Below are 57,671 nucleotides of genomic sequence, written 5' to 3' on the forward strand. Positions count from 1 at the left end.
AAGTGCCTGATACCCTTGACGTATGGTTTGACTCAGGATCAACCTATTCTTCTGTGGTGGCGAATCGTCCGGAATTTAACGGCCAAGATATCGATATGTATTTGGAAGGTTCCGACCAACACCGTGGTTGGTTTATGTCTTCTTTAATGCTTTCTACGGCAACAGCCAGCAAAGCACCATACAAACAAGTATTAACCCATGGTTTCACCGTGGATGGTCAAGGCCGTAAGATGTCAAAATCTATCGGTAACATCGTGACCCCACAAGAAGTCATGGATAAATTCGGTGGTGACATTTTACGTTTATGGGTCGCTTCTACCGACTATACCGGTGAAATGACCGTTTCTGATGAGATCTTAAAACGTGCGGCAGACAGCTATCGTCGTATTCGTAACACGGCACGTTTCTTGTTAGCGAACTTAAACGGTTTTGACCCACAACGTGATGCAGTGAAACCGGAAGACATGATGAGCTTGGATCGTTGGGCAGTCGCTTGTGCGTTAGATGCGCAAAACGAAATCAAAGACGCGTACGATAACTATCAATTCCACACTGTGGTACAACGTTTAATGCGTTTCTGTTCTGTGGAAATGGGCTCGTTCTATCTTGATATTATTAAAGACCGTCAATACACCACCAAAGCGGACAGCCTTGCGCGTCGTAGCTGCCAAACAGCGTTGTGGCATATTGCAGAAGCGTTGGTGCGTTGGATGGCACCAATCTTGTCATTCACGGCAGATGAAATTTGGGGTTACTTGCCACAAACGGCGACGGCACGTGCAGAATTCGTCTTCACGGAAGAATTCTACGAAGGCTTGTTCGGTTTAGGTGAGAACGAGAAATTAGACGATGCTTACTGGCAACAATTGATTAAAGTACGTTCCGAAGTGAACCGTGTGTTAGAAATTGCCCGTAACGACAAAGTAATCGGCGGTGGTTTAGAGGCTGAAGTCACCGTTTACGCTAACGATGAATATCGTACCTTGTTGGAACAATTAGGCGATGAATTACGTTTCGTGTTAATTACCTCAAAAGCGGAAGTCAAACCATTAGCTGATAAACCAGCAGATGTAGCTGCAGGTGAGTTAGAGGGAATTGCCGTAAGCGTTGCCCGTTCTCACGGTGAAAAATGTCCACGCTGCTGGCATTATTCCGATAAAATCGGCGTGAATCCGGAGCATTCGACCCTTTGCCCACGTTGCGTAGAAAACGTTGCTGGCAACGGCGAAGTGAGACGTTTCGCTTAATCATGCAGTAAAGCCTAAATAAAAGTGCGGTCAAAATTGACCGCACTTTTTGATCGTAAAGCATTTATTTATTTTTTCAGTTCCGTGGCGTAATGTTCTACTGCCGTTTTGGATTTCAACAACCCTTGTTGCAACATAAAGTCTGCCATTTTTTCATAGTTCGCTTTATTAAAGCTGCCCGGCTGTTTACTCAAATAAGGCAGCGTGTCTTTCCAAGCTCGGCGATTGAGTTCGTTATCCAATTCTGTCGGTTTATAGCTGACAAAAAGCTGCCAACTTTCTTCCGGATGCGCATTGAGGTAATCGGTGGCTTGTTGTAGTGCGCTGACAAAATCTTGGTATTTTGTTTCATGAATTTTGTCTTTATTGGCCACGATAATTAATTCGTCATAGGTCGGCACACCATATTGTTCAGGGAAAAATGCCTTGCCCTGATAACCTTCAATGGCTAATTGGTTTAATTCAAAATTGCGGAATGAGCCGATAACCGCATCCACTTGTTTGCTAATTAAAGAAGGGGAGAGAGACCAATTCACATTAATCAGTTGAACATCTTTATTACTTAAATTAGCAGAGTTCAACATGGCATCCAGCAGAGCTGTTTCAAAACCGCTAACGGAATAGCCGATTTTCTTTCCTTTCAAATCCGCTAAGGTTTTGATACCGCTGTTTTCCAAAGTGACCAAACTGTTTAGCGGAGAATTCGCCAAGGTCGCAATGCGCACTAAAGGCAACTTTTCATCCACTTGAATATGCAGTTGCGGTTGATAATCCACCGCGAGATCGGTTTTACCCGCCGCGACTAATTTAGGCGGCAGAGAGGGATCGGCAGGTTCAATAATATCCACCTCCAGATTATGCTCGGCAAAAAAGCCTTTTTGCTGTGCAACGATCAACGCTGCGTGATCCGGGTTGACAAACCAATCCAGCATTAAAGACAGTTTTTGTTTTTCTGCCGCCTGAACGCTAAGCGAAAGCACGCCGATAATCAATGTTGAAAGAATGTGTTTTTTCATTGTAGCTCCTTTTGTGGTTAAGTGAGATCCAGCCCCATTTGCCAAAAGGCAATTTCCATGCGGGTGGCCGTTGTAAAGATGTGTTGCATATGATTTTGTTGGGTTGGGGTAAAGTCGGCACAAAGTGCGGTCAAAAAAGCGGATGTTTCTTCCGCTTCTTGCTGAAAAGCCTCCGAAGCATAGGTATCGATCCAGGTTTGATACGGATTATTGGCTAAGTGCGGGTAGTTTTCTGTGATATCGCGTGCAATTTGTGCGTAGCCTACGGCACAAGGCGTGATGGCCGCATAAATTTCCGCTAAACCGCCGGTAGCACCGCAATCCAATAAATAGCGGGTATAGGCAACACAGGCGGCGCTTTCTTGGGTGGAAAATATTTCCGCTTCACTGATGCCCCATTGTTGGCAATAGGCCAAATGCAATTGAATTTCCTGACAAATACTTTCAAGGCTTTTTCGAGGTATTTCCATTTGGCTAAAGTTTTTGGCTTTAAAGATAGCTAACGCAAAAGCACGGCTGTAATGAAACAGGTAAAGGTAATCCTGCTTTAAATAATGACGAAAGCATTCGGGCGGCAAGGTGCCACAGGCCAATTGTTTGACAAAGTCATGTTCTACATACTGTTGCCAATAAGGCTGGGCGTTTTTAATCAGTTGGTTGAGCATTTTTCCTCCTAATGCACATAACTGACCCACGGCAGAGCTTTACGCAGTAATTTATCCACGACGAAATAAAGGCAAAGCGCCATGAGCAAAAGTAAAAAGAGTGCCGCAAACATCAAGTCGATTTGCATTCGGGCATTGGCTTGCAACATTAAATAGCCTAATCCTTCCGAAGAACCGACCCATTCCCCCACAATGGCGCCAATGGGCGCAATGGAGACGGCAATGCGTAATCCTGACGCTAATGCGGGCAACGCCGCAGGTAAACGGACTTTCAATAGCATCGCTGCCGGTGAAATACGTAAGGTTTGGGCAAGTTGAAGCCATGGTTTCGGCGTGTTGCGTAGGCCGTCATAGCAGGCCGCCGTGACGGGAAAATAGATAATCAAAATCGCCATGGTGATTTTGGATGCCATGCCATAACCGAGCCATAATACGAGCAGTGGCGCGATGGCAAACACCGGAATGGCTTGTGAAATCACTAATAATGGCATTAAGAAAGCCGAGATTTTGCGGGAAAGGGTGATCAGTAGCGCAGAAGATAGTCCGAATAGAAAACCGAAAACTAAGCCTAACAGAATTTCCAACAACGTAATTTGGGCATGCATAAACAGCAAGTCTGCTTGCGTTATTAATCGTTGCCATACGGAGAATGGGGCAGGCAATAAGTAGGGTGGCACATCAAACAGACTAATGATGCCTTGCCATAACGAAATTAACAGAGCGCTTAATAAAATGAGACGGGCGATTTTCTTCATGTTGGCTCCGCCATTAGTTGTTCGATAAGTCTATTTTGTAGCGCCCACAGTGCCTCTAGGTGAAGCTGATGGGGCTTTATGGGATCTAATTGAGCGACCTGTTTTATTTGCACCGGTTGTCCTTGTAATACATAAATTTTTTCCCCTAAACGAATAGCTTCTTGTGGATCATGGGTCACCAAAATCACGGTTTTTCCTTGTAGCAGTTCGCAGGCGAGATTTTGTAACTGTAAACGGGTGACTGCATCCAAGGCAGAAAAGGGTTCGTCCATTAAAATTAAATCGGCATCTTGCATTAAGGTACGCGCCAGTGCCACCCGTTGCCGTTGACCACCGGAAAGCTGATAGCAAGGTTTATGCCAATGATCTGCCATGCCGACGGCATGTAATAGTTCTTTGGCTTTCTCTTGGGTTTTAGTATTTTTCTGACCGTGGAGGTGCTGTGCCAACTGCACGTTATCCAACACGGAAAGCCAGGGAAACAAACTGTCTTGCTGTGCCAACCAAGCCGCTTTGATGTGAGGAGCAAATTGGATATGCCCTTGGGTAATTGCGGATTGTTCTAACCCCGCAATGGCGCGTAATAAAGTGGATTTCCCCACACCGGAGCGCCCGAGCAACACAACCCATTCTCCTTGTTCTACGCAAAAATGGAGATCGACAAACAACGGCTTGTGATCTAATTGCAAGCACAGATGTTGTATATCGAGACAATGCATCGCAGGCTAACTTAGCGCGAGAGGCAGAAAAGTGCGGTGGATTTTAAGAATGTTTTTAAAAAGAATAGCGATATGGACATGATTTAGTTTCCTACGTCAGTGTTAACTGTTTCAGGTTCACGGGTATTATCTCAGCCAATGGCACCCCGACTAATAATAGCGCAGAGTCTATCGAAAAAGAGCTGGAAAAACAAATTGTGCTGTTCAATTTTGTGATCTCCATCATAGAGAAATTCTGTTCTTTCATGATGTTCCAAATCAGTTTTTCTGTATAAAACCTTGCCTTGTGCTAGAATGGCGACCTAATTTTGATCATGATTTTATTTAGGAAATATTATGTCCCAACACAAATCCGGGCTCTCTTTTCTCTGGCTAAGTGCGGTCGCTTTTTTGCTTGATTTGCTGACAAAGTACATTGTGGTACAAAAATTTGATTTGTATGAAAGCGTGAATGTTCTGCCGGTGTTTAATCTCACTTATGTGCGCAATTATGGCGCGGCATTCAGCTTTTTGGCGGATCACGATGGTTGGCAAAAATATTTCTTTATTCTGTTGGCGATAGGTATTTCCCTTATGCTGGCATATTTCATGAAGAAAAATCGTGCCAATCAAACATTACAAAATGCCGCCTACGCGCTCATTATTGGTGGTGCACTTGCCAATATGGTCGATCGTGCCTACAACGGTTTTGTGGTGGATTTCTTTGATTTTTATTGGGATATTTATCATTATCCGGTGTTTAATGTGGCGGATATTGCCATTTGTATCGGCGCCGGTTTACTGGCATTAGATGCCTTTAAAGGTGATAAGAACAAACAAAAGAGCGGTCAAAAATGAAGATAATTTTAGCCAACCCACGCGGTTTTTGTGCCGGCGTCGATCGTGCCATCAGTATTGTTGAGCTGGCGTTGGAAATTCACGGTGCGCCGATTTATGTCCGTCATGAAGTGGTGCATAATCGCTTCGTGGTGAATGGATTACGTGAACGCGGTGCCATTTTTGTCGAAGAACTGAGTGAAGTGCCGGACGGCGCGATAGTCATTTTCTCCGCCCACGGAGTGTCTCAAGCAGTACGTCAAGAAGCCAAAGATCGCCGCTTGAAAGTCTTTGATGCCACTTGTCCGTTGGTGACCAAAGTACATATGCAGGTGGCGCGCGCCAGTAGAAAAGGCACGAAAGCGATTCTCATCGGGCATAAAGGTCACCCGGAAGTGGAAGGCACCATGGGGCAATATAGCAATCACGAAGGTGGCATTTATCTCATTGAAAGTATTGAGGATATCGCTAATCTCCCCGTAAGCCACAACGATGATTTAACCTTTATGACACAAACCACGCTGTCTTTAGATGACACGGCGGACACCATCAGTGCATTAAAAGAAAAATACCCTGCGATTCAAGGTCCACATAAAAACGACATTTGTTATGCTACAACCAATCGTCAACAAGCGGTGCGCGAACTGGCAAAACAATCGGATTTAGTGGTCGTGGTCGGCTCCAAAAATTCCTCTAACTCTAACCGTTTGGCAGAGTTGGCTTCTCGAATGGGGGTGGCGTCTAAGTTAATTGATGATCCCAATGATATTCAGCTGGATTGGTTTAACGGCGTACAAACCATTGGTGTCACTGCAGGGGCTTCCGCGCCGGAAGAATTAGTGCAATCGGTGATTGCGCGTATGAAAGCATTTGGCGTCACGGAAGTGGAAGAATTACAAGGCTTAGAAGAAAATATGTTCTTTGAAGTGCCAAAAGAATTGCGTGTAAAAGAGGTGAGTTAATTCTCTCCAACACTCGCCAAAAATGAAAAGAAAGTGCGGTCAATATTTGAAACATTTTGAATATTGACCGCACTTTTTCTTTATTAAAAAAGCAACAAAAGCAAAAGTGTAAAAAAAGCGGATAAATGTTATTGCCATTTATCCGCTTTAATAAGATTAACTTACGTTAATTCACACTTGGATTACCAAGAATATTTAATGCCAACAGAGCCTTTATAGCCTTGACGTTTTGCGCCACTTAAAGAGTGTTCGTAGCGAACGTCTGCATAAATATGTGAGTTAGCACTGGTTGCAAGTTGAGTACCTACACCAAATTCACCCCAAGTTTTCGCAAATTTTTCATTGATGTTATCTGCACCAATGTTGCTACCGGCAGTATTTCTGAAGTCATGCCATAAGTTTGCAGTGAAATACAGGGTTCTGACTTTCTCACGGGCAGTTAAATCGTTGTAAGCAAGACGTGCACCTACACGACCACGTAAACCGTGTTGTTTGTCTTGGTGTACAGAACGAAGTTCATCGTTGAAGCGACTTAATCCTAGGTATTGATAGATTAACTGTGCTTGCGGTTCAATGATCCAGCTGTCACCGTTATTCATTTTTTCTTTACCTAAAGCAAATGGATGACCTACTTCGCTTGATAATGCAACACCGAAACCGTGGTTTTTAGCGTGTGAATCTAGAGCGTAATATTTATTTTTCACCCAAGAAAGTTGACCCACTAAGTCTAAGTAGCTGCCATTTTCAGCATAACGTGTATGTGTTACGCCGGCATGGAAGTTTTCGGTTTTCGCTTTGCCGGTGTATTTGTCATTAAGGACAACACCATTTTCAGCACGATATTCATCATAGAATTTTGAATTTGCGTGCGTGTAACCCGCATAAATACCGGTTAAACGTTTTCCACCGTTTTCAGTAGAAGCAACATTAAAGTCGTGACCTAATTGGAAACCGGAAAGGTTAGCTGTTAGGTTCAAACGCTCTTTACCATCCAAAGCAAGGTGTTTACCGATAATGCGTCCCCAAGTTTGGTTGTTCGCTTGGGATTTTTCCCAAGAAAGCGCCTGATTTTCGCCACGACGTTGGTGTAATGTGCCGACGGTTTCATAACCCGCTTCTAAGTTCAATTTTGGCGCAAGTGTGTAGCCCGGTACGGACGGTACATAAATTGCATCGCCATTTGTTGAAGTCACTGTCCAGAAATATTCGGTGGCGTTACCGACTTGTTTAGAAGCTAATTGTAGTTCACCTGCACCGGTGGTTCTTGTCATACCGGTAAAGTTACGTAAATTGCTTGTGCCTTGTACACGAACGACGGCCGTACTGTTTTTGCCTAAATCTGAAGCGATAGAGCCAATAGAACCATCAACTAAGTTTTCTGAGCCGTCTGCTTTTAGGCTCACGACTTTTGTCGTGCCTTCTGCATTACCGGTGATTTCTAATAAGTCAGATTTACCGTTATTGGCATCATTACTATCCCAATGAGTATTCACTTTAAGAACACCGTTATTCGCTGTGTAGTTGCCTTCCACAGTGAGTTTGTCTTCGTAAGATCCGTTGGCAAGGGTGATTTCACCGTTGTTACTGGTTAATGTGCCTTCAGTACCATCTTGTTTAACCAGTTTAACTTTATAGTCTGTTTTAGTTGAACCGTTCGGAATATTTTTAGAAGCATCTAATACCCCCTTATCCAGGGTTAAGGCATTGATGGTAGAACGTTGCTCGGTGCCTTTTTGTTTTAATTCCCAAATAGCTTGGTTGTTCACATGCACGTCTAATTTAGAATACACATCGCCTTTAGATTGTTGCTGCATCAAACCAATGGCTTTTGCTTGATCAGACAAGGTAAATGTCAAATCAGCACCTTTTGTTGTTGCCACTTTGGTTTCGGCAAGCCAGCCATTTTCTGCGGCTTTGGCTTCACTGTCTTTGCCTTTTAAAGTGAATTTTGCATTTTCGGCAACGAATTCACCATTATTAAACCAACTTGCGACTTTATTTCCTGCGAAGGTTACCGCGAAACTATTCTCTGTTTTTGCATCCGCAACGATTAATGAAGCATCATCAGATGTTGTGGTGATTTTTGTATTGTTTAAACGAACTTCTTGATCTTTATTAGGCTCATTTCTGGATACATTGTCGCTAATAAAAAAGGCACTTACTTTAGTTGTGTAATCCTGAGTATCGAAAACAACAGCTGAATTACCGGATTTGATTTCACCGCTGCTGGTGTCCGAATCGGCAATTAAGCGGGATTTAGTGCCAAATAAGCGCACGGTTGCGGAGTCTTTTGATTCTGTTGTATCAAGCACCATTTTGCCGGTGGAATTGACAACAGCACCTTTATAGTCAGCCGGTTTTTCAGTGTTTGGTAGTTCCGGTTTACCAATTTTTAATGCGGCAGAAAATTTTCCGTTTGCTTTCACTGTGATGTCAGAATCTTTTAAGTTCGCTTCCGCACCGTCTCCACTAACGTAAAGCCCGACTAAATAATCCCCGATTTTAGCGGTGGTTTTATCTTCCACGGTAATAGTCAGTTTTTTCTCAGAATTGAAAACCGGTTTGGCGCCATTCTTACGATAAACCTTCACCCCGGATAATTGGTGACCAAATGGTGCAGTTGCGCCACTAAAGTTTTTTGTACTTTTCACTGTGTTTTCTGTGTTTTTAACAGTGATATTAGCATCATCATGCAAAGTTAAGCTTGCGGTATCAGAAGCATTACCACCAGCATAATCATATCCTACAGCAATACCGTAGGCGGCATTGGAGTCTACGGCTAATCCTGAATTAGCTTCGCTGGCTAACGTAACATTAATGTTAGTTTTGCCTTTAATTTCAACTTGATTATTCGCACGAACGATAAGTCCTTTTGGACGAGCAAATTGTTCTCCGCTATTAGGTGCTAGTGTAGCTTTGTAATCTCCATCAATGTTTTGATTTGGTTCTTTCCAAAATTCTCCTGAACCCTCTGTTCCCACAGTAGGTGATGTGTCATCAGCTGCAGCAACGGCCAATGCAGGAATAGAAAAAGAAGAGACAATCAGTGTGCTTAGAAATGTCTTTCTGAATTTTTCCTTGGTATTTAGTAACATAATATGTTTCCTCTTGTTATGTTGTATAAAATAGAAAAGGACATTTTTGTTAGTACAAAAATTGGGCGAATTATATCAGGAAAGCTGATTTTATGCATGTAAAATATGGTTATTATAACTTGTTGAAATTAAAGAAATAAGTTGGAAATTTATTTTTTTATTAAATTTAAAAATAATACATTCAACAGTATTTATTACCTGCGCTATGTTAAAGTGCGGTTAAAAAATACTACGATCTTTAATCGCATTTTATTTGTTATGAACACTGAAAATCATTTTCGCATTGTAAAAATGCAAATTCTCCGCCGTATTCAACAGGGTTTACAGTTGGCGGAAGAATATTTCAAACAAGCTTTTATGCCTCCGCAAATTCATTATGAATTAAAAGGTGTCAAGGCCGGTGTCGCCTATTTACAACGAAATACCATCAATTTTAACCGCACTTTATTGTTGGAAAACTCAGAACAATTTATTCATCAAGTTGCATTGCATGAGTTAGCCCATATTGTGGTTTATCAGCATTACGGGCATGTGCAACCTCATGGCAAAGAATGGCAATTTGTGATGCAAGAGATATTCCATTTGCCGGCGGAAACCTATCACCAATTTGATTTATCTTCCGTGCAGGGAAAAACCTTCACGTACCATTGTGCTTGTCAAACACATCAGCTTAGTATCCGTCGTCATCATAAAATTCAGCGTGAAAGTGCGGTGTATTTCTGTCGAAAATGTAAAACACAATTAAATTGGATTGGGCTGGAAAATGAAGAAAATTAACTGTTCCATTTATCGCTTCGTTTCGGCTTATTTCCCATAAAAAACACCTTCTTTTTTCTCGTTTTTCGATCGACTTCACAAAAAAGTGCGGTCATTTTTCTGAACGTTTGTATGGCGCATACAAAATCGCTAGATTAATCAAACCGAAATCAGTACAATCGCACCCTTATTTTTTCTATTGTTTAAAATATCACCAAAAATTTCGGTATCCGCCGTAATGTGTAATAACGAGGCCTCATGTCAGAACAAACAGTATCAGCGCAAGCTGTTGCCGAACCGGCAAAAAAAGTCAATTTAATGAATTTAACCCGTGTGCAAATGCGTGAGTTTTTTGCCGAATTAGGTGAAAAACCGTTCCGCGCCGATCAGTTGGTGAAATGGATTTACCATTTTGGTGAAGACAATTTCGACAATATGACCAATTTAAACAAAAAGTTACGGGAAAAATTAAAATCCGTGGCAGAAATTAAAGCGCCGGAAGTGGCGGTGGAACAGCGTTCAGCCGATGGCACGATTAAATGGGCGATGCAGGTCGGCGATCAGCAAGTGGAAACCGTGTACATTCCGGAAGCGGATCGCGCCACGTTATGTGTTTCTTCACAGGTTGGTTGCGCATTGGCTTGTACTTTTTGTTCGACCGCGCAACAAGGCTTCAACCGCAATTTAACGGTGTCAGAAATTATTGGGCAAGTCTGGCGTGCATCGAAAATCATTGGCAATTTTGGGGTGACAGGCGTGCGTCCGATTACCAATGTGGTAATGATGGGCATGGGCGAGCCGTTGTTGAATGTAGCGAATGTGGTGCCGGCGATGGAAATCATGTTGGACGATTTCGCTTATGGTTTATCTAAACGCCGTGTGACATTATCCACGTCCGGTGTGGTGCCGGCGCTTGATAATTTAAGCAAAATGATCGATGTGGCATTGGCGATTTCCTTGCACGCACCCAACGATGAATTGCGTGATGAAATCGTGCCACTAAACAAAAAATACAATATCAAAACCTTGATTGATTCGGTGAATCGCTATTTAAGCGTTTCCAACGCCAACCATGGCAAAGTGACCATCGAATATGTCATGTTGGATCATGTGAATGATCATGTGGAACACGCCCATCAATTAGCGGAAGTGTTAAAAAATACGCCATGTAAAATCAATTTGATTCCATGGAACCCGTTCCCGGAAGCGCCTTATGCGAAAAGCTCTAATACGCGTATTGACCGTTTCCAAAAAACCTTGATGGAATATGGTTTAACGGTGATTGTGCGTAAAACCCGTGGCGACGATATCGATGCCGCTTGCGGACAATTAGCCGGCGATGTCATTGACCGCACCAAACGTACTGCACAGAAAAAACGTTTTGGCGAGGCGATTGCCGTTCAAGTTCAGTAACCATTCAAACTCGGAGGAAAATAAATGGTTCATTTCCCGTTCTTCACTCGAATTATGCCGTTTATTTTCCCCTTTCTTTTTTCTGCCTGTGTTTCCCAACAAGTTTCATCTGATTTTGATAAACAACAAGCAGCAAAAGCCCGTGTTGAATTGGCATTAGGCTATTTGCAGCAAGGGGATCACAACCAAGCAAAGGCAAATTTAGACAGGGCGATTTCTTATGCGCCAGATTATTATTTAGTGCATGCGGCGCGCGCTTATTTTTATCAGCAACAGGGCGATGTGATTCAGGCAGAACAAGCCTATTTGACTGCGATTAAGTTAGATAAAAAACAAGGTGATGTTTTCAACAATTTCGGTACCTTTCTTTGTTTGCAAGGTAAATATTCTGCCGCCTATGAGCAATTCCATAAAGCATTAAAGGCGCCTAATTATTATCGGCAGACTGATACTTACGAAAATCTTGCACTCTGTGCTTTGTCAGCAAAGGATTTAACGGTTTATCAGGAAAATCTGTTAATACTTGAAAAAATGGAACCGGAGCGGGCAAAGAAATTAGCGTTACGCGCTAAATAGTCGATCAAAGTGCGGTCATTTTTGCCGGTGTTTTTAGCCAATTATTTTGAGATTGCTTTTGTTCTCCGAAAATAGGTGAAAATGCCATTTAAAATTGATTTTGCCTGGCGTGACAATTTCCATGTCAGATAACAATAACGCCATATAACTGTTGCAAAACCAGCCTTACCCCCTTAAACTTTAGCACTTAATTTTTAGCTAAAAATACCATTCCTATGAATACACCTAAAACAATTCAAGAAGCGCAAAATAATGCACAAGAAATCACCGTTGGTGATAAATTCCGTTTGGCAAGAGAAGCCCTGAATCTTTCATTGGAGGCGGTTTCTCAAGCCATTTCATTACGTCCTTCAATTCTGCAAGATATTGAAAATAACAGATTTATTCATCGCTCAACGCCTGCAACTTTTGTACGTGGTTATGTGCGTAGCTATGCAAAATATCTCAAGATTGCAGACAGCGAATGGCTGAATATGATTGATTTTGGTGACGAGCAACAAAATGACTTGGGCAAAAATGCTCGTGCAACCAGTTCTGTTAATCAATATTCCTCTCATAATCGTTGGGTAGGTTATTTAACCACCTTAGTTGTGCTTGTGGTGCTTGGCATGACAGGCATGTGGTGGTGGGAAAGTCATCAGCAATCCAATGCAGAGCGCGATAATTTAGTGAATTCTTACACGCAATTATCAGCAGAAACGCCAGCGACAGTCACCAATGTTGATAATGTGCCTGTGGTCACGCAGCCAATCAGCCAGGCAGAAAATCATGTTGTGGAATCCACGACGGTTGAACCTATTGTTGAAGCTAAGCCGCAAGAGAACGTTGTTGCTACACCCATTGTGGCGACAGAGGCAGCACCGGCAAATGTGTTGCAATCTGAAATGACTAAAATCAACGGTACAGAGCAAGTGGCAAGTCTGCCTGAAAGTGCAACAATGGAAACCACGGTAACATCTTCCTCAACAGAAAGTGCGGTGGAAAATTCAAATGTTTCTGCGGTTGCAACAAAAGATAATTTATACATTGAAGTTATCGGTAATTGTTGGATCAGTGTGAAAGACAAAAATCGTAAGGTGTTAGCACAAAAAGAATATAAGCAAGGCGATGTGTTAAGTTTCAACGAAGAAGAGCCTTATTCTTTAATTATCGGTGCGCCGGGGAATGTCAAAATTATTTATAAAGGCGAAGCTTTCCCATTAACACTTGATGGGCGTGTCGCAAAATTTAAATTACCTCAATAATGGGCGAACAATGTTAGAAAAGCCAAAAATTCAGCGTAGAGAATCCACAAAAATTTATGTCGGGAATGTACCTATCGGTGGTGATGCACCGATTGCAGTACAGTCGATGACCAACACACGAACTACCGATGTTGAAGCCACCGTCGCGCAAATCAAATCGTTAGAGCGCGTGGGTGCCGATATTGTGCGTGTGTCCGTACCAACCATGGAAGCGGCGGAAGCTTTTAAATTAATTAAACAACAAGTGAGCGTGCCATTAGTCGCCGATATTCATTTTGATTATCGCATTGCGTTGAAAGTCGCCGAATATGGTGTGGACTGCTTGCGCATCAATCCGGGCAATATCGGACGTGAAGATCGTATTCGCGCCGTAGTGGATTGCGCTAAAGATAAAAATATCCCCATTCGTATTGGGGTGAATGCCGGCTCACTGGAAAAAGACATTCAGGAAAAATACGGTGAACCGACACCACAAGCATTGTTGGAATCGGCATTGCGCCATGTTGAAATTTTAGATCGTTTGAACTTCGATCAATTTAAAGTGAGCGTTAAAGCCTCCGATGTGTATTTGGCAGTGGAATCCTATCGTTTACTTGCAAAAGCCATTAAACAGCCCTTGCATTTAGGCATTACTGAAGCCGGTGGTGCGCGTGCCGGTGCAGTGAAATCTGCCATCGGATTAGGGATGTTGTTGGCTGAAGGGATCGGTGACACCCTGCGAGTGTCTTTAGCCGCCGATCCGGTAGAAGAAATCAAAGTGGGCTTTGATATTTTGAAATCACTGCGTATTCGTTCTCGTGGCATTAACTTTATTGCTTGCCCAACCTGTTCCCGTCAAGAATTTGATGTAATTGGCACAGTGAATGCACTTGAACAGCGTTTAGAAGATATTATTACGCCGATGGATGTGTCAATTATCGGCTGTGTCGTCAATGGTCCGGGAGAAGCGTTGGTGTCTGATTTAGGCGTCACCGGCGGCAATAAGAAAAGCGGCTATTATCTTGACGGTGAGCGTCAGAAAGAGCGTTTTGATAACGACGATTTAATTAATCAGTTAGAAGCAAAAATCCGCGCCCGTGTTGCGCAGCAAGATCCTAAAAATCGTATTCTTTAATTTTTAATAAACACAGGAAGTTATTGTGGCAAAAACTATTCAGGCAATTCGTGGTATGAACGATTGCTTACCAACAGAAACCCCGCTATGGCAATGGGTTGAAAATAAAGTGCGGTCGGTTTTAAGTGCGTATGGTTACGCGGAAATCCGTATGCCAATTGTGGAAAGCACACCGTTATTCGCTCGTGCTATCGGTGAAGTCACCGATGTCGTGGAAAAAGAGATGTTTACGTTCGATGACCGCGATGAAGAAAGTTTGACTTTGCGTCCGGAAGGCACAGCCGGTTGTGTACGCGCAGGTATTGAACATGGTTTGTTGTACAACCAAGAACAACGCTTATGGTATATAGGGCCAATGTTCCGTTATGAGCGTCCGCAAAAAGGCCGTTACCGTCAGTTCCATCAGGTCGGCGTGGAGATTTTTGGTATTCCTAATCCGGAAATTGATGCAGAACTTATCGCCTTAACCGCCCGTTTATGGAAGGATTTAGGTATTTTTGACCATGTGACGCTTCAACTAAACTCTATCGGTTCACTAGAGGCGCGCAAAAATTATCGTCAAGCCTTGGTCGATTTTTTACAAAATCACATCGATATTTTAGATGAAGACAGCAAGCGTCGTTTAACCACCAATCCGTTACGCATTTTGGACAGTAAAGATCAACGTGTTCAAGAAGTGCTAAATGATGCACCGAAATTACATGATTATCTTGATGACGATTCCCGCGAACATTTTGCGCAATTATGCGCCTTGCTAGATAGTTTAGGCATTCAGTACGAAATCAATCAAAAATTGGTGCGAGGCTTAGATTATTACAACAAAACCGTATTTGAATGGGTGACTTCTGCTTTAGGCGCACAAGGTACCGTCTGCGGTGGTGGTCGTTACGATGGGTTGGTTGAACAGCTAGGCGGTCATGCCACCAGTGGCGTTGGCTTTGCTATGGGCTTGGAGCGTTTGGTACTGTTGGTACAGGAAGTGAATACACAGATTACCTTGCCAAGTGCGGTGGATATTTATATCGTTTATCAAGGCGAAGGCACTACCGTGGCAGCCTTTAATTTGGCGGAAAAACTTCGTTCAGAATTACCGCACTTACGTACGCTTTTACACTGCAGCGGCGGAAATTTCAAAAAACAATTTAAACGCGCTGATAAAAGTGGTGCGAAGTTAGCCTTAGTCATCGGCGAGGATGAAGTGAAAAATCAACAAGTGGTCATAAAAGACTTGTTGCAACATAGCGAACAAGCGGTTGTGGCATTAAGAGACATCATCAATCACATTCAAAACACATTCAAATAAGGAAAAAACATGGCATATACCATTGAAGAAGAACAAGAGCTCAGTGCGATTAAGGCGTGGTGGCAAGAAAACTATAAGTTTATTATTGTCTGTTTTGTGATTGCTTTCGGCGGTGTGTTCGGCTGGAACTATTGGCAATCTTATCACTTACAAAAAATACACAATGCCTCTGCCGAGTATGAGCAAGTGTTGTTTAACTATGCAAAAGATCCGAAAGCACAAGAAGCGCAATTTGCTCAATTCATTAAAAATAATGAGAAAACTGCCTATGTGGTATTGGCCTTGTTAGATAAAGCAAAAATTGCAGTAGAGAATCAAGATTTTACGCAGGCTGAAGAAGCGTTAAAACAAGCGGTGGCACAATCAACGGATGACATTTTATCTTCTGTAACGGCGTTGCGTTTGGCGGCGGTACAATTCCAGCTTGGACAATTTGATCCGGCGTTAGACAGTTTAAAATTAGTGAAAGATCAAGCTTGGAATGGCGCTAAAAATATGTTGGTCGGCGATATTCAGTTGGCGAAAGGCGATAAGGATGCAGCAAAAAGTGCTTATCAACAAGCCCAACAGAATGCCACACCGTTAGAGCAACAACTCATTCAAGTGCGGTTAAATAATTTATAGTTTTTTGAGGCTTGGTTTTCCCAAGCCTTTCTTTTGCCCTGAATAAGGAATTCCTATGTCATTGAATAAACGCCATATCCCTGTTCCACCACCGTTAATTTTTGTTTTTTGTGCATTGTTGATGAAATTCCTTCCGCCTATTTGGCAATTTCCATCTTCTTTGTGGTTGGTGATTGTATTCGGCGGAATGGGTTGCGCCATTGGGGCAGCTAGTGTTTTGCAGTTTTTATTGGCGAAAACAACAGTAAACCCTTTTCAACTTGAAGCAGCCTCTCAATTAGTGACCAGTGGTATTTATCGATTGAGTAGAAATCCGATGTATCTCAGCCTTGTTTTTATTTTATTGGCTTGGATGCTTTATCTCGGTTCACTGTCGGCGTTGTTTGGCGTTGGGTTATTTATTTGGTATGTCACTAAGTTTCAAATTAAACCGGAAGAAGAGGGACTCAAACATTTATTTGGTGACGCGTTCACAGCTTATTGCCAGCGTACGCGTAGATGGTTGTAACAGCCACTACAAAGATAAAATTTCTTTAACGAAGGGAATCGTTAGTTTACGTTGCGCCTGTAATGAGGCCTGATCGAGTTTTTCTAACGCATTAAATAAGGTTTTCATATCCCGTTCTAAACGTTTGAAGAGAAAATTAGCCGTTTCGTCAGGCAATTCAATGCCGCGCTGATGTGCTGCCAGTTGTAAGACCGTGATTTTTTGCTGATCATTTAACGGCATTAATTGATACACTTCGCCCCATGTAAGACGAGAAGCCAAATCCGGTAAATGGATCGATAAATTGGTCGGCGATTGATCCGCGCCGATCACTAAAAGCGTTTTTCCGGTCTCTCTGATTCGATTAATTAAATCGAAAATAGCCACTTCCCAATCCGGATTACCAATCACTTCTTGTAAATCATCCAAACACACTAATTCTTGTTGCTCTAGATTTTCCAGTACTGCCGGAGAGAAATATTGTGCTTTGTTCAAAGGCACGTATAAGGCAGGGCGTTGATACGTTAAGTAATGATGACAAATGGCTTTTAATAGATGGCTTTTCCCACAACCACGTGGACCCCAAAGATAGAAAAAAGGTTGGCTAAGATGAGAAAAGTTTTTTTGTAGAGAGCTGAGTAGAAGCTGATTGTTTTCCGCGTAGAAATTTTCCAGGGTGTCATTATCAAATTGATGAATGGGGAGAGGAAGTTGGAAATATGGCTCGCTCAAATCAAATACCGAAAATGCTGAAATAAAGTGCGGTAAGAATAAACGAAATTTTTAAAATTAGAAAGTCATTAGCGGATATTTTTCCTTTCCGCTAATGACTGTTACATATGCGTTTTATGCGGCTTCGTTTTTCGCTTTAGGTAATACCAAGTTCAAAATGATGGCAACCACCGCGCAAAGGCTGATTCCTTTTAAAGACACGCCACCGACATCAACAAACATATTACCGATACCAAATGTCATGACCACAGCAATAATGCAAAGGTTGCGCGCTTCGGTGACATCGACTTTGGCACGGATCAAGGTGCTCATGCCCACAACGGCAATGGAACCGAATACCAACATCATGATACCGCCCATCACGATGGTTGGGATGGTAGATAAAAAGGCACCGACTTTTCCACAGAAGGAAATCGCAATTGCCCAGACAGCCGCCCAAGTCATGATATTGGGATTGAAATTACGGGTGAGCATGACTGCACCGGTCACTTCTGCATAGGTTGTATTTGGCGGACCACCTAATAAGGAAGCGGCACTGGTTGCAATACCATCACCTAACAAAGTGCGGTGTAATCCCGGTTTTTTGATGAAGTCTTTGCCGGTCACGGAACTAATCGCCATAATGCCACCAACGTGCTCCACAGCGGGCGCAATAGCAATTGGCAGTAAATATAAAATGGCTTCTAATTTAAATTCCGGTGTGGTGATGTTTGGCAAACTAAACCAAGGTGCATCTAAAACCGGTTGGAAATTAATGAGTCCCATGAAAAGACATAGGATATAGCCCACCGCAATACCGAACATAATCGGGATAAGTTTCATTAACCCTTTGGAAAAAACAGCCACACACAAGGTGGTGATGAGGGTTACCATAGAGACCAAAACAGCATCATTGTATTGGTAAGCGCTATTTTTACCGAGTGCCATATCGACGGCGACCGGCGCTAAGCCCATACCGATAATAATAATCACGGGGCCGACAACCACCGGAGGAAAAATGCGTTCTAATGCCGCTGCACCACGTAATTTAACTAAAGCACTCAGTGCCAAATAAACCAAACCGGCACAGGCTAAGCCACCCATGGTGACAGGAATCCCCCAAGTGGCAACGCCGTATTGGATCGGTGCAATAAAGGCAAAAGAAGATGCCAAGAAAATCGGCACTTGTTTGCCGGTGCAAAGTTGGAATAATAAAGTACCGATACCGGCAGTAAGCAAGGCAGTATTAGCATCTAATCCGGTAATTAACGGCACTAAAACCAATGCACCAAAGGCGACGAATAGCATTTGTAAACCCACAAATGCTTGTTTAACGGAACTCTGTTGCTCCGTGATGGGAGCTTGTGTTGTATTTGTCATGTAAGTTTCAACTCGCTGTCTGAATTAACTTAAAAAGTGCGGTCATTTTTCGAAATATTTTTTGTTTCTTTTTGCCGCAAAAAGGCGGATAAAAATCCGCCTCACCTGTTAATAAAATTTTCGGTTTCAGGATTATTTCGTACCGAAAATTTTATCACCTGCATCACCTAAACCCGGAATGATATAACCGTTTTCGTTTAAGTGATTATCAATTGCCGCGGTGTATAATTCAATGTCCGGATGCGCTTTTTCTAATGCAGCAAGACCTTCCGGTGCAGCAACTAATACTAAAACTTTAATGTGTTTACACCCTTTTTGTTTGAGCAAATCGATGGTTGCGATCATAGAACCACCGGTTGCTAGCATCGGGTCAACAACGATAGCTAAACGTTCATCTAAATCGCTGGCTAATTTTTGGAAATAAGGTACCGGCTCAAGGGTTTCTTCATTACGGTACATCCCCACAACGCTGATACGCGCACTTGGAACGTGTTCTAACACCCCGTCCATCATACCCAGACCGGCACGCAAAATCGGTACAACAGTGACTTTTTTACCTTTGATTTGGTCAATTTCAACCGGACCGCACCAACCATCAATAATCACTTTTTCTGTTTCTAAATCCGATGTGGCTTCATAAGTTAATAGGCTTCCGACTTCGGTGGCTAATTCACGGAATTTTTTCGTGTTAATTTCTGCTGCACGCATTAAACCCAATTTGTGTTTCACCAATGGATGTTTGACTTCGACTAATTTCATTTTTTATCTCCTTCATATTAAACGGTTCACTGCGAAAAGAATCGCGATGCATACATTAAAGCATACGGTTTCTTAAATTTAGCTCAAAAATAATGCCTATGAAATCATAGGCATTACGCTTGATTATTGCTCTTGGTTAATAAATGCGTCGTTTATCTCGATTTTCGCTTTAGCACGTAGTGCATTTAATAAACTGTTTTGTAAACTCACTTGAGAGAGTTGCTCAATTTGTACGGCAAATTGTTTTTGCTCTTGTTCGGTTAATTTACCGTCAACCACTTTATCTAATGCAATGATAACGACATCACCATTTGCATTGCTAGCGGCTTTATAGGTAGTTTTACCTTCTTCCGGCTTCGCCATAGAAAATACGGTATTGTTTAACACAGGATCTTTATTTTCGGCGAAGACCCAAGTCTGTTCTGCACCGAATTTTACATCTTCAACAGACTTGCCCTCTGATAAATTTTGGACAATTTGTTCTGCTTGAGCTAATACGACTGTTTCTGCTTTTTGGTGTTTTAAATGTGCGGTAATTTCAGCTTTGGCTTCATCTAATGTTTTGATGCTTTGAGGTTTATGATCAAGCACACGAACGACAACAGAATGTTGTTCACCCACGTTCATCGGTTCAGAGTTACTACCGCCCTGGGAAAGATCAGAATCGAAAACTGCAGAAACGACATTAGGATAATTGAGTTCAGCAGGAATATCATCACGAGAAAAATATGCCGTTTCTTGTACTTTGACACCGCCCACTTCTGCAGCGGCATTCAATGAAGAAGGATCTTCAAATGCTTTTTCTGCAACACGTTTTTCAATGGAATAAAATTGTGTATTTACTAAGTTTTGACGGATTTGCGCCGTGATCTGCGCTTTTACGCTTTCTAGTGGTTGTAACTTTGGTTCTTTGCGTTCTTCTACCAAAATAATATGGTAGTGATTGTCAAGATTTATCGGTTGGCTATATTGTCCAACGGCTAAGGCATTTGCTGTATCTTCAAAAACTTTTGGAAATTCACCCGCACTTACCCAACTTAAATCACCGCCTCGCTCAGCACTGGTTGGATCAATCGAGTGATTTTTGGCTAAATCTGCAAAATTAGCTCCGTTTTGTAGCTGTTGGTATAACTCTTGTGCTTGTTGCTCTGTTTTTACTTGAATATGGGCTAAGCGTTGTTGTCCTTGGGTCGTGAATTGAGGTTTATTATCTTGATAATATTGTGCTATTTCCACATCCGTAATGTTGATATTGTTCTCCATCGCTGCGCCGGATAAGTCGAGGTATTGTACTTTTACGGTTTCCGGAATCGTAAACTCAGCTTTGTGAGCATCATAGTAAGCTTGAATTTCTTCATCGCTAACTTCTTGTTTGGCAATTTCATTAGCTAAAGATAAATTTGCTAAACGAATTTGACGGCTTTGGAAGAAAAGTTTTGCTAATTTTTCTTGTTGAGCAGGGACGCTAAACGCAGTCGTGCCTAAACCGCTTTGTAATTGTTCTAGGCGTAATGCTTCGCGAACATAACCGGCATAGGTTTCAGCAGAAATCCCATTATTTTGTAGTGTTTGTTGATATAGCGTATTATCAAATTTGCCATTATTTTGGAAAGTTGGCGTGGTGACGATTTCTTGTTTAATACGTGCATCGCTAACACCTAATTTAAGTTCGTTAGCGTATTGGCGTAGTAGTTCTTGATCAATTAAAGAAGCAAGTACTTGACGTTTAAGATTGGCCACTTGTGCAGGTGAATCGATTTCTTGAGGCGTTAAATTACGTGATGCAATATTGTATTGATTTTGAAACGCTTGTTGTGAAATTTCTTCTCCGTTCACTTTTGCTGCTGAGTTATCCACTCGGGTATAAAGATAACCCGCCATCGAGCTGATAACAAATGTGACAGTAATAAAACCAAAAAGAAACTTGGAAGCCCAGTTAGTTGAGGCTCCGTGTAGTTTTTCCATTACCATGAAACGTATCCTATAAAAATAAAGCAAAAATTTGCACGATTATAATCTAAAGCGCCTTTACACGCACTAGCAAAATAAAAAAAGCCAAATTATTCGATGATAATTTGGCTTTTAAAAAACGTTTAATTAATTGACCGCACTTGGAGAAATACTTTTCTTACGACGACTGCTTTTCACCGCAGAAATCGGCTCAAGTTTGACAAACTCTACGCCAGCCGGTGGATTTTCCAATGCAATAGTTAGCACTTCATCAATGGTTTCTACCGCATGAATGTTCAAATCACGTTTAGCGTTTTCCGGAATCTCCTCCAAATCTTTCACATTTTCTTTTGGAATAATGACGGTTTTAATACCGCCACGGTGGGCTGCCAGTAATTTTTCTTTTAAACCGCCAATCGGTAATACTTTGCCACGGAGGCTGATTTCACCAGTCATCGCCACTTCCGATTTCACCGGATTGCCGGTTAAACAGGACACCAATGCGGTACACATAGCAATTCCTGCACTTGGACCATCTTTTGGTGTCGCACCGTCCGGAACGTGAATATGAATATCACGTTTTTCGTGGAATTCCGGATTAATGCCTAATTTTTCTGCACGGGCGCGTACGACAGTCATTGCCGCTTGAATGGATTCTTTCATGACATCCCCCAAGGAGCCTGTGTAACTGAGTTTACCTTTGCCTGGTACTGAGGCGGTTTCAATCGTTAGTAAATCGCCGCCGACTTCCGTCCATGCCAAACCGGTGACTTCGCCAACACGATTTTGCGTATCTGCACGACCAAATTCAAAGCGTTTCACGCCAAGGTAATCGTGTAGATTTTTCGCGGTCACTTTGATGGATTTTAATTTCTTATCTAACAGTAAGGTTTTTACGGCTTTACGGCAGATTTTCGAAATTTCACGTTCTAAATTACGTACACCGGCTTCACGAGTGTAATAGCGGATAATATCCACGATCGCACTGTCATCAATGGTTAATTCACCGGCTTTTAGCCCGTTGCGTTCCATTTGTTTGTTGATCAAATGGCGAGTGGCAATATTCAGTTTTTCATCTTCGGTATAACCGGATAGACGAATCACTTCCATACGATCTAATAATGGTGTTGGAATGTGCATGGAGTTTGAGGTCGCCACAAACATGACATCGGATAAATCGTAGTCCACTTCCAAATAATGATCGTTGAAATGGGCGTTTTGTTCCGGATCTAAGACCTCTAACAAAGCAGAGGCCGGATCACCACGCATATCCGAAGACATTTTGTCGATTTCATCTAACAAAAAGAGCGGGTTTTTTACACCGACTTTTGCCATTTTCTGAATCAATTTGCCCGGCAACGAACCAATGTAGGTTTTACGGTGACCACGAATTTCCGCTTCATCACGCACGCCGCCTAATGCCATGCGCACATATTTACGCCCGGTTGCATTGGCAATGGATTGTCCTAAAGAGGTTTTACCGACACCCGGAGGGCCTACCAAGCAAAGAATTGGGCCTTTTAATTGATTTAAACGGGTTTGCACGGCAAGGTATTCCAAGATACGCTCTTTCACACGTTCTAAACCATAATGATCGGCATCCAAAATGTCTTGTGCTTTCGCGAGATCTTTTTTCACTTTAGTGCGTTTATGCCAAGGCACTTGAATCATCCAGTCAATATAACTGCGCACAACGGTGGCTTCAGCTGACATTGGTGACATCATTTTCAGTTTTTGTAATTCGGCTTCGGCTTTTTCACGAGCTTCCAAAGGCATTCTTGCCTCTTCAATTTTTAGACGAAGCTGTTCAATTTCACTTATCGCATTTTCTTCTTCACCAAGCTCTTTTTGAATGGCTTTAATTTGTTCGTTTAAGTAATAATCGCGCTGGCTTTTTTCCATTTGTTTTTTCACGCGACTACGAATGCGTTTTTCCACCTGTAATAGATCCGCTTCGGACTGCATTAAACCCAGCAAATACTCAAAACGTTCCACCACATTGCTCATTTCTAACACAGTTTGTTTTTGGGCAACGGAAACCGGTAAATGGGAGGCTAAGGTGTCGCTTAATTGTTCCAAATTTTCAATTTGTTGAAGTGCGGAAAGGATATCCGGCTGCACTTTCTTATTTAAATTTATATAATTTTGGAATTCATCTAAGGCCGCTTTATGGACGACTTGCAATTCTTTTTTATTACCAAGCGTGCTATTAAGCGGTTCTACTTGTGCTTGAAAATGTTCACCGGAATCTTCAATTTGATGAATTTTGGCGCGCTGTTGTCCTTCCACTAACACTTTCACGGTGCCATCCGGCAGTTTTAGCAGCTGAATAATGTTGGCAATGGTGCCGACATCATATAAATCGTCAATGGACGGTTCTTCTAATTCTGCCTGTTTTTGCGAAACTAATAACAGCTGTTTGCCATTATTCATGGCATCATCAAGGCTGCTAATGGATCTTGGTCTGCCTACAAATAACGGCATGACCATAAAAGGAAACACGACGACATCGCGCAATGGCAATACCGGTATGGTTTGTAATTCTGATTTTTTTGCTCTCATCATGTACTCTCTTATCTAAATTCCGCTGATTTCGCCTAATATTGGGATGGATTCTTTAAATTCAAGCATTAAAAGGAGATGCCAACACATAAAAGTGCGGTAATGTTTTAATATGTTTATTGTTGAAAATGTTGCTCAGTATAACTGAAATAGATTGGAATGAATAAAGATTAAAAAAGAAAATTCATTAAGAATGGCGGTGAGAGAGGGATTCGAACCCTCGATGCAGTTTCCCACATACACGCTTTCCAGGCGTGCTCCTTCAACCACTCGGACATCTCACCGTGCTTAGGACGTGCGAACTATAAGGATTTCATTGAGCCTCGTCAAGTATTTTTGTGATTTGTTCCACCAGACGATAAAAATTTCGCCAATAATCAGGTAAAATAAACACCCGCTCGTGGTTATTCCATTCAATTTCTCATCTACGATTATTGATTATGTTAAAAAAATGGTTTCTTTCTAAAAATGTGTTTCTTGCGGTGAAACCTTTCAGTGCGTTGAAAGACAGCTTTCGTGCAGGCTATACCTCGCGTCATTTGGTTAAAGACATTATTGCGGGTTTGACGGTTGGTATTATTGCCATTCCGCTTTCTATGGCATTGGCGATTGCCAGTGGCGTGCCGCCGCAACACGGTTTATACACAGCGATTATTGCTGGGATTATTATCGCATTAACCGGCGGATCCCGTTTTAATATCTCTGGGCCCACAGCGGCGTTTGTGGTGATTTTATATCCTGTGACGCAACAATTCGGGCTAAGTGGTTTGTTGATGGCCACGTTATTGTCGGGCATTATTTTAGTGTTAATGGCGCTGTGTCGTTTAGGGCGATTAATTGAATATATCCCGTTGCCGGTGACGCTCGGTTTTACATCGGGGATTGGTATTGTTATTGCTACTTTACAAATTAAGGATTTTCTCGGTTTAAGCATTGAAAAAATGCCTTCTCATTACCTTGAAAAAGTACAAGTTATTTTGACCGCACTTCCAAGTATCAGCTGGCCGGATACTGCGGTAGGTATTATCACACTCATCGTATTAACCCAATGGCATAAACTTCGTTTACCGATCCCAGGGCATTTGCCGGCGGTGATTATTGCGACATTATTATCTTTAGGTTTAGCTCATTTCGGATTTTCTGTGACGACTATCGGGACACAATTCCAATACACGCTTTCTGATGGTAGCACCGGTTTTGGTATTCCAAATGTTTTGCCTGAATTTGCACTGCCGTGGAACATTCCTGATGTGAATGGCAACTTAATTGATTGGAATTTCGATACCATCCAACGATTGCTTCCAGCTGCGTTTTCAATGGCGGTATTGGGGGCTATTGAATCTCTATTATGTGCTGTTGTGTTAGATAACATGACGGACACCAAACACCATTCCAATAACGAATTATTAGCGCAAGGTTTAGGTAACATCGCGTCCCCGTTCTTCGGGGGGATAACGGCCACAGCCGCGATTGCCCGTTCGGCAGTTAATGTTAAATCGGGGGCGGTGTCACCACTTGCTGGCGTGGTTCATGCTCTATTAGTCTTGTTTGCCTTGTTATTTTTTGCGCCGGCACTTTCTTATTTGCCGTTATCGTCTATGGCGGCATTATTATTGGTGGTAGCTTGGCATATGGCGGACTTGCCACAAATTATTCAGTTAATTCGTCGCTCCGGACGTAATGAAATCACCGTGTTATTGGTTTGCTTGGTGTTGACCGTGTTATTCGATATGGTGATTGCCATTTCGGTGGGCGTGTTGTTGGCAAGCTTGTTGTTTATTCGCACCATCGCTGAAATGACTAAATCCATCAGCATTGCTGTGCCGGATGACTTGGATGATGTGTTAATTTATCGTATTAGCGGACCGCTCTTTTTCGCTGCGGCAGATAATTTGTTTGCTGATTTGCATGATAAGACTGTACACACTGACCACGAAATTAAACATATTGTTTTACAATGCGATGCGGTGACGGTATTGGATACCGGGGGAATTCACGCGCTTACACGTTTTGTGCAGCATATGCTTCCACATCAACAACTTTATATGTGCAATATGCAATTCCAACCGCTGCGTACCATCGTGAAATCAAGTAGCTTGCCGGAAATTAAAAAAATTAATTTCACGCCGGATTTGGCGGAGGCGTTGAATAAAATTCGGGAGTTTGAGGGCATCGCAATTAAACAGTAGCCGGATGATAAAAGATAAAAAAGGAGAGAGTATGTCTTTGACGTTAGCCCAAATTACCGAGCAACTTCGCGAACTTAAAGTCGTGCCGGTGATTGCCTTGGAACGAGCCGAAGATATTTTGCCACTGGCAGATACGTTAGCAAACCATGGTTTGCCGGTAGCAGAAATTACATTTCGTTCATCTGCTGCTTCAGAAGCGATTCGTTTATTACGTCAACAACGACCGGACTTTTTGATTGCTGCTGGAACAGTGTTAAACGCCGAGCAGGTCGTCGCTGCAAAAAACAGTGGGGCTGATTTTGTGGTTACACCAGGGGTTAATCCGAAAATTGTGCAATTATGCCAAGATTTAGCCTTGCCGATCACGCCGGGAGTGAATAATCCGATGGCCATTGAAGCTGCATTAGACATGGGGATAGAAACCGTGAAATTCTTTCCGGCTGAAGCCTCAGGAGGAGTAAAAATGATCAAAGCCTTGTTGGGCCCTTATTCCCAGTTAGGTATCATGCCTACAGGTGGCATTGGAATGCAGAATATTAAGGAATATCTGGCGATTCCAAATGTATTGGCATGTGGTGGCTCTTGGTTTGTTGAGAAGAATCTGATTAATGCTAAAAATTGGCAGGAAATTGGGCGATTAACGAAAGACGTGGTGGAATGGGTTAATCCGTAGTTAAAGATAACAAAAAAAGTGCGGTGGATTTTAAATATATTTTTAATCCACCGCACTTTTTTAGTATTAGAACAACACGCGCGTGCGAATTGTGCCGTCAATATGGCGTAATTTATCGAGCAATGGTGCGGAATCTTCGGTTTCTACATCGATCACAACATAGCCGATTTTCGGGTCTGTCTGTAAGTATTGCGCTGCGATATTGACATTAGCCTCAACGAAAATTTGGTTGATTTTTGTCAAGATACCCGGGCGGTTTTCATGAATGTGCAACAAGCGTTTGGAGCCTTCGTGTTCCGGTAGAGAGACTTCCGGGAAGTTAACGGAAGACAAGGTTGAACCGTTGTCGGAATATTTCACAAATTTACCGGCGACTTCGAATCCGATATTTTCTTGTGCTTCAGCCGTAGAACCACCGATGTGCGGCGTTAAGATCACATTATCGAATTTGCGCAATGGTGAAACAAATTCTTCGTTAATGGAGGCCGGTTCTTTCGGGAATACGTCGATTGCCGCACCACGCAATTTGCCTTCTTCTAGCGCCTTGGCTAATGCATCAATGTCCACGACGGTGCCGCGTGCTGCGTTAATCAAAATGGCATCTTGTTTTAATTGGGCAATACGTTCTGCGCTGATTAAGTTACGAGTAGATGGTAAATCAGGAACATGCAGGGAAATGACATCGCAAGAACCGAGCAATTCTTCCAAACTACGCACTTGTTTGGCGTTGCCAAGAGGCAGTTTGTTTTCAATGTCGTAGAAATGCACATCCATGCCCAAGGATTCAGCAATAATACTAAGCTGTGAACCAATATGGCCGTAGCCCACAATCCCTAATTTTTTACCACGCACTTCGTGTGAACCCACAGCTGACTTATTCCATAAACCACGGTGCACTTCTGCATTGGCTTGGGGAATGTTACGCATTAATAACAGGATTTCACCTAACACTAATTCTGCTACAGAACGGGTGTTGGAGAAGGGTGCATTAAAGACAGGAATACCACGGGCTTTTGCTGCATTTAAATCCACTTGGTTGGTGCCGATACAGAAACAACCGATGGCGATCAATTTCGGTGCGGCTGCAATCATTTCTTCGGTTAAATGCGTACGGGAGCGTAGGCCGATAAAGTGGGCATCTTTGATTGCTTCTTTTAATTCATCACCGTCCAATGCTTTTTTGTAGTAATCAATGTTGGTGTACCCCGCGGCGTGTAACGTATCTAAGGCGCTTTGGTGAACGCCTTCCAACAACACAAATTTGATTTTATTTTTATCTAATGAAACTTTTGATGTCATATTTCTCTCCAATGATGTTTAAATGATTTTTGCACCGTCCGGTGTGCCGACAATGACAGTATCTGCCGGGCGTAAAGCGAACACGCCGTTAGTCACGACACCTGCAATGTTATTTAATTCTTTTTCCATTTCTACCGGGTTCAGAATTTCAAAATTATGCACATCTAAAATGATGTTGCCGTTATCGGTCACAACGCCTTCACGATATTCCGGCGCACCACCGAGTGCCACCAATTTACGCGCCACTTGTGAACGTGCCATTGGGATGACTTCAATCGGCAATGGGAATGTAGAGCCTAACACATCAACCTGTTTACTACTATCCACGATGCAGATGAAATTTTTTGCCAATGCAGCCACAATTTTTTCACGTGTCAACGCCGCACCGCCGCCTTTGATCATCATTTTTTGCGGGTTAATTTCATCGGCACCATCCACATAAATATCTAAGCTTGCCACATCATTTGCACTAAATACTTCAATACCATGTTTTTTCAGTAATTCTTCCGAATTTTTGGAGGCTGCTACAGCACCTTTGATTTCATCTTTCATTGAGCCAAGCGCTTCAATAAAACAATTCACAGTGGAACCACTTCCCACGCCTACGATCATCTCCGGCTTCACGAATTGCAAAGCCGCTTGCGCGGCGATTTTTTTCATTTCAAGTTGATTCATTTTTTCTCCTTAACATCAGAACATGATGCTGAAACAAATACGTAAACGATTGCGTTTACTTTAATTAGTTTTACTCGCATAAACAAGTAGAGAGAGATTATTCGGGCAAAAAGCCTTCTAATAATTCGTTTAAAAACAGTTTACCGTGCTCGGTGACCCGCCAAGTGCGGTCGGTTTCTGTGATGAATTTTTGATCCTGCGCCCAAGTCATCTTGTCCTCTACTGTACTTAACGATAAGCCGGTGAATTGTTCAAATTCGCTTTTTGGCACGGCTTCCAACAAGCGGAAACGGTTCATAAAGAATTCAAAAGGGCGATCTTCGGTGCGGACTTCCCGTTCTTCATATAAGTATTCGCCGCGCATGTAGCCTTTCGGGTGTTTGGTTTTGCTGTAACGTAAAATCTTGCCGTTTGGAAAACTGACTTTGCCGTGGGCACCGCAACCAATGGCCAGATAATCGCCAAAGCGCCAATAATTTAAATTATGTTGGCATTGAAAGTCCGGTTTGGCATAAGCAGAAGTTTCGTATTGTTGATAGCCCGCGGCAGTTAATAACTGATGACCTTGCTCAAAAATATCCCACAATTCATCGTCATCAGGCAGTTTTGGTGGACGGTAGGCAAACATCGTATTCGGCTCGATCGTGAGTTGATACCAAGATAAATGAGGCGGCGCCAGTTCAATGGCTTGACGTAAATCCGCTAAGGCTTCGTGTAAGGTTTGATTCGGCAAGCCGTGCATGAGATCTAAGTTAAAACTGCGCAGAGAAGAAACGCGGGCAAAACCTACCGCACTTTTCGCCTCGGCAGCATTATGAATGCGCCCGAGTTTTTGCAATTTTTCATCAGAAAAACTTTGAATGCCCATGGAAATTCGATTGACGCCGGCTTGTACATAACCTAAAAAACGTTCGGCTTCAGCCGTACCGGGATTGGCTTCGAGGGTAATTTCAATATTGGGAGCAAAGGGAATGCGCTGTTCAATTTGCTGTAATAAAAACTCGATATTTTCTGCGCTAAATAGGCTTGGTGTACCGCCACCAATAAAAATCGAATGCAGCGGACGCTGTTGAACGCTTTCCTGATAATGTGATAAATCCGCCGTTAAATCAGCAAGTAGATGGCGCACATATTCCTGTTCAGGAATGGCACCTTTTTGTGCATGCGAATTGAAATCGCAGTACGGGCATTTCTGCACACACCACGGAATGTGAATGTATAAACTCAGCGGTGGCAACAGCAACGGATTTAACGGCGGTGTTATCATTAGCGAACGACTACCGCGGTGCCGCTTGCCACAATCATAAACATGCTTTTGGCATCGGAGGTGATGGTGGTGTAATTGACTTCTACGCCTACAACGGCATTGGCGCCTAATGCTTGAGCGTTTTTTTGCATTTCATCTAACGCTTCTTTGCGCGATTTGGTAATGCGCGATTCATACATGCCGGAACGCCCACCGATAATGTCGGTAATGCCGGCAAAAAAGTCGCGGATAAAATTCGAACCGGCAACGACTTCGCCGAATACCAGTTGTTTATATTCTACAATTTGCTTGCCTTCAATGTGAGGCGTGGTGGTGATAATCATGTGGCTGCCTGTAAATTTAGAAGAAAAAACGACCGCACTTTATGCGCCTAATTTTGCTTTAAGTACGCTTAATGCGCGGGCACGGTGGGAGATTTTCTTTTTCTCGGCAGTTTCCAGTTCTGCAAAGGTGCAACCTGTTTCCGGGCTGAAAAAGAGTGAGTCATAACCAAAGCCGTTATCGCCTTTTTCTTCAAAAGTAATGACACCGTGACATGCGCCTTGTGCAATAATCGGAGACGGATCGGTTGGGTGTTGTAATAAGACGATGGTGCTAACAAATTGCGCACTACGTTGTTCGGTGGGCACATTTGCCAATTCCGCTAACAATTTTTCACGATTTTTCGCATCAGCCTGTTCACCATCTACACCGGCATAACGTGCGGAATATAAGCCCGGCGCGCCGTTTAACGCGTCAACCACTAATCCCGAATCATCAGCAATCGCCGGTAAACCGGATTTTTCTGCTGCATAGCGGGCTTTTAAAATGGCGTTTTCTACGAAGGTCAAGCCGGTTTCTTCCGGGCTGTCGATGCCTAAGTCGGTTTGGGCGATAACCTCAAAACCGAAATCGGCTAACACATCTGCCATTTCTCTGACTTTACCCTGATTGCCTGTGGCTAAAACAATTTTTTGTTTCATTTTTGCTCTCTTACTTGTGCTGTTAAGTGCGGTTGAAAAATGCCTCGTATTATAACGCACCCAATAAAAAAGACGAGGGCATTGCCTCGTCTTATATAAAAACAATGTGGAGGAGTGAGATTAAAGTGCGATGCGATCGCGATTTTTTTCAAGCGTGGCTTTGCCGATGCCTTGCACTTCCAATAATTGCTCGACAGCACTAAACGCCCCGTGTTTTTCACGGTATTGCACGACGGCTTCCGCTTTTTTCGCGCCAATGCCCACAAGTGCTTTTTGAATTTCGGCAGCAGTGGCTGTATTGATGTTGACTTTCTGGTTAACAGAGGCCGTTGCGGTGGGTTGCTCTGTTTGCGCTACAGATTCTGCTGCCTTTTCTGCTGCCATGGCAGTGCCGGTAAACACCGTTCCTAACACGAACAGAGAAGCCAAAAGATGTTTCATTATTTTCATAGTGATTCCTTTTTAGACTAAAGTTGAACACATGTTGAATTAATCAACGAAAGTATTTTGCTGAAAAGGAAAAAACACACGAGAAAATGACCGCACTTTTGAGATCTTGATCGCGAAATGAAGAAAAGTTCGATAGAAATAGAGGGCTTTTTTGTGAAAGGCGATGATGTTGAACGCTATTTTATTTGTTAATAAAACGTTGAGTTTTTAGCTGAAAAAGGTTAGTTTTGCCTACCTTTTATACTAATATTTGGAAGAAAATCGTTTATTCGTAAGGCAATCGTTACTATTTTTACTCTATCTTGAAAGGTGGTACTTAAATACCGTTGTTAATGTATATGGATAAATACCTTACGACATAAGCTTTAATACGTATTAATGAATAAGATGATGTTATGACAGATTTTATTGAAATCACGCCACAACAAGCGTGGGAAATGTTACAAAAGGATGAAAATGTCGTGTTGGCGGATGTGCGTGATCAGGTACGTTTCAATTATTCTCATGCTCAAGGTGCTGTGAATTTAACAGAGCATACTTGGCCGGATTTTGAAGCGGAATATGACTACGATCAGCCGATTCTGGTGAGTTGCTATCATGGCGTGAGCAGTCGCAGTGTTGCCACATTTTTACTGCAACGTGGCTATGAAAAGGTTTACAGTGTGCAAGGCGGATTCGCCGCTTGGGTGGACGCTAACTTACCGCTGGAAACGGCATATTAATTAAATCCAACGGCGATGATATAACCTAAAACGCCGTAAAATAGGACCGCACTTAAGGCTAAACCTCGACGTGCAAAAGCCGGTTTACGTTGATGTAGTCGGTAAAAAATCCGCGCTAGGATGACTAATGCCAATGGATAACACCAGAGAAAAATGGACATGAGACGGACTTGAATGTCGCTGAGGTGCGGATTGTTCAATAAATGCGGTGAAACTAATTGTGCCAAAGGCCAAAGTAAAATTGGCAAACAAAAGAGAGCAATTGCCCAACTGAACGGGCTAAATCCCTGAGGCAAATTTGAATTTCTCATTTTTTCTCCGTCGATTAAATTTTGGAAAAGGAATATAGCAAATGCAGCATTTGTTTGGTAGTGAAATCCCTGACTTAGTGCGTGATTTTCAGGCGCATATTCGTACGAAATATCAAGCGGAAGTGCTTGTTGAAGAAAAACCAAATACACAGGGCAAGGTGGTATATCATGTTTTTCTATCGGAAAACACACCGCACTTTTTGGCGATTGAACAGGAAACAGAGGTTTTTCTAACAGAATGGCTGGAACGAAAAAATGCACAAGCGTGGCAAAACGGTGTCAGTTCGATCAATGTTCATCATGAAGTACCTTCCGATAACTCTCAGGCAAATAGCCGCTTTTCTTTTGTATCTTATTTCCAACAGCAAAAAATAACCGTATTTCTAACCGCACTTTGTGCCTTGATTTACCTTTTTATGTTTTTAGGCTTTGCCGAACCTCTCTTATTGCTTACCCATTTTCCAGCTGAAGCGGAACAAGAGGGAGAGATTTGGCGTTATCTCAGCCATACATTGGTACATTTATCCAATATGCATATTCTGTTTAATCTTACATGGTGGTGGATCTTTGGCGGGGCGATTGAGCGGCAGTTAGGGAGCATTAAATTACTTCAGATTTATTTACTTGCCGGTGTAATCACCGGCGTGGCGCAAAACGTCGCAAGCGGGCCGGCATTTTTTGGTTTATCAGGTGTGGTATATGCCGTGTTGGGCTATGTGTTTGTATTGGATAAATTGAATAAGCAAACCGATTTTGACTTGCCGGATGGCTTTTTTTATATGTTAGTGGTGGGGATTTTGCTTGGTTTTGCCGGCCCATTAGTGGATATCAATATCGGCAATACAGCGCATATTTCCGGTTTATTGGTAGGAATGTTATTGGCATTTGGGGATCGAAATATTCGCGTAAAGTCGTGATCTTCGAGTAAAAATAAGATAAATTAACAGCCCGAAGTGTTATTTTAACAACTAAGGAAGACACATGAGACAATCTCTTCGTCATCAAAAAATTGTCGAATTGGTTAAACAAAAAGGATATTTAAGTACAGATGAGTTGGTGGCGTTATTTGATGTGAGCCCCCAAACAATTCGACGTGATTTAAATGAACTGGCAGAAGCGAACGTGATTCGCCGTCATCATGGTGGTGCGGCCTCGCCTTCTACAGCAGAAAATAGCGATTATCACGATCGCAAACACTTTTTCTCTCAAGAAAAAAATCGCATTGCGAATCAAGTGGTGCAACTTATTCCTAACGGTGCGTCACTGTTTATTGATATCGGTACGACTTCTGAAGCGGTTGCCTTTGCCTTATTAAACCATCAAAAACTACGCATTGTGACCAATAACCTCAACGCAGCACATATTCTCATGCAAAATGACTCTTTTGATATCACCATTGCCAGTGGGTCTTTGCGTCAAGATGGTGGTATTATCGGTGAGTCAACGGTGGAATTTTTATCTCAGTTCCGTTTGGATTTTGGGATATTAGGTATCAGTGCCATTGATTTAGATGGCACATTGTTGGATTACGATTATCATGAAGTACAAGTAAAACGGGCGATCATTGAAAACTCCCGTAATACTTTGTTAGTAACAGACCATTCTAAGTTTAGTCGACGTGCAATGGTCAAACTGGGATCCATTACAGATGTAGAGTATGTGTTCACCGATTCGGATGTCCCGCCAAGCATTGATGAGTTATTAAAAAATAAGAACGTCAACCTTGTTATTTGCTAGCGTTTAACCTGTTTTCTTTTCATTTCCAGTAAAAAGTGCGGTGGATTTTCACCGCACTTTTTTTATTTCTCTTTCCTCTTCTTTTATTTTTTATTTGCTTGAATCTTATTTTTCATCTTAAAATAAGATGGCTTTTATAGATGAATTGACATATGGAATTATCCGTATTTATAGTCTTATTCACTTGTTTTTTAGAATGTTGTTTTTTGTTGCATAAAAACTTTTATTGTTATCCTGAGGAGAAAAATGCGTAACATCATCAAATTTAATGTGGTAACACTTTGTATGTTTAATGTGCTCAATGTTGCCTATGCTGAAGAGCAATTAGACCAAATTGATGTGGTTGAAAGAATCATTGCTAATGAGAAAAAACCGTTTACTGAAGCAAAAGCGAAAAGTACGCGAGAACATGTTTTTAAAGAAACACAAAACATTGATAACGTTGTTCGTAGTATGCCGGGCGCATTTACCCAACAAGATAAAGGCTCCGGTGTGTTGTCGTTGAATATTCGTGGAGAAACCGGTTTTGGACGGGCAAATACTATGGTAGATGGTGTTACACAAACATTTTATTCCACGTCAATGGATTCCGGGCAAGCTGGTGGTAATTCTCAATTTGGCGCATCCTTAGATCCGAATTTTATTGCCGGCATTGATTTAACGAAGGGAAACTTTAGTGGCACAAACGGTGTGAATTCTCTTTATGGCTCGGCAAATTTCAGAACATTGGGCGTCAATGATGTGATTGTAGGGGATAAGAATATTGGTTTTATTATCAAAGGGATGACCGGCACCAATGCAACAAAATCCAACTATATGGCAATGGCAGCGACTCGAAAATGGCTGGATAATGGTGGTTATATGGGCATGTTGTATGGTTATAGTCGCCGAGAAGTGTCGCAAGATTATAAAATCGGCGGAGGTGGTCAGAAAATTGCGGATGTCGGTGATGATTTTTTACAACAACAAAAAAAGAAAGAATTTACCGAAGCAGGGTTCGTGTTTGATCAAGTTAAAGGCCGTTGGATGCCGGATATGAATAAAAATATGTGGGCTTGTAACGCACCGACCCCATCTCAACCTGAGGCCTATCCTTGCAGTTATTATCGTAATGCGGAGCGAAGACGAATTTTACAGGATCCGGAACACTCTCCTGAATTACAAAAACAAATTGATGAAACTAACGCCGCTTTTGAGCGCAATAACGACCAATATCGTTTGGCGCCATTAGATCCAAGCAGTATTCGTCAAAGCGCTCATAGTCATTTAGTCAAGTTTGAATATGCTGACGATCGCCATACGTTAAATCTACAATTACGTGCTTTGGATAATGCTATTGGTACGCGAAAAATTGAAAACCGTAATTATCAACTTAACTATAACTTCAATGATAATGGCTATGTTGATATGAAGCTGTTGTTAGCGCATAACGTGGGCAAATCCAAATATCCGCAAGGTTCACGGTTTACCGGCTGGGAAGTATTAAAATATTTAGAAACGAAAAATACAGCTGATATTTTTGACATTAGTAACAGTTACACATTTACCTTGCCAAAAGACGTTGATTTAAAAACTACCTTAGGTTTTAACTTCTTCAAAAATGAATATAGCAAAAATCGATTCCCTGAAGAGCTTAGCTTATTTTATGACGGTTCTTCGCAGCAGGGCGGTTTATACGATTTTCTAGGGCGTTATAAAGGTTCGAAAGGGCTATTGCCACAAAAATCGAGTATCTTACAGCCTTCCGGTGAGCAAAAGTTTCAGACCTTTTATTTAGATACGTCACTAACTCGTGATATCTATCAGCTGGATTACAGTGTGAATTTGATTAAGTATAAATTTAATGGGGAATATGCGGGTTACTATAATTCTCCGGAAGATTTTGAAAAAGCTTTTGGCAAGGATTCTCAAATTTATAAAAAATATTGTGATCCTAACGGCGGTTGTCAAATTTATGAACCTTTAGAAAGAAGAGCCGGCCACAAAACAGCAATAAACCATTCTGCGATTTTTAGTGCGCGTCTTTATGATTACTTTATGCCTTTCGTGGGCTATGCCAGAACGAACCGTATGCCAAATATTCAGGAGATGTATTTTTCTCAAGTCTCTGATGCTGGTGTTAATACTCATTTAAAACCGGAGCGCGCTTCGACTTATCAATTGGGTTTTAATACCTTTAAGGAGGGTGTTTGGAAAAATGATGATGTACTAGGAATAAAAGTCGTCGGGTATCGTAGTTACATTAAAAATTATATTCATAATGTTTGGGGCGAATGGTGGCAAGGCGGTGCGCCTACTTGGGCAGAAAGTAACGGTTTTCAATTTACCATTGCACACCGTAATTATGCTAAAACGGTGAAAAAGAGCGGTGTAGAATTAGAGTTAAATTATGATATGGGCAGATTCTTTACGAATCTCTCGTATGCTTATCAACGAACCAATCAGCCGACTAATTATAGTGATGCCAGCCCTCGTCCAAATAATGCATCAAAAGAAGATATTTTGAAACAGGGCTATGGCTTGAGTCGAATTTCTGCATTACCAAGAGATTATGGTCGCGTTGAGCTTGGTAGCCGTTGGTTTGATCGGAAATTAACGGTCGGCGGTGCAGTTCGCTATTACGGTGAAAGTAAACGTGCTTCCATTGAGGAACAGTATATTGATGGTACCACATTTGAGAAGAATGCCTTAAGACGTGGCCATCATGCAATTAAAGAAACGGAAACCATTGAAAAACAGCCGTTGATTTTTGATTTATATGTCAGTTATGAACCAATTGAAAATCTGGTTTTAAAAACAGAAATTCAGAATCTGTTTGATAAGAAGTATATTGATCCGCTAGATGCCGGAAATGATGCGGCAACACAACGTTATTACAGTAGCGTAAGTAGCGCACCATCACAACCTTGCTCACCGGGAGAATTATGCCATACGGATGGCCATGGCGGAAAAACACAATCTATTTTAAATAACTATGCTAGAGGACGAACCATCGTGTTCAGCTTGAGTTATCAATTTTAGAGGAAGTTTAGAATGGTGCCCCCAACAGGACTTGAACCTGTGACCAATCGATTATGAGTCGACTGCTCTAACCGACTGAGCTATGGGGGCGGTAAGAGTTGCGGTGGGATTATAGGGAAATATCGGGTTAAAGTCTAGCCGCACTATCTTGTGTGTTTTTAATTTAAACAAAAAAAGGATAAGCCTTTTGACTTATCCTTTTTTCTTGTATTAAAAATTACTCGTCCAAGAAACTGCGTAATGTCTCGGAACGGCTTGGGTGGCGTAATTTGCGTAGCGCTTTGGCCTCGATTTGACGAATACGCTCACGGGTCACGTCAAATTGTTTGCCGACTTCTTCTAATGTGTGATCGGTGTTCATGTCAATACCAAAACGCATACGAAGCACTTTCGCCTCACGTGGCGTTAAGCCTTCCAACACTTCGTGTGTCGCCGCTTTTAAACTTTGTGCGGTGGCAGAATCCAGAGGAAGCTCTAAGGTAGAGTCTTCGATGAAATCACCTAAATGGGAATCATCATCATCACCGATTGGGGTTTCCATGGAAATCGGCTCTTTAGCAATTTTCAGCACCTTACGGATTTTGTCTTCCGGCATGCCCATACGTTCTGCTAATTCTTCCGGTGTGGCTTCACGCCCCATCTCTTGCAACATTTGACGAGAAATACGATTGAGTTTGTTGATGGTCTCAATCATATGCACCGGAATACGAATAGTGCGAGCTTGGTCGGCGATAGAACGCGTAATTGCCTGACGAATCCACCATGTAGCGTAAGTAGAGAATTTGTAGCCGCGACGGTATTCAAATTTATCCACGGCTTTCATTAAGCCGATATTGCCTTCTTGAATTAAATCAAGGAATTGTAATCCACGGTTGGTGTATTTTTTGGCAATAGAAATCACCAAACGCAGGTTTGCTTCCACCATTTCTTTTTTTGCACGACGAGCTTTGAGTTCACCTTGTGAGATACGTTCACCAATTTCTCGAATTTGCGGAATAGTTAAATTAGTGTCTTGTTCAATTTGAACTAAATGAGCAATTGCTTGGCGCAATTCATCTTCATACTGTACGAGTTTTTCAGACCAAGACTTACCGGCGGCAAGCGCTTTTACCAACCATACGTCGCTGGTTTCATGACCAATAAAGCTTTTTTGGAAGCTGGCTTTTGGCATCTTGGCGTTATCCACAACAAGGCGTTGAATAAAACGTTCTTGGTTACGAACACGTTTCATCACATCGCGCATGGATAGAACCAATGTATCAAATTGTTTCGGTACTAAGCGGAACTGAGTGAAAATATCTGATAATGCTTGAATTTCATCTTTGGCTTTTTTACCGGTTCGACCGTGTTTTGCAATGATTTCTAGTGTTTTTTGATGTTGTTGTCTTAGTGCGGTGAATTTTTCACGTGCAACTTCAGGATCAATGCTGTTATCGCTATCGCTGTCATCACTGCTGCTTTCTTCGCTATCTTCTTCGTCTTCACTTTCATCATCAATTTCAGCAGCAGTCACGTTTTCTTCGCCTTCTTCCGAATGGAATTCATCTAATTCGGCTGTTTCTGATTCGCTTAATACGTTTGGATCTACGAAACCGGTAATTAGGTCGGCTAAACGAACGCCACCACTTTCCACTAAATCATATTGTTCAATGAGATAGGTAATGGCTTCAGGGTAAGCAGCAATAGCGCTTTGCACTTCGTTGATGCCTTCTTCAATTCGTTTAGCAATATCAATTTCACCTTCACGAGTGAGCAATTCTACGCTACCCATTTCACGCATATACATACGTACAGGGTCAGTGGTGCGACCGAGTTCCGCTTCTACACTGGATAACACTTGAGTGGCTTCTTCAACGACATCTTCATCGGTGATATTTTCATTGAGCATCAGATCATCCGCATCAGGTGCGGTTTCCAACACTTGAATCCCCATGTCGTTAATCATTTGAATAATATCTTCAATCTGATCTGCATCGACTAATTCTTCAGGGAGGCTGTCATTCACCTCAGCATAGGTTAAATAACCTTGTTCTTTCCCTTGAGCGATGAGTAGTTCCAATTGAGATTGTGGATTTTGATCCATATTTGATATCCGCCTTGCTTACTTATTTGGAGAAGATAAAATGCTAGGAATTCTAACATTCTTACTCAGGTTTAACTATTTCTTTTCTTGTTTTTTTACTAACAAATGTGAAAGTTCTTTTTTCTCGTTGAGATCCAATCCTTCTGCACGATCTTTAGCGATGAGCCAATGGATGCGTTTATCAACCAGTTGCAGGTAAAAATAACGTAATGTTTCGCGGAACGTGTCCTCGATCTTATCGTCTTCAATCAAGTGGTTCCACGCCAGCAGTTTTTCAAGTGTTTTTTGTTGTTTTGTATCACGCCAGTGCTCCAATAACTGCCCCGCACTGATGCCCACTTTTTCTCGGCAAAGTGCGGTCAATTCTACGAGTAAATCATAGCCCGGCTCGTCCAAGTTTTTGAGCGGCTCCAAATCCGGTACGAATTTCACCAGATCTGGGTTTTGTAACAATAAGGCGATTAAAATACGCATTGGTGTAGGCTTAAATTGAATCCCTTGTGCTACAGGTTCATTTTCCTGTTTTGCCTGATGAGGCATCAAACTTTCAAGTTGAGCGGGATCTAAAATACCTAGCTTTTTGGCAAGCGAATTGCGTAAATCCAAACGTAATACATCGCCCGGAATTTGTTTAATCAGCGGAATTGCCAGTGCGGCAAGTTTCGCTTTGCCTTCTTTTGAGGAAAAATCCACTTTTGGGGTTAAGTGAGCAAATAAAAATTCACTTAAAGATTGCGCATTCTCAATGTATTCCTCGAATCCTTGCTTACCATATTGACGAATGAAGGTATCAGGGTCTTCGCCCTCAGGTAAAAAGATAAATTTCAGTTGGCGACCATCTTCCATATAAGGCAGCGCATTTTCTAGTGCACGCCATGCTGCATCACGTCCGGCGCGATCGCCGTCATAACAGCAAATGACTTGTTCAGTGGAACGAAAAAGTAATTGAATTTGTTCCGAGGTGGTGGAAGTGCCGAGAGATGCCACGGCATAATTGACACCGAATTGGGCTAATGCCACCACATCCATATAACCTTCAACAACCAGTAATCTTTGTGGTGAATCAGCCGCTTGTAGCGCTTCAAATAAACCGTAGAGTTCACTGCCTTTGTGATAGGTGACGGTTTCCGGTGAGTTTAAGTATTTTGGTTTTTCATCTGTTAACACGCGTCCACCGAAAGCTACGGTGCGCCCACGACGATCACGAATCGGGAACATAATCCGATTACGGAATTTGTCATACACATTGCCACGATCATTACGCGACAGCATGCCTAAATCAAACAGTTTTTGTTGCTCTTCACGCGTTTTACCAAATTGACGATAAACGGTATCCATGGCATTCGGCACATAACCGATTTGGAAACGTTCAATGATTTCCGCTGATAAACCACGCAGTTGCAGATAACTTTGTGCAGGAATATTTAACGGCAATTGTTGCTGATAAAATTTAGCAATCTCCTGCATAAGTTCGTACAGATTGCGCTTGGTTTGATAGCCGACTTGCTTGCCGTTATCGTTAAAGTGCGGTCGTTTTTCGTAGGGAATTTCCAAGCCGAGAAAACCTGCCAGTTCTTCCACCGCCTCTACAAATTCCAGCTTGTCATATTCCATCAAAAAGGAAATGGCATTGCCATGCGCACCACAACCGAAACAATGATAAAACTGCTTTTTATCGCTGACGGTAAAAGAAGGCGTTTTTTCATGGTGAAACGGGCAGCAGGCTTGATAATCACGGCCGGCTTTTTTCAGTTTTACGCGGGAATTAATTAAATCGACGATGTTAATTTTGGTTAAAATATCGTCTATAAATGTGCGGGGAATGGAACCTTTCATCGAGTATTCTGCCTCTTATTGTGAACGAAATATGAGCCTAACTGATGAGATTAAGAGAAAATAAAACCGTGAGCCTCGGAAGATTCACGGTTTTTATAACTCGAGTTAAAAATACTGCTAATTAGTATAAACGTGTATTGCGTGCGTTTTCACGAGCAACGCGTTTTGCGTGACGTTTTGCGCGAGTTGCATTTTCACGTTTACGAATTGTCGTTGGTTTTTCGTAGAATTCACGAGCACGAACTTCTGCTAAGATACCAGCTTTTTCGCAAGAGCGTTTGAAACGACGTAATGCTACGTCAAAGGATTCATTTTCACGAACTTTAATTACAGGCATAAGCCAATCACCTCAATGAGTTTAATTAATTTAATTGCAATTTAAATTTTATTTGTTGCCACAAGTCGTGGCAGATTCAATAAAGGTCGCAATTTTAATCCAACTTAACAGGAAAAGTAAAGGGAAGATTCGCCTTTTCCTAAAATCCGTGTTGATAAACTGGTTAAACCCTTGTAAAAAAGGTAAAATTTATCTCAATTAGATCCCATATAAAGAGAACACAAATGCGAATTTTAGGCATTGAAACGTCTTGTGATGAAACGGGCGTTGCCATTTATGACGAAGAAAAAGGCTTGATTGCTAATCAACTTCATACGCAAATTGCACTACACGCCGATTACGGTGGCGTTGTGCCGGAACTGGCCTCGCGCGATCATATCCGAAAACTCGCCCCCTTATTACAAGCCGCACTTCAAGAAGCCCATCTCACCGCCAAAGATATTGACGGCGTCGCTTATACCAGTGGCCCCGGCTTGGTTGGTGCGTTGTTGGTAGGTTCTACCGTGGCGCGTTCTTTAGCCTATGCGTGGAATGTCCCCGCCATTGGCGTACATCACATGGAAGGGCATTTACTGGCGCCGATGCTGGAAGAAAATCCACCGCACTTTCCTTTTGTAGCGTTGTTAGTGTCCGGCGGGCATACCCAATTAGTGCGTGTGGATGGTGTTGGGCGCTACGAATTATTAGGTGAATCTATCGATGATGCTGCAGGGGAGGCGTTTGACAAAACGGCAAAATTACTCGGTTTGGATTATCCCGGCGGAGCGGCATTAGCCCGTTTAGCATTAAATGGTACGCCGAATCGTTTTGCGTTCCCTCGCCCAATGACCGATCGTCCCGGTTTGGATTTTAGTTTTTCCGGTTTAAAAACCTTTGCCGCCAATACGCTTCATCAAGTCATGCAAGAAGAAGGGGAATTAACCGAGCAAAGCAAAGCGGATATTGCTTATGCGTTCCAAGAGGCGGTGGTGGACACGTTGGCAATCAAATGCAAGCGTGCGTTAAAACAAACGGGCCTGAAGCGTTTAGTGATTGCCGGTGGCGTGAGCGCCAATAAACAGTTGCGCCAAACCTTGGCGGAGCTGATGCAACAATTAGGTGGTGAAGTGTTTTACCCACAACCACAATTTTGCACCGATAACGGCGCCATGATTGCCTATGCCGGTTTTCTACGTTTAAAACAAGGACAGCAGCAAGATCTTGCCATCGAAGTGCGCCCCCGTTGGGCGATGACCGAATTAACTGCCGTTTAATCTGATATCAAATCAAAGTGCGGTCAAAAATTTAAACGTTTTTTTGACCGCACTTCAGTTAAGGAAACATTATGGACAACATTAAATTTAGAGCAATGCGAGCCGCCGGCATCGGCTGTTTTGTTATGTTAGCGATTATCGGTTTCTTTGTGTTTACCACACCGACAAATGAGCTTATCGATTTCTTAACAGAGATTGGCCAAATGGCTGGCGGGCGAACCACTATTGGTGTCTTTATTCTTGCCTCGTTACCGCCCTTCACCGGTTTTATCTGCTATTACTTTTGGAAATGGGTGCTCAAATAATGGCTAAGTTGTATTTTTATTATTCCACTATGAATGCAGGAAAATCCACGACATTGCTGCAATCTTCCTATAACTACCGCGAACGCAACATGAATACGCTGGTTTATACGGCTGCCATTGATGATCGTTTTGGCACCGGACGCGTGACTTCCCGTATTGGTATCAGTGAACAGGCGAACACCTTTGCACGTGACACGGATTTATTTGCAGAAATTCAACAACACGTAACGAAAGAGCCGTTGCATTGTATTTTGGTGGATGAAGCACAGTTTTTAAACAAAGCACAAGTGTATCAATTGAGCGATGTGGTGGATAAACTGAAAATTCCTGTTTTATGTTATGGCTTGCGCACCGACTTCCAAGCCGAACTTTTTGAAGGGAGTCGTTATTTACTGGCATGGGCGGATCAACTGGAAGAGCTTAAAACCATTTGCTATTGTGGACGTAAAGCCAATTTCGTATTGCGACTAAATGAACAAGGCGGAGTTGTTAAACAAGGAGATCAAATTCAAATTGGTGGCAACGACAGTTATTTATCGGTCTGCCGATTGCATTATAAAGAACGCATTGCGGAATAGAGTGACTGAAAAGTGCGGTCATAAAATCCAACGAATTTTAAACGTTAGCTTGCCAACGGCGCCTCGGGGCGAATAATAGAACTTGATTCGATTATGAATCAGTTTTCAAGTGTTTTTATAAGGACAGGCTTTATGCTTGTCCTTATTTTTTGCTTTGGGATAAATGGATTTCTGTCTTTACACTTTATCCATTAACCCACGCCAAAAACTCTTCCTCACTCAACACCTGCACGCCTAATTCTGCTGCTTTGCTGAGTTTGGAACCTGCCGCTTCACCGGCGATAACATAGTCGGTTTTGGCTGAAACACTGCCGCTGACTTTAGCACCAAGTTGTTGTAACAGCGCTTTGGCATCATTGCGTCCCATTTGGGAAAGTGTGCCGGTGAGTACCACGGTTTTGTCTTTGAACGGATTTTCTTTCACGTCCTGCACTTCAACAGTTTCCCAATGTACGCCTTGCGCGATGAGATCATTCACCACCGCAACATTATGTTCTTCGCGCCAGAACACAAAAATGCGATTCGCGACCACTTCGCCCACATCCGGCACTTGTTGTAGCTGTTCTAAATCGGCATTTTGTAACGCTTCTAAGGTTTTGAAATGGTTTGCCAGATTTAATGCCGTAGCTTCACCCACATCACGAATACCCAACGCAAAGATAAAACGGGTGAGGGTCGTGTGTTTGGCTTTTTCTAAGCTAGCTAACGCATTTTCAGCCGATTTTGGCCCCATGCGTTCTAAGCGGGTGAGTGTGGTTAAATCCAACTTGAACAAATCTGCCGGGGTATGAACCAATTCGCGATCCACCAGCTGCTCAATCAGTTTGGCCCCTACACCGTCAATGTCCATGGCTTTGCGTGAGACGAAATGTTTTAGCGCTTCTTTGCGTTGTGCCGCGCAGAATAACCCGCCGGTGCAACGTGCCACCGCTTCGCCTTCAATGCGAACAATTAAGGAATCGCATACAGGACAGTGCGTTGGAAAAACAATTTGGCGCGCGTTGGCCGGGCGTCGATCGTGTACGACGCCAATAATTTGTGGGATCACATCGCCGGCGCGACGAATAATCACCGTGTCGCCGATAGCAATGTTGAGGCGCTCGATCTCATCGCCGTTATGTAAGGTTGCGTTACTTACCGTTACACCCGCAACGAACACCGGTTGTAGTTTAGCCACAGGCGTGATGGCACCGGTGCGACCGACTTGGAATTCCACGTCATTTAATACTGTCAGTTCTTCTTGGGCAGGGAACTTGTAAGCAATTGCCCAACGCGGTGCTTTGGAAATAAAGCCCAGTCTTTGTTGCAATTCAATGTCATTGACTTTTAATACTGTGCCGTCAATGTCATAACCCAAGGCACTACGTTTTTCCATCATAGTGCGGTAGAAATTTAAAACGTTTTCAACACCATCACATAAACGAATCTCGCTATTTACCGGCACACCGATGGACTTCAGCCATTGTAGGCGTTCATAGTGTGTTGTTGGCAAATCTACGCCTTCGGCAATGCCAATGCTGTACGCATTAAGCATTAATGGACGTTGGCTAGTGATTTTCGGATCCAATTGGCGTAAGGAACCTGCTGCCGCATTACGCGGGTTAGCAAATGTTTTTTCTCCCTGTTCCAAGGCGCGTTCATTTAAGCGCTCGAACCCCTCGTGCGGCATAAACACCTCACCGCGCACTTCCAAGCGTTTAGGCGGATTATCTGTTAGTAGTTGCAACGGAATGTTGCGAATGGTACGAATGTTTTGCGTAATGTCTTCGCCCGTTGTGCCATCGCCACGGGTTGCCGCTTGGGTCAGCACACCATTCACATACAAAATACTGACCGCTAATCCGTCCAATTTAGGTTCGCAACAAAATGTCAATGGTTCTGGCACAAGTCCTAAACGATCTTGAATACGTTTCACGAACGCCAAAAATTCCTCATCCGAAAAGGCGTTATCCAACGAGAGCATCGGAAGTTCATGTTTAATTTGCGCAAATTCTGATAACGGACGAGCCCCCACGCGCTGGGTCGGCGAATCGGCGGTGATCAATTTGGGATGTTGTTGTTCTAAGGCTTTGAGCTGATGAAATAAGCGATCATATTCGCTGTCGGGAATCTGCGGATCGTCTAACACATGATATTGATATTCGTGATAACGCAGGGTTTTTCTGAGATCGTCAATTTGTTGTTGGATTGAAGTTGTCATTGTTATTCCATAAAAATAATCGAAAAAACGACCGCACTTTTTAGGTGCTCAGCGAGCCAAAAGTGCGGTCGTTTTTTTAAAACGTTTTTAAGCCGCGTGATGAATTAAGCTACTTTGGCCAAATATTCCTGTTCAGCGTGATCGTTAAAGATTTCTTGTTTATCCGTGAGGACGAAACCGCCAAGTTCATCTGCCAAACTACGGGCGGCGCGAATCATAGTTTTCAGATTGACGAGGTTGTTGCCCGGTGAGGGTAATTGCATGAAAATGGCAATACCGACGGTGACTAGATTGTCCATGTCGTAAGGATTAAAGGTGCCGGGCTGTTGTAAATTTGCTACGCTGAACAGCACCGGGCTGGCAGCGGTTAAATCTAAATGGCGGTGATAAATATGCTGATCGCCAAAAATAAAGCCTAAGCTGTCGAGAGCTTGTGCTAAGCGTCCACCGTTAAATTCACGATTTTCGGGCGCGACCACATATAACATAATAAAGTCAGGCGTACGTTGATTTTCTGAGACCGTTTCCCCCGCAGAGGTTGTTGATGGAGTAGTCACCGTGTGTTGTTCATTTGTCTGGTTTAATGAAACGGTTGGCGTCACATATTCGTTTTCTGGTTGATGTGAGTTGCTTTCAGCCAGAGAAGCCGTGTTTGGTTCAGCGTAAGAAGGCTGTTCATCATAAGATTGAAATGACGTATTAGCTTGTGTCATCACGGGTTGAACAGGTTGAGTCGGTTGTTCACGAAAGGAATAGGACGCAGTTGATTCAACGTTATTCAATGTTGTGTTGGAGGTGCCATTCGGTAAGGTAATTTTAATTTCATCCACAGCACGCTCAATGGAGTGTGACTCGCTTATGCTCGGTGTGGTAGTAGCTTCAAAATCCAATGCTTGTTGTTGTGGAGGTGTTTCTTCGACAAAAGAATGCACCGGTTTGTCGGCAATCGGTGTTTCTGTTATCGGCTGTGCCGGTTGCGGTGCATGAAAACGATTGGGTTGATGATTTTGTGAAAAAGTATTGGCGTTTTTGAAATATTGTGATTTCTCGCGACGGTTTGACCAAATGCCGTGCGCAATCAATGCCAATAGGGCGATAACCCCCAAGATAATCAAAATAGTATTTAAATCCATGCCGACTCTCCCATCATGTAAAACTCATGTATAAGTGGGCGTAAGCTTATCATATTTTTACAAAATTGATGAGAGACAACGTTTGATTTTTTTTGTCGCACTTTGTATTCTGAGCCTCTTTTCCTTGAGGGAGAATGTGATGTTGAAAGAACAAGAAATAAAAGCCGGCTTTGAATATTTTGTGATGGGTTGGCACTTAATTTTACAAAAGGGGTTACGCCGTTTTGTGATCCTGCCGATTTTATTAAATGTAATGTTGTTAGGCGGCTTATTTTGGATGTTTGTGAGTCAAATTGGTGATTATATTGACGGCATTATGTCCTATATTCCTGATTGGCTTGCATGGCTGAGCGGCATTTTATTGCTGGCTTCCATTTTGATGATTTTAATCCTGTTTTACTTTATTTTTACGACCTTGTCGGGTTTTATCGCAGCGCCGTTTAATGGCTTATTGGCAGAAAAAGTCGAAAAAATGCTGACAGGGGAAGATTTGCAGGAAATGTCTTTATGGGATTTTCTGAAAGATGTGCCTCGTATGTTAGGGCGTGAATGGCAAAAGTTGGTTTATAGTTTGCCTAAAATTATCGCCTTGTTTTTATTAGGGTTTGTGCCGTTACTCGGGCAGACCGTGATTCCGATTGCCACTTTTGTATTTACGGCTTGGATGTTTGCAATTCAATATTGTGACTATCCTTTTGATAATCACAAAATTCCTTTTGACGTAATGAAAAATGAATTAGCCATTAAGCGTAATGTAACTGTTACTTTCGGTGGTTTGGTTTCATTATGCACGTTTGTACCGGTCGTGAATTTAGTGATTATTCCTGTCGCGGTGTGTGGTGCAACGGCAATGTGGGTGAATGAATATCGCTGTTTGTTTAAGCGTGCTTCGCAAGACAAAACCGGCACGGAGGTGAGCTTGCATCATGCTCATTCCGTTGGCGGACAAATCGTAAGTAAATAGCTTTTAGTTATTATTTATAAAAAATAGCTATTTTTTTATTGCGAGCTCTCGTGTTAAAACTAGCGCCATAACATTATCCCTATGCTTTGGAGAACAGTATGACTATTTATAACGATAATTCTTATTCTATTGGTAATACACCGTTGGTGCGTTTAAAACATTTTGGCAACGGCAATATCGTGGTGAAAATTGAGGGGCGCAACCCAAGCTTCAGCGTGAAATGCCGTATCGGGGCTAACATGGTTTGGCAGGCAGAAAAAGATGGTTCTTTGACAAAAGATAAAGAAATCGTGGATGCGACCAGCGGGAATACCGGCATTGCTTTGGCCTATGTGGCGGCGGCACGCGGTTATAAAATTACACTTACCATGCCGGAAACCATGAGCAATGAGCGTAAGCGTTTATTGCGCGGTTTGGGCGTGAATTTAGTGCTTACCGAAGGTGCTAAAGGCATGAAAGGCGCGATTGCCAAAGCAGAAGAAATTGTGGCATCTGATCCGAGTCGTTATGTGATGTTAAAACAGTTTGAAAATCCGGCAAACCCGGAAATTCACCGTAAAACCACCGGTCCAGAAATTTGGAAAGACACTGAAGGCAAAATTGATGTATTGGTTGCCGGCGTGGGTACTGGTGGTACCATCACTGGGATTTCCCGTGCCATTAAATTAGATCATGGTAAACAAATTACCTCCGTTGCCGTAGAACCGGCTGAATCACCGGTGATTACTCAAACTCTTGCCGGTGAAGAAGTTAAACCGGGCCCACACAAGATTCAAGGAATCGGTGCAGGCTTTATTCCGAAAAACCTCGATCTTTCCTTAATTGATCGAGTGGAAACGATTGATAGTGAAACGGCGATCGTGACTGCCCGTCGTTTGATGGCGGAAGAAGGCATTCTTGCCGGTATTTCTTCCGGTGCGGCTGTCGCTGCGGCTGAACGCTTGGCGAAACAGCCTGAATTTAAAGATAAACTGATTGTGGTGATTTTACCGTCTGCGGCAGAGCGTTATTTAAGTACCGCACTTTTTGACGGCATTGAAGTGTAATAAAGGAAAGCAAAATAATGTTTGGTAAAAAGCCTGTCATTTGACAGGCTTTTTTGTATGCCTTATTTACATCACTTAGCGGGCGAGGATTTGTTTAACCCGTTGTTGCAATGCCGGGATGACTTCTTGTACAAACCAGGGATTTTTAGCCAACCACAACTGATTACGTGGGGAAGGATGCACGAGCGGCAAAAAGTGCGGTAGAAATATTCGGTAATTTTTTACGGTTTCCGTCACATTCAGTTTGTTCTGCGGCAGATAATATTTTTGTGCGTATTGTCCGATCAAGATGGTTAGTTCAATATGAGGTAAATCCGCCAGAATCTGTGGATGCCATTTTTCTGCAAAACCTTTACGCGGCGGCAGATCGCCTGATTTGCCTTTTCCCGGATAGTAAAAGTCCATTGGAATCACTGCAAACAAGCCGGAGTGATAAAACACTTCACGATCGACACCCAACCATTCACGTAGGCGATCACCGCTTTGGTCATTCCAATACAAACGCGTTTGTTCTGCTTTGGTGCCCGGTGCTTGTCCGACAATGTTAATGCGTGCTGTTGTTGGTGCGGCAAAGAGTGGTTCTATGCCACGTTCAGTGAAGGATTGATTTTGCGGATCGCGCATAATGGCGTTTTTGATTTGGGGCAGCGTTGACATAATGGCGTTTTTAATAAAGTTTTTGTGTGGGATGAAAACTCAATAAGCCGGGTTATCCGGCTTATTGAACAAAAAGTGCGGTGGTTTTTTGCGGTGTTTTCACGCTATTAACGTGGCACACATTGTTCTGCGAGAACTTCCCCAACACTGGTTTTTAAAGTGGAAACATCTTTGCGTTCTAACCATACCCAATGAATATTGGCATAATTTCGCCCATTTTCTGCAATTGTCGGGCTTAGTTTATGGGTCACATTGTTAAACGTTAAACTGATGGAGCTCGTTTTGTTTTTTTTGTGCTTGGTAGTGTGAAACACAATACGAACGATTTTGTCGTCCTTACAAAGGTATTCCTTCATTTCCCCTTTTTGAGTGGCTTTTTGTAAAACCGGTTGTAGCGGTTTTTCGGAGACTTTAGGTTCGATCGGCTTGGCGGTGCAAGCAGCAATACCCAGTAACGTCAGTAATATAAAGCTCGCTCTTAACATAATGTGTACCCTTCTAAATGGAATAAGCGTAGTTTTGACTACGCTTATTGAATTTTACGGATTATTTTTTAAATTGGTAGCTACCGTCAGCTTGGCGAATAAAACGTCCGCCATTGGAGAGGCGAAGTTCGTTAACACGACCTTGTGCGTTTACTGTCACCTGAACTTTATCGCCCGGTTTGAAGCTACTTAGCGCGTTGCCGGCACCATTGGCTTTCGTCATGGCATTCACATCAGCAATTGGCAGGTTGTTATTACGAAATACCTGCATTAAAGAGACGCCTTGCGGAACGACTAAGGTTTTGCTTCCTGCACTCGTATTAGCGGTTTTAGTCGTTGCCGGTTTTGCTTCTAAAATTTCAACAACTTGTTTTTCGGTTTTTGCACTTTGAGCTTTTGCCGGTTGATTTTTAGTTTCAGCTTTTTGCACTTTTTCGGCTGTTTTTGTTTTTACAGGTTCCGATTTTTTCACTGGTTCCTGTTGGGTACTTTGCGGCTTAACCATTTCTTGTGGTTTAGCCGGTTCCACGGCTTTTGGTTGTTCCGCCGGTTTGTTTTCGGAAACCGAATTCATTGCTTGAGGTTCTTCAGCCGGGGTATTTGACAGCGGCTCATTGCTTTGCGCAGGGACAATATTTTCAGCGGTATTTGGCTGTGTACCGGCGCTCGTCGGGTTATCCAACACGGTTGGCTCGTTCACTTGTGATTGATCTAATTGTTGGAATTGAATCGGTACGTCATTGTTGCTTTGTTGTTCATAAGATTGCACTGTATCTGAACTCGGCTTCATCCATAAAATGAACATAAGCAGTAGCACCAGGGCCAAAATGGTGACAAAAAGACGACGATGTTTTTGCGGTAACATGGCTAACATTGGCCAAGTTTCAGGGTTCTTAAGGCTGACAGCCGGTTTTTCTGCGCTTTCTGCTTGCGGTTTTGTTTCATTTGTTGCGGTATCAAGCACGGGTTCGACAACCACATTCGTGGTTTCGAGGGATGCTTCTTCTGCAATAATGGTTTCTTCAGGTGACGTTGCACTTGTTACAGTTACATCTGCTGGGGCTGAATCACCAAATACCGGCTCTTTACGAGTAGCGAATTGATTTTCTGTATTTTTTTGTTCTTTTTTAGCGAACATGCCTTTGGCTTTTTCAAAGAAGGATGGTTCCGGTTTTGCCGGTTTTTTCGGGGTGATTGGTTCCATTTGATTAAAGCCTAAATCCAATTCATTTTGTGCCGGATTATTTTCATTTTCCGGGGTTCTTTTTTCAGAATCCACAATATACCTCTGATTAACGAATGATGATCTGCCGTAAAGTGCGGTTGTTTTTCTCTGCGTTTTTTTGGGTGATGAACGAAACGAGAAATCGAATCTATTACGACATAAATTGATAAGTAAAAATCGCGCCTATTTTAAAACATCTTTTGCTTTTTTGATACCGTCTTCTCAAGACGAATATAAGGTTTTATTTGGTTCTCCGCCGATTTCACGGGCAAGTTTCGGCACTAAATAGCCGGAGCTAATGCGTTGTAGCTCTTTATAAATTTTCAGGGCTTGGGCGTCATTAAGATAAAAATGCGTTGCCCCTTCGACCTTATCTAACAAATGCAAATAATAAGGCAAAATGCCCACTGAAAATAAGCAGTCACTCAATGTTTTTAGAATTAGCGCGTCATCATTCACATTTTTGAGTAAAACCGATTGGTTTAATAAAACGACGCCGCAATCCTTTAATTTCGCCATGGCATGGGCAAAATCCTCATCAATTTCATTGGCATGATTGACGTGAGTGACCAAAATTTTTTGCAACCGGGTTTGCGCTAAAAGGCGACAAAATTCATCAGTTATCCGTTGCGGAATGACGACCGGTAAACGGGAATGAATACGCAGACGCTTTAAGTGCGGTATGTTTTCTAAGTGTTTTATCAGCCACTCGAGCTCATGATCTTTTGCCATCAATGGATCGCCACCAGAAAAAATCACTTCCTCAATTTCAGGGCGTTCCGCAATATATTGCAACGCTTTTTGCCAATTTTGCTTGGTGCCTTTGTTGTCTTCATAAGGAAAATGACGGCGGAAACAATAGCGACAATTTACTGCGCAACCGCCTTTTACCATAAATAACAAGCGATTATGGTATTTGTGCAAAATGTTGGGGACGACGTTTTTATCTTCTTGTTCTTCCAACGGATCTTTGCTAAATCCTTCGGTTTGTAAAAACTCATCCGCAGAAGACATGACTTGTAAAAACAAAGGATCCTTTGGATTGCCCTTTTCCATCTTTTCTACAAAAGGTAGCGGCACGCGCATGGCAAATAATTTGCGTGCTTCTATGTCGTGTTTGAAGGATTCGAGAGGGAGTTCGAGGTGTTGTAATAAAACTTTCGGATCGGAAATCCCGTTTGTCAGATGGGTTAACCAACTTTGTTCTTCTCTAATCGGGATGTTTTGATGTAGAATAGCCACTTTTAAAAAACAATCTTTTTTTGAGGATAATATGGCTACATATACTACCAGTGATTTCAAACCAGGTCTAAAATTTATGCAAGACGGCGAGCCTTGCGTGATCGTTGAAAATGAGTTCGTTAAACCCGGCAAAGGTCAAGCGTTCACCCGCACCCGTATTCGTAAATTAATTTCCGGCAAAGTATTGGACGTAAACTTCAAATCCGGGACTTCCGTTGAAGCTGCTGATGTAATGGATTTAAACTTAACTTATTCTTATAAAGACGATGCGTTCTGGTATTTCATGCACCCGGAAACATTTGAACAATATTCTGCCGATGCGAAAGCCGTAGGCGATGCAGAAAAATGGTTGTTAGATCAAGCCGATTGTATCGTGACATTATGGAATGGTGCACCAATTACGGTAACACCACCAAATTTTGTTGAATTAGAAATTGTTGACACCGACCCAGGTCTTAAAGGCGACACTGCAGGTACCGGCGGCAAACCGGCAACCTTAAGCACTGGCGCCGTGGTGAAAGTGCCATTATTCGTACAAATCGGTGAAGTGATTCGTGTTGATACCCGTTCCGGCGAATACGTTTCTCGTGTGAAATAATTTTTTCTTGCATAAAAATAGCCTACATGATGTAGGCTATTTTTTTATCCGAAATTTATCAAACCTGATATTTGCTTTTATCGCCAATATCAAAATGCAACGGCATGCGCCATTTTTGAATGCTTAATAACAAAATTAAAAGCCCGGTGACAAAGCACAATAGGCTGCTTAACCAAGTAATATTGAATAATAAGGCAAACCATAACACCGCAAAAAATATCGGTTGTAGATTTAAGGCAAAGACACGGAAACAAAAATATTCTTTATAACTTAATCCGCCGAGAACCAAAAATGCCGCACCGAGCGCCAGTTGTGGAAAACCTAACACTTGGCATAACAAGCCCACCCACATGGCAAATTGAAAAATATAACGGAAGTTTTTCATATATAAATGGACGCAAGCGGCACATAAGGTCGCTGCGATAAGCAAACCAAAGTGTGCTGTTGCGGGATACCAAGGCAGCATAAACAACATTGGAACAGCAAGCACAAAGCCTAAACGATAAATGATTACTGTTGTGTAATCCCAACGATCCATAGGCGATTTAATATGTGGATCAGCCATTTTTTCTCCTTAATGTATCATTAATAAATTCGATTGAATGGGGCGTGACTTCTAAAAGGGAAGCGGTTTCTCCCCAATCACCCAGCACGATACGATGAAAGTGCGGTGGAATTTCATGGTGTTTTTGGCGATGCGTATGTCCGTGAATCATTTGCGTCACATGAAATTGCGCAAACATTTGCTGCACAAAATTGGCATTCACATCCATGATTTCCGTCGATTTTAATTGTTTATCTTGGCGGCTTTTAGCGCGAATTTTCTCTGCGATTTTTAACCGCACTTTTAACGGTAAATGTAAGAACAACCACTGGCGCCATTTTTGATGAACTTTTTTGCGATATTGTTGATATTTCACGTCGTCCACGCAAAGGGTGTCGCCGTGACATAAAAGGGTGGGCGTGCCGTATAAATCAATGACGTGATAAGTTGGCAGTAACGTCAGCCCGCACGCATTAGCAAATTTTTTGCCAATCAAAAAATCCCGGTTACCGTGCTGGAAATAGCATGGCACGCCTTGTTCTGTCAGATGTCTGATGAGCTGTTGCACTTCGCTGATGAGTTCGGATTGTTCATCATCGCCAATCCAAAAATCAAATAAATCGCCCAAAATATAGAGTTTTTCTGCTTCTGGCGCTTGTTCTTGCATAAATTGACGAAACAGGGCTAATAAGTGCGGTCGATTTTCGGAGAGATGTAAATCCGCAATAAAATAGGTTTTTTGCATAGAAATTCAATTAAAAAATTTTTGATTAGATTAGCACATTTCATCGTTATGAATACACTTAACGAGCTAATTTCGTTATACTTACGCAAATTTTTAAGGGGCTTTATCATGCTAAAAATCGCCAGAATTTTCATCATTGTTATTTGTTGCATTCTTATTTGTATCCTCGGTACGCTTTATTCTTTCATTCGTTTCCGTAATCCGAGTAATGTGGGCATTTTTGCCCGTTGGTTTGGACGGTTACATCCACTCTTTGGTTTGAAGGTGGAACATCGTTTCCCTGCGAATGCCGATAAAGTTGGGCGCTGTATTTATATCGGCAACCATCAAAATAACTACGATATGGTGACCATTTCTTATATGGTCATGCCTCGTACAGTGAGCGTCGGCAAGAAGAGTCTGATTTGGGTGCCGTTTTTCGGGATTTTATATTGGGCAACGGGCAATATTTTTCTCGATCGTGATAACCGTTCTAAAGCGCATAACACCATGTCGGAATTAGCGCGTCGCATTAACGAAGATAATTTGTCTATTTGGATGTTCCCGGAAGGAACACGCAGTCGCGGACGCGGGTTATTGCCGTTCAAAACAGGAGCATTCCACGCGGCCATTGCCGCCGGCGTACCCATTGTGCCGGTCGTTTGCTCGACAACCCATAATAAAATCGATTTAAACCGTTGGGATAATGGTACGGTGATTTGTGAAATGCTGGAACCTATTGATGTATCCGGCTACAGCCGTGAAAATGTGCGTGAATTAGCGGAATATTGCCATGATGTAATGCAAAATCGAATTGCTGAATTGGACCGTGAAGTGGCACAAAAAGAAGTTGAACAGAAAAACGAGAATAAGCAGGCCTAAATGAAACATTGCTCCCGTCGTCAGCTACTCAAAACAACGTTATTTTCTACCGCACTTTTTGCTGTGCCGTCTCCACTATTGGCGGCAACACGCCCAGCTTTGAAAATTCCGCCACTCTTTGAAGTTCGACGAGGCAAGCCGATTTTTCTGAATATGCAAAATACCCAAGCACCGCTATTGCCTGGAAAACGTACCGAAGTGTGGGGCTTTAACGGCAGTTATTTAGGGCCAACCATTAAAATTAAGAAAGATGACTTTGCAAAACTGAATTGGAAAAATAATTTACCGCAATTTGTTGCGATGAATATCCAAGGCTTACAGGCATCGGGCGAGCTTATTGGCGGTGTGGGTAAAAATTTACAAAAAGGTGAAACTTGGGCACCGATTATTCCGATCAATCAAGCCCCTGCAACCTGCTGGTATCATGCTTGCACCCTTGCCAATTCAGCGTATCAAACTTATCGTGGCTTGGTTGGCTTGTGGCTGATTGAGGACAAAGAGAGTGCCAAATTGGGATTGCCGCAGAAATATGGCGTGGATGACATTCCATTAATCTTGCAAGATATGCAACTCAATAGTGATGGCGCACAACTTTTTCAGCAGAATCAAGGGGCTTTTCTTGGTGAAAGATTGTTAGTCAATGGACAGGAAGCTCCTTATTTCAATGTACCTCGTGGTTTGGTGCGTTTACGCATTTTAAATGCGTCTCTTTCCCGTACTTATGAGCTTCGTTTTGAGGATGAGCGAACGTTTACATTGATTGCACAAGATCTTGGTTTTTTACCACAAGGCAAAACCTTAAATGTGATTAAAATCGCACCGAGTGAGCGTGTTGAGCTTTTAGTTGATTTGAATGACGGCGACAACGTTTCTCTCATCGTGGGGAAAAAACGTGATTTTATTGATAACATTCGTTATTTCTTCGGTTCAGAAGGGGAATTAGTTGACAATACAGTTTTGGAACTACGTCCGGACGGCTTAGCCGGTGCATTCGCACAAAAAGAACAAACATGGCAATTTGTTACCGATGCGCCAAGTCTGTTGTCTGCTAAAGTGCAACAGGAACGAGCATTTCATGTGGATGTCACCAATGCCACCATTAACCGGAACCGTTTCGACCCGCGTCGTTTAGATGTGTCAGCAAAACTAGGCAGTGTTGAACGTTGGACGTTAACCGCTTCCGCAGCGGTAGGATTTGCGTTACGAGGCGCAAAATTTATTGTGGAATCCGTTAACGGTAAAGCGTTGGAAGAAAGCGAAATCGGCTGGAAAGACAGCGTGTTGATTAATGGCACAGTGACTATTTTAGTGAAATTCGATAACACTTCCTCTAATAACTATCCTTTTACTTTTGGTGCTTCTGATTTAATGTTGGCGGATAAAGGCTGTATGGGATTAATATTGGTGCAGTAAACAACATAAAAAAGACGTAAAAAAGAACCGCACTTTATATTTAAAAATAAAGTGCGGTTCTTTTTTGGGTTGTTTTCAGATTAACTTGCATTGCGTAGCAAGCGCGGATAAATACTGGAAATTAGAGTGGTGCTGACGACGGCTAAAATGCCTAACCAAGAAAGCGGGCTGATGTTCTCGCCCAGTAATAATACGGCCAGCATAATGGCAAATACCGGCTCTAAGGAAACTAAAATACCGGCGAGATTAGAGTCAACACTATTAATGCCTTTATTCCATAGATAATAAGCGAGCCAGCTACAACCGATTCCGATATACAACAGGCCGGCGAGCCCCAGCCAGTTCCAATGAATGTCCCAGCTTTGAGTGAGCCATAGGGTGAATGGAAGACAGGTAATGGTGCCGAGTACGATGCTGCTGGTAGTGTAAACTTGCGCGGTCAGTTGCACAATAATTCTTTGTGTCCAGCGCAGACAAGCTGCAAATACGATGCCGGCGAGTAACACTAAACTGCAACCGAAAAGGCTGATATTGCCGGTTTCTTCTCCCCCATAAATTAATAATACAACACCTAAAAATGCAACGAGTCCAAAGATCCAATGATGTGTTTTGGCTTTATCACCGAAGAAAAAGTGTCCGATAAGTACCACGAGGAAAGGTTCTAAACCGAGCATTGTAGAGGCGCTGGACGCGGATGTATGGCTTA

Annotated in this window: 54 protein-coding genes, 2 tRNA genes and 1 riboswitch (1 of these 57 running past the window's edge); of the genes, 25 read left to right on the forward strand and 31 right to left on the reverse strand. The window is 42.5% G+C overall.

The window, feature by feature from the left end:
* The coding region (locus ACO5E4_RS00365; protein ID WP_485861684.1) for a class I tRNA ligase family protein at positions 1-1,247 on the forward strand (1,247 nt) is incomplete at its 5' end.
* Between the two features lie 68 nt (positions 1,248-1,315).
* On the opposite strand, the gene ACO5E4_RS00370 is transcribed toward ACO5E4_RS00365, so the two are convergent.
* From ACO5E4_RS00370 to ACO5E4_RS00385, 4 genes are read right to left on the reverse strand one after another with little or no spacing between them, the layout of a single operon-like run.
* Positions 1,316-2,263, reverse strand: a complete 948-nt coding sequence (locus ACO5E4_RS00370) for an ABC transporter substrate-binding protein (RefSeq protein WP_485861685.1) — start codon at positions 2,261-2,263, stop codon at positions 1,316-1,318.
* Between the two features lie 17 nt (positions 2,264-2,280).
* Positions 2,281-2,928: a thiaminase II gene (gene tenA, locus ACO5E4_RS00375; RefSeq protein WP_485861686.1), complete on the reverse strand. Its 648-nt coding sequence runs from the start codon at positions 2,926-2,928 to the stop codon at positions 2,281-2,283.
* 8 nt (positions 2,929-2,936) lie between these two features.
* A complete protein-coding gene (locus ACO5E4_RS00380; protein WP_485861687.1) occupies positions 2,937-3,683 on the reverse strand; it encodes an ABC transporter permease in 747 nt (248 codons plus the stop codon).
* Positions 3,680-4,402, reverse strand: coding sequence for an ABC transporter ATP-binding protein (locus ACO5E4_RS00385; protein ID WP_485861688.1), 723 nt, complete (start codon positions 4,400-4,402; stop codon positions 3,680-3,682). Before ACO5E4_RS00385 ends, ACO5E4_RS00380 begins: the two co-directional genes overlap by 4 nt.
* Positions 4,403-4,473: 71 nt before the next feature.
* Positions 4,474-4,561: riboswitch (TPP riboswitch) on the reverse strand.
* A gap of 177 nt (positions 4,562-4,738) precedes the next feature.
* Here ACO5E4_RS00385 and lspA point away from each other — a divergent pair.
* Positions 4,739-5,239, forward strand: coding sequence for a signal peptidase II (gene lspA / locus ACO5E4_RS00390; RefSeq protein WP_454906618.1), 501 nt, complete (start codon positions 4,739-4,741; stop codon positions 5,237-5,239).
* Complete coding sequence (gene ispH, locus ACO5E4_RS00395) at positions 5,236-6,180, forward strand: 4-hydroxy-3-methylbut-2-enyl diphosphate reductase (protein WP_485861689.1); 945 nt, start codon at positions 5,236-5,238, stop codon at positions 6,178-6,180. Before lspA ends, ispH begins: the two co-directional genes overlap by 4 nt.
* A gap of 182 nt (positions 6,181-6,362) precedes the next feature.
* Here ispH and ACO5E4_RS00400 read toward each other — a convergent pair whose 3' ends face one another.
* Positions 6,363-9,275, reverse strand: a complete 2,913-nt coding sequence (locus ACO5E4_RS00400; RefSeq protein ID WP_485861690.1) for an autotransporter family protein — start codon at positions 9,273-9,275, stop codon at positions 6,363-6,365.
* Between the two features lie 258 nt (positions 9,276-9,533).
* Here ACO5E4_RS00400 and ACO5E4_RS00405 point away from each other — a divergent pair, with 258 nt between their 5' ends.
* From ACO5E4_RS00405 to ACO5E4_RS00440, 8 genes are all read left to right on the forward strand, one after another.
* On the forward strand, positions 9,534-10,052 hold the full coding sequence (locus tag ACO5E4_RS00405; protein WP_485861691.1) for a SprT family zinc-dependent metalloprotease: 519 nt from the start codon (positions 9,534-9,536) through the stop codon (positions 10,050-10,052).
* Positions 10,053-10,289: 237 nt separating this feature from the next.
* Positions 10,290-11,444: a dual-specificity RNA methyltransferase RlmN gene (gene rlmN / locus ACO5E4_RS00410; RefSeq protein ID WP_314955948.1), complete on the forward strand. Its 1,155-nt coding sequence runs from the start codon at positions 10,290-10,292 to the stop codon at positions 11,442-11,444.
* 24 nt (positions 11,445-11,468) lie between these two features.
* Complete coding sequence (gene pilW, locus ACO5E4_RS00415; protein WP_485861692.1) at positions 11,469-12,020, forward strand: type IV pilus biogenesis/stability protein PilW; 552 nt, start codon at positions 11,469-11,471, stop codon at positions 12,018-12,020.
* 215 nt (positions 12,021-12,235) lie between these two features.
* Positions 12,236-13,264 carry a RodZ domain-containing protein gene (locus tag ACO5E4_RS00420; RefSeq protein ID WP_454907002.1) on the forward strand — a complete coding sequence of 343 codons (1,029 nt, stop codon included), beginning with the start codon at positions 12,236-12,238 and terminating at the stop codon, positions 13,262-13,264.
* Positions 13,265-13,274: 10 nt separating this feature from the next.
* Entirely contained in the window at positions 13,275-14,378 is a 1,104-nt protein-coding gene (gene ispG / locus ACO5E4_RS00425; RefSeq protein ID WP_021615982.1) for a flavodoxin-dependent (E)-4-hydroxy-3-methylbut-2-enyl-diphosphate synthase, read from the forward strand.
* 25 nt (positions 14,379-14,403) lie between these two features.
* The gene (hisS, locus tag ACO5E4_RS00430; RefSeq protein ID WP_485861693.1) at positions 14,404-15,681 is read left to right on the forward strand and encodes a histidine--tRNA ligase; all 1,278 of its coding nucleotides are present in this window, start codon (positions 14,404-14,406) and stop codon (positions 15,679-15,681) included.
* A 9-nt stretch (positions 15,682-15,690) separates the two neighbouring features.
* The gene (locus ACO5E4_RS00435) at positions 15,691-16,305 is read left to right on the forward strand and encodes a YfgM family protein (RefSeq protein WP_485861694.1); all 615 of its coding nucleotides are present in this window, start codon (positions 15,691-15,693) and stop codon (positions 16,303-16,305) included.
* Positions 16,306-16,360: 55 nt separating this feature from the next.
* A complete protein-coding gene (locus ACO5E4_RS00440; RefSeq protein ID WP_485861695.1) occupies positions 16,361-16,813 on the forward strand; it encodes a methyltransferase family protein in 453 nt (150 codons plus the stop codon).
* 6 nt (positions 16,814-16,819) lie between these two features.
* Here ACO5E4_RS00440 and hda read toward each other — a convergent pair whose 3' ends face one another.
* The 6 genes from hda to ACO5E4_RS00470 all read right to left on the reverse strand — a co-directional run bounded on the left by hda (position 16,820) and on the right by ACO5E4_RS00470 (position 24,438).
* Positions 16,820-17,524, reverse strand: a complete 705-nt coding sequence (gene hda / locus ACO5E4_RS00445; RefSeq protein ID WP_485861696.1) for a DnaA inactivator Hda — start codon at positions 17,522-17,524, stop codon at positions 16,820-16,822.
* 114 nt (positions 17,525-17,638) lie between these two features.
* Complete coding sequence (locus ACO5E4_RS00450) at positions 17,639-18,883, reverse strand: nucleobase:cation symporter-2 family protein (RefSeq protein ID WP_109128241.1); 1,245 nt, start codon at positions 18,881-18,883, stop codon at positions 17,639-17,641.
* Positions 18,884-19,015: 132 nt separating this feature from the next.
* A complete protein-coding gene (gene upp, locus ACO5E4_RS00455; protein ID WP_109128240.1) occupies positions 19,016-19,642 on the reverse strand; it encodes a uracil phosphoribosyltransferase in 627 nt (208 codons plus the stop codon).
* Between the two features lie 123 nt (positions 19,643-19,765).
* On the reverse strand, positions 19,766-21,613 hold the full coding sequence (ppiD, locus tag ACO5E4_RS00460) for a peptidylprolyl isomerase (RefSeq protein WP_485861697.1): 1,848 nt from the start codon (positions 21,611-21,613) through the stop codon (positions 19,766-19,768).
* Between the two features lie 126 nt (positions 21,614-21,739).
* Positions 21,740-24,157, reverse strand: coding sequence for an endopeptidase La (lon, locus tag ACO5E4_RS00465; protein ID WP_485861698.1), 2,418 nt, complete (start codon positions 24,155-24,157; stop codon positions 21,740-21,742).
* A 191-nt stretch (positions 24,158-24,348) separates the two neighbouring features.
* Positions 24,349-24,438: transfer RNA gene (locus ACO5E4_RS00470), tRNA-Ser, on the reverse strand.
* Positions 24,439-24,594: 156 nt separating this feature from the next.
* Here ACO5E4_RS00470 and dauA point away from each other — a divergent pair.
* Both dauA and ACO5E4_RS00480 read left to right on the forward strand, forming a co-directional pair.
* Complete coding sequence (dauA, locus tag ACO5E4_RS00475; RefSeq protein WP_314954736.1) at positions 24,595-26,343, forward strand: C4-dicarboxylic acid transporter DauA; 1,749 nt, start codon at positions 24,595-24,597, stop codon at positions 26,341-26,343.
* A gap of 31 nt (positions 26,344-26,374) precedes the next feature.
* On the forward strand, positions 26,375-27,016 hold the full coding sequence (locus tag ACO5E4_RS00480) for a bifunctional 4-hydroxy-2-oxoglutarate aldolase/2-dehydro-3-deoxy-phosphogluconate aldolase (protein ID WP_314954738.1): 642 nt from the start codon (positions 26,375-26,377) through the stop codon (positions 27,014-27,016).
* A 66-nt stretch (positions 27,017-27,082) separates the two neighbouring features.
* On the opposite strand, the gene serA is transcribed toward ACO5E4_RS00480, so the two are convergent.
* The 6 genes from serA to ACO5E4_RS00510 all read right to left on the reverse strand — a co-directional run bounded on the left by serA (position 27,083) and on the right by ACO5E4_RS00510 (position 31,669).
* Complete coding sequence (gene serA, locus ACO5E4_RS00485; RefSeq protein ID WP_448757812.1) at positions 27,083-28,315, reverse strand: phosphoglycerate dehydrogenase; 1,233 nt, start codon at positions 28,313-28,315, stop codon at positions 27,083-27,085.
* A gap of 18 nt (positions 28,316-28,333) precedes the next feature.
* Entirely contained in the window at positions 28,334-28,990 is a 657-nt protein-coding gene (gene rpiA / locus ACO5E4_RS00490) for a ribose-5-phosphate isomerase RpiA (RefSeq protein WP_448757964.1), read from the reverse strand.
* 97 nt (positions 28,991-29,087) lie between these two features.
* Complete coding sequence (hemW, locus tag ACO5E4_RS00495) at positions 29,088-30,257, reverse strand: radical SAM family heme chaperone HemW (RefSeq protein WP_485861699.1); 1,170 nt, start codon at positions 30,255-30,257, stop codon at positions 29,088-29,090.
* Entirely contained in the window at positions 30,257-30,580 is a 324-nt protein-coding gene (locus ACO5E4_RS00500; protein WP_006719266.1) for a YbjQ family protein, read from the reverse strand. Before ACO5E4_RS00500 ends, hemW begins: the two co-directional genes overlap by 1 nt.
* A gap of 39 nt (positions 30,581-30,619) precedes the next feature.
* Positions 30,620-31,219, reverse strand: coding sequence for an RdgB/HAM1 family non-canonical purine NTP pyrophosphatase (rdgB, locus tag ACO5E4_RS00505; RefSeq protein ID WP_109104046.1), 600 nt, complete (start codon positions 31,217-31,219; stop codon positions 30,620-30,622).
* A 120-nt stretch (positions 31,220-31,339) separates the two neighbouring features.
* Entirely contained in the window at positions 31,340-31,669 is a 330-nt protein-coding gene (locus ACO5E4_RS00510) for a ComEA family DNA-binding protein (protein ID WP_485861700.1), read from the reverse strand.
* A gap of 395 nt (positions 31,670-32,064) precedes the next feature.
* Here ACO5E4_RS00510 and glpE point away from each other — a divergent pair, with 395 nt between their 5' ends.
* On the forward strand, positions 32,065-32,391 hold the full coding sequence (gene glpE / locus ACO5E4_RS00515) for a thiosulfate sulfurtransferase GlpE (protein WP_314954753.1): 327 nt from the start codon (positions 32,065-32,067) through the stop codon (positions 32,389-32,391).
* On the opposite strand, the gene ACO5E4_RS00520 is transcribed toward glpE, so the two are convergent.
* Positions 32,388-32,702: a DUF5389 domain-containing protein gene (locus tag ACO5E4_RS00520; RefSeq protein ID WP_454905471.1), complete on the reverse strand. Its 315-nt coding sequence runs from the start codon at positions 32,700-32,702 to the stop codon at positions 32,388-32,390. The genes glpE and ACO5E4_RS00520 overlap by 4 nt on opposite strands.
* A gap of 41 nt (positions 32,703-32,743) precedes the next feature.
* On the opposite strand from ACO5E4_RS00520, the gene ACO5E4_RS00525 reads away from it, so the two are divergent.
* From ACO5E4_RS00525 to ACO5E4_RS00535, 3 genes are all read left to right on the forward strand, one after another.
* Complete coding sequence (locus tag ACO5E4_RS00525; protein ID WP_485861701.1) at positions 32,744-33,619, forward strand: rhomboid family intramembrane serine protease; 876 nt, start codon at positions 32,744-32,746, stop codon at positions 33,617-33,619.
* A gap of 64 nt (positions 33,620-33,683) precedes the next feature.
* Positions 33,684-34,439: a DeoR/GlpR family transcriptional regulator gene (locus tag ACO5E4_RS00530; RefSeq protein WP_314816196.1), complete on the forward strand. Its 756-nt coding sequence runs from the start codon at positions 33,684-33,686 to the stop codon at positions 34,437-34,439.
* A 246-nt stretch (positions 34,440-34,685) separates the two neighbouring features.
* Positions 34,686-37,460, forward strand: coding sequence for a TonB-dependent receptor domain-containing protein (locus ACO5E4_RS00535; RefSeq protein WP_485861702.1), 2,775 nt, complete (start codon positions 34,686-34,688; stop codon positions 37,458-37,460).
* A 13-nt stretch (positions 37,461-37,473) separates the two neighbouring features.
* Here ACO5E4_RS00535 and ACO5E4_RS00540 read toward each other — a convergent pair.
* From ACO5E4_RS00540 to rpsU, 4 genes are all read right to left on the reverse strand, one after another.
* Positions 37,474-37,550, reverse strand: a tRNA-Ile gene (locus ACO5E4_RS00540).
* A 127-nt stretch (positions 37,551-37,677) separates the two neighbouring features.
* Positions 37,678-39,543 carry an RNA polymerase sigma factor RpoD gene (gene rpoD / locus ACO5E4_RS00545; protein ID WP_314954765.1) on the reverse strand — a complete coding sequence of 622 codons (1,866 nt, stop codon included), beginning with the start codon at positions 39,541-39,543 and terminating at the stop codon, positions 37,678-37,680.
* 75 nt (positions 39,544-39,618) lie between these two features.
* Positions 39,619-41,379 (reverse strand): DNA primase, encoded by a 1,761-nt coding sequence (dnaG, locus tag ACO5E4_RS00550; protein WP_485861703.1) that lies wholly within the window; start codon positions 41,377-41,379, stop codon positions 39,619-39,621.
* Positions 41,380-41,500: 121 nt separating this feature from the next.
* Positions 41,501-41,716, reverse strand: coding sequence for a 30S ribosomal protein S21 (rpsU, locus tag ACO5E4_RS00555; protein WP_005701713.1), 216 nt, complete (start codon positions 41,714-41,716; stop codon positions 41,501-41,503).
* Positions 41,717-41,940: 224 nt separating this feature from the next.
* Here rpsU and tsaD point away from each other — a divergent pair, with 224 nt between their 5' ends.
* The 3 genes from tsaD to ACO5E4_RS00570 all read left to right on the forward strand — a co-directional run bounded on the left by tsaD (position 41,941) and on the right by ACO5E4_RS00570 (position 43,852).
* Positions 41,941-42,969, forward strand: a complete 1,029-nt coding sequence (tsaD, locus tag ACO5E4_RS00560; protein ID WP_485861704.1) for a tRNA (adenosine(37)-N6)-threonylcarbamoyltransferase complex transferase subunit TsaD — start codon at positions 41,941-41,943, stop codon at positions 42,967-42,969.
* Between the two features lie 71 nt (positions 42,970-43,040).
* Positions 43,041-43,274 carry a hypothetical protein gene (locus ACO5E4_RS00565; RefSeq protein WP_111305210.1) on the forward strand — a complete coding sequence of 78 codons (234 nt, stop codon included), beginning with the start codon at positions 43,041-43,043 and terminating at the stop codon, positions 43,272-43,274.
* Positions 43,274-43,852 (forward strand): thymidine kinase, encoded by a 579-nt coding sequence (locus tag ACO5E4_RS00570; RefSeq protein ID WP_485861705.1) that lies wholly within the window; start codon positions 43,274-43,276, stop codon positions 43,850-43,852. The genes ACO5E4_RS00565 and ACO5E4_RS00570 overlap by 1 nt, the downstream gene beginning before the upstream one ends.
* Positions 43,853-44,036: 184 nt before the next feature.
* Here the strand turns inward: ACO5E4_RS00570 and ligA are convergent, their stop codons facing one another.
* Positions 44,037-46,052, reverse strand: a complete 2,016-nt coding sequence (gene ligA, locus ACO5E4_RS00575; RefSeq protein WP_485861706.1) for an NAD-dependent DNA ligase LigA — start codon at positions 46,050-46,052, stop codon at positions 44,037-44,039.
* A gap of 104 nt (positions 46,053-46,156) precedes the next feature.
* On the reverse strand, positions 46,157-47,185 hold the full coding sequence (gene zipA, locus ACO5E4_RS00580) for a cell division protein ZipA (protein ID WP_485861707.1): 1,029 nt from the start codon (positions 47,183-47,185) through the stop codon (positions 46,157-46,159).
* A 139-nt stretch (positions 47,186-47,324) separates the two neighbouring features.
* Here zipA and cysZ point away from each other — a divergent pair, with 139 nt between their 5' ends.
* Together cysZ and cysK are read left to right on the forward strand one after the other, a co-directional pair.
* On the forward strand, positions 47,325-48,149 hold the full coding sequence (cysZ, locus tag ACO5E4_RS00585; protein ID WP_485861708.1) for a sulfate transporter CysZ: 825 nt from the start codon (positions 47,325-47,327) through the stop codon (positions 48,147-48,149).
* Between the two features lie 98 nt (positions 48,150-48,247).
* The gene (gene cysK / locus ACO5E4_RS00590; protein ID WP_485861709.1) at positions 48,248-49,195 is read left to right on the forward strand and encodes a cysteine synthase A; all 948 of its coding nucleotides are present in this window, start codon (positions 48,248-48,250) and stop codon (positions 49,193-49,195) included.
* A 75-nt stretch (positions 49,196-49,270) separates the two neighbouring features.
* Here cysK and ACO5E4_RS00595 read toward each other — a convergent pair whose 3' ends face one another.
* From ACO5E4_RS00595 to epmB, 4 genes are all read right to left on the reverse strand, one after another.
* Positions 49,271-49,852 (reverse strand): uracil-DNA glycosylase family protein, encoded by a 582-nt coding sequence (locus tag ACO5E4_RS00595; protein ID WP_485861710.1) that lies wholly within the window; start codon positions 49,850-49,852, stop codon positions 49,271-49,273.
* A gap of 107 nt (positions 49,853-49,959) precedes the next feature.
* A complete protein-coding gene (locus ACO5E4_RS00600; RefSeq protein WP_485861711.1) occupies positions 49,960-50,337 on the reverse strand; it encodes an MliC family protein in 378 nt (125 codons plus the stop codon).
* A gap of 61 nt (positions 50,338-50,398) precedes the next feature.
* Positions 50,399-51,616: an opacity-associated protein OapA gene (gene oapA / locus ACO5E4_RS00605; protein WP_485861712.1), complete on the reverse strand. Its 1,218-nt coding sequence runs from the start codon at positions 51,614-51,616 to the stop codon at positions 50,399-50,401.
* Positions 51,617-51,784: 168 nt separating this feature from the next.
* Positions 51,785-52,804 carry an EF-P beta-lysylation protein EpmB gene (gene epmB, locus ACO5E4_RS00610; RefSeq protein WP_485861713.1) on the reverse strand — a complete coding sequence of 340 codons (1,020 nt, stop codon included), beginning with the start codon at positions 52,802-52,804 and terminating at the stop codon, positions 51,785-51,787.
* 31 nt (positions 52,805-52,835) lie between these two features.
* Between epmB and efp the strand changes: the two genes are divergently transcribed.
* Positions 52,836-53,402: an elongation factor P gene (gene efp / locus ACO5E4_RS00615; RefSeq protein ID WP_005544066.1), complete on the forward strand. Its 567-nt coding sequence runs from the start codon at positions 52,836-52,838 to the stop codon at positions 53,400-53,402.
* 58 nt (positions 53,403-53,460) lie between these two features.
* On the opposite strand, the gene ACO5E4_RS00620 is transcribed toward efp, so the two are convergent.
* Both ACO5E4_RS00620 and lpxH read right to left on the reverse strand, forming a co-directional pair.
* Positions 53,461-53,967: a DUF2301 domain-containing membrane protein gene (locus tag ACO5E4_RS00620; protein WP_485861714.1), complete on the reverse strand. Its 507-nt coding sequence runs from the start codon at positions 53,965-53,967 to the stop codon at positions 53,461-53,463.
* Positions 53,960-54,691: a UDP-2,3-diacylglucosamine diphosphatase gene (gene lpxH, locus ACO5E4_RS00625; RefSeq protein ID WP_485861715.1), complete on the reverse strand. Its 732-nt coding sequence runs from the start codon at positions 54,689-54,691 to the stop codon at positions 53,960-53,962. The genes ACO5E4_RS00620 and lpxH overlap by 8 nt, the downstream gene beginning before the upstream one ends.
* 108 nt (positions 54,692-54,799) lie before the next feature.
* Here lpxH and ACO5E4_RS00630 point away from each other — a divergent pair, with 108 nt between their 5' ends.
* A complete protein-coding gene (locus ACO5E4_RS00630; RefSeq protein ID WP_111295310.1) occupies positions 54,800-55,552 on the forward strand; it encodes a 1-acylglycerol-3-phosphate O-acyltransferase in 753 nt (250 codons plus the stop codon).
* Positions 55,553-56,965 (forward strand): multicopper oxidase domain-containing protein, encoded by a 1,413-nt coding sequence (locus ACO5E4_RS00635; RefSeq protein ID WP_485861716.1) that lies wholly within the window; start codon positions 55,553-55,555, stop codon positions 56,963-56,965.
* A gap of 80 nt (positions 56,966-57,045) precedes the next feature.
* On the opposite strand, the gene ACO5E4_RS00640 is transcribed toward ACO5E4_RS00635, so the two are convergent.
* Positions 57,046-57,671, reverse strand: the 3' portion of a protein-coding gene (locus tag ACO5E4_RS00640; protein ID WP_454906098.1) for a DMT family transporter. It continues 238 nt past the right edge of the window; the window shows 626 of its 864 coding nt (coding positions 239-864); the start codon falls outside the window, past its right edge — the gene reads right to left on this strand; it ends in the stop codon at positions 57,046-57,048.

This window comes from Aggregatibacter sp. (assembly GCF_057314075.1).

Excerpts from the sequence above, each read along its gene's own strand:
- tsaD (WP_485861704.1), top strand. The coding sequence starts at position 41,941 with ATGCGAATTTTAGGCATTGAAACGTCTTGTGATGAAACGGGCGTTGCC.
- ACO5E4_RS00405 (WP_485861691.1), top strand. The coding sequence starts at position 9,534 with ATGAACACTGAAAATCATTTTCGCATTGTAAAAATGCAAATTCTCCGC.
- cysZ (WP_485861708.1), top strand. The coding sequence starts at position 47,325 with ATGTTGAAAGAACAAGAAATAAAAGCCGGCTTTGAATATTTTGTGATG.
- ACO5E4_RS00535 (WP_485861702.1), top strand. The coding sequence starts at position 34,686 with ATGCGTAACATCATCAAATTTAATGTGGTAACACTTTGTATGTTTAAT.
- ligA (WP_485861706.1), bottom strand. The coding sequence starts at position 46,052 with ATGACAACTTCAATCCAACAACAAATTGACGATCTCAGAAAAACCCTG.
- rdgB (WP_109104046.1), bottom strand. The coding sequence starts at position 31,219 with ATGAAACAAAAAATTGTTTTAGCCACAGGCAATCAGGGTAAAGTCAGA.
- ACO5E4_RS00530 (WP_314816196.1), top strand. The coding sequence starts at position 33,684 with ATGAGACAATCTCTTCGTCATCAAAAAATTGTCGAATTGGTTAAACAA.
- upp (WP_109128240.1), bottom strand. The coding sequence starts at position 19,642 with ATGAAATTAGTCGAAGTCAAACATCCATTGGTGAAACACAAATTGGGT.
- rpsU (WP_005701713.1), bottom strand. The coding sequence starts at position 41,716 with ATGCCTGTAATTAAAGTTCGTGAAAATGAATCCTTTGACGTAGCATTA.
- ACO5E4_RS00630 (WP_111295310.1), top strand. The coding sequence starts at position 54,800 with ATGCTAAAAATCGCCAGAATTTTCATCATTGTTATTTGTTGCATTCTT.
- ACO5E4_RS00380 (WP_485861687.1), bottom strand. The coding sequence starts at position 3,683 with ATGAAGAAAATCGCCCGTCTCATTTTATTAAGCGCTCTGTTAATTTCG.
- ispH (WP_485861689.1), top strand. The coding sequence starts at position 5,236 with ATGAAGATAATTTTAGCCAACCCACGCGGTTTTTGTGCCGGCGTCGAT.
- ACO5E4_RS00440 (WP_485861695.1), top strand. The coding sequence starts at position 16,361 with ATGTCATTGAATAAACGCCATATCCCTGTTCCACCACCGTTAATTTTT.
- serA (WP_448757812.1), bottom strand. The coding sequence starts at position 28,315 with ATGACATCAAAAGTTTCATTAGATAAAAATAAAATCAAATTTGTGTTG.
- ACO5E4_RS00510 (WP_485861700.1), bottom strand. The coding sequence starts at position 31,669 with ATGAAAATAATGAAACATCTTTTGGCTTCTCTGTTCGTGTTAGGAACG.
- ACO5E4_RS00620 (WP_485861714.1), bottom strand. The coding sequence starts at position 53,967 with ATGGCTGATCCACATATTAAATCGCCTATGGATCGTTGGGATTACACA.
- ispG (WP_021615982.1), top strand. The coding sequence starts at position 13,275 with ATGTTAGAAAAGCCAAAAATTCAGCGTAGAGAATCCACAAAAATTTAT.
- ppiD (WP_485861697.1), bottom strand. The coding sequence starts at position 21,613 with ATGGTAATGGAAAAACTACACGGAGCCTCAACTAACTGGGCTTCCAAG.
- pilW (WP_485861692.1), top strand. The coding sequence starts at position 11,469 with ATGGTTCATTTCCCGTTCTTCACTCGAATTATGCCGTTTATTTTCCCC.
- ACO5E4_RS00595 (WP_485861710.1), bottom strand. The coding sequence starts at position 49,852 with ATGTCAACGCTGCCCCAAATCAAAAACGCCATTATGCGCGATCCGCAA.
- dnaG (WP_485861703.1), bottom strand. The coding sequence starts at position 41,379 with ATGAAAGGTTCCATTCCCCGCACATTTATAGACGATATTTTAACCAAA.
- ACO5E4_RS00420 (WP_454907002.1), top strand. The coding sequence starts at position 12,236 with ATGAATACACCTAAAACAATTCAAGAAGCGCAAAATAATGCACAAGAA.
- lon (WP_485861698.1), bottom strand. The coding sequence starts at position 24,157 with ATGATGAGAGCAAAAAAATCAGAATTACAAACCATACCGGTATTGCCA.
- efp (WP_005544066.1), top strand. The coding sequence starts at position 52,836 with ATGGCTACATATACTACCAGTGATTTCAAACCAGGTCTAAAATTTATG.
- ACO5E4_RS00450 (WP_109128241.1), bottom strand. The coding sequence starts at position 18,883 with ATGACAAATACAACACAAGCTCCCATCACGGAGCAACAGAGTTCCGTT.
- glpE (WP_314954753.1), top strand. The coding sequence starts at position 32,065 with ATGACAGATTTTATTGAAATCACGCCACAACAAGCGTGGGAAATGTTA.
- lpxH (WP_485861715.1), bottom strand. The coding sequence starts at position 54,691 with ATGCAAAAAACCTATTTTATTGCGGATTTACATCTCTCCGAAAATCGA.
- ACO5E4_RS00480 (WP_314954738.1), top strand. The coding sequence starts at position 26,375 with ATGTCTTTGACGTTAGCCCAAATTACCGAGCAACTTCGCGAACTTAAA.
- tenA (WP_485861686.1), bottom strand. The coding sequence starts at position 2,928 with ATGCTCAACCAACTGATTAAAAACGCCCAGCCTTATTGGCAACAGTAT.
- ACO5E4_RS00525 (WP_485861701.1), top strand. The coding sequence starts at position 32,744 with ATGCAGCATTTGTTTGGTAGTGAAATCCCTGACTTAGTGCGTGATTTT.
- ACO5E4_RS00565 (WP_111305210.1), top strand. The coding sequence starts at position 43,041 with ATGGACAACATTAAATTTAGAGCAATGCGAGCCGCCGGCATCGGCTGT.
- ACO5E4_RS00520 (WP_454905471.1), bottom strand. The coding sequence starts at position 32,702 with ATGAGAAATTCAAATTTGCCTCAGGGATTTAGCCCGTTCAGTTGGGCA.
- ACO5E4_RS00570 (WP_485861705.1), top strand. The coding sequence starts at position 43,274 with ATGGCTAAGTTGTATTTTTATTATTCCACTATGAATGCAGGAAAATCC.
- ACO5E4_RS00435 (WP_485861694.1), top strand. The coding sequence starts at position 15,691 with ATGGCATATACCATTGAAGAAGAACAAGAGCTCAGTGCGATTAAGGCG.
- ACO5E4_RS00600 (WP_485861711.1), bottom strand. The coding sequence starts at position 50,337 with ATGTTAAGAGCGAGCTTTATATTACTGACGTTACTGGGTATTGCTGCT.
- rpoD (WP_314954765.1), bottom strand. The coding sequence starts at position 39,543 with ATGGATCAAAATCCACAATCTCAATTGGAACTACTCATCGCTCAAGGG.
- hemW (WP_485861699.1), bottom strand. The coding sequence starts at position 30,257 with ATGATAACACCGCCGTTAAATCCGTTGCTGTTGCCACCGCTGAGTTTA.
- lspA (WP_454906618.1), top strand. The coding sequence starts at position 4,739 with ATGTCCCAACACAAATCCGGGCTCTCTTTTCTCTGGCTAAGTGCGGTC.
- dauA (WP_314954736.1), top strand. The coding sequence starts at position 24,595 with ATGTTAAAAAAATGGTTTCTTTCTAAAAATGTGTTTCTTGCGGTGAAA.
- rpiA (WP_448757964.1), bottom strand. The coding sequence starts at position 28,990 with ATGAATCAACTTGAAATGAAAAAAATCGCCGCGCAAGCGGCTTTGCAA.
- ACO5E4_RS00370 (WP_485861685.1), bottom strand. The coding sequence starts at position 2,263 with ATGAAAAAACACATTCTTTCAACATTGATTATCGGCGTGCTTTCGCTT.
- ACO5E4_RS00500 (WP_006719266.1), bottom strand. The coding sequence starts at position 30,580 with ATGATTATCACCACCACGCCTCACATTGAAGGCAAGCAAATTGTAGAA.
- rlmN (WP_314955948.1), top strand. The coding sequence starts at position 10,290 with ATGTCAGAACAAACAGTATCAGCGCAAGCTGTTGCCGAACCGGCAAAA.
- ACO5E4_RS00635 (WP_485861716.1), top strand. The coding sequence starts at position 55,553 with ATGAAACATTGCTCCCGTCGTCAGCTACTCAAAACAACGTTATTTTCT.
- zipA (WP_485861707.1), bottom strand. The coding sequence starts at position 47,185 with ATGGATTTAAATACTATTTTGATTATCTTGGGGGTTATCGCCCTATTG.
- ACO5E4_RS00400 (WP_485861690.1), bottom strand. The coding sequence starts at position 9,275 with ATGTTACTAAATACCAAGGAAAAATTCAGAAAGACATTTCTAAGCACA.
- ACO5E4_RS00385 (WP_485861688.1), bottom strand. The coding sequence starts at position 4,402 with ATGCATTGTCTCGATATACAACATCTGTGCTTGCAATTAGATCACAAG.
- cysK (WP_485861709.1), top strand. The coding sequence starts at position 48,248 with ATGACTATTTATAACGATAATTCTTATTCTATTGGTAATACACCGTTG.